Here is a 57034-nt window from a genome sequence, read left to right on the forward strand (position 1 = left end):
CGGTTTGGACGCGCCGGGGTTTGATCCCAAAGGTGAGGCTGAAGACAACATAACGGTCGGAAACAGATTGATGGCCGCTGGCGAATACGAGCTGGCATTAGAGTCGTTTTCCCGCGCCGCGCTGGATCAAGGTATGACCACACAGGTGCTGACGTCACTGGGAACAGCCAATCTTGGCTTAAGAAGGGTGGGCCAGGCTGAGACACTTTTGCGCCGCGCTGTTGAGAACGAGCCCGACTGGCCCGTCGCCTGGAACAATCTTGGTGTCCTTCTGATGGAAAAACAGGAATATCCCGAGGCCGCACAGGTGTTTCAGCGAGCGTTTGCATTGGACAATGGCGAAAGTGACGCAATCCGCGACAATCTGCGCTTAGCACTCGCAAAAATGGAAAATCCTGTTAATACTACTAAACAAGAACAAGAATACACACTGGAACAGCGTGGCGACGGGCAATTTACGCTCCGCAAGATCCAGTAATTGAGGCAAGAGCAGTAAAGGACGCAAAAATGCGCCAGCAATTCTTGATTCCGACTGTCATTATCAGCGGTCTGATCCTTTCGGCCTGTGCAAAGGAAACCGAAGAGGAAAAAGTCGAACGCACGTTTCAAGAAGTGAACGTGATTGACGAAACAAACTTGAACGATGTGCTTCTGAACGCGGCTGACCCAAACGAAGCTGTTACCTATTTTCAGGGTGCCGCGCTAAAAAATCCCGACCGGATCGACCTTCAACGCGGATTGGCCATTTCTCTGGGACGTGCCAAGCGCACGACTGAAGCCGCAGCCGCGTGGAAGCGCGTGACGACAATGAAGGGCACGAACGCCGCGGACAGGGTCGAGTACGCGGATGCATTGGTCAGGAGCGGCGACTGGACAAAGGCCAAATCAGTTCTGGATACAGTTCCCCCAACCTTTGAGACCTTCAAGCGGTATCGACTTGAAGCAGTGGTCGCGGATTCGCGCAAAGAATGGAAGCGTGCTGACCACTTTTATGAAACCGCAGTCGGCCTGACCACCCGGCCCGGCAGCGTCATGAACAACTGGGGATATTCGAAACTGACCCGCGGTGAATATGCCGAAGCTGAGCGCCTGTTCACTGACGCCATCCGTCAGGATAGCTCATTGTTCACCGCCAAGAACAATCTGGTATTGGCCCGTTCGGCACAGGGCAACTATAGCCTACCAGTCGTTCCGATGACCCAGATCGAGCGGGCGCGGCTGCTGAACACAATGGCAATTTCAGCTGTTAAACAAGGCGACGTCACAACCGCAAAGAACCTGTTCCGCGAAGCAATCGCTACCCATCCACAGCATTTCGACGAAGCGGTCCGCTCGCTTCGTGCGCTTGAAGGGGCCTGATACATGCACATTCCAGCAGCCGCTGCGGCCTGGTTTCTGCCGTTTGTGCTGCCGATCTGTTTTTATGTCGCCTTCACCGATATGCGTGACATGCGGATCAAGAACCATGCCGTTTACGCGCTGACGCTGATCTTTGTTGTAATCGGCCTGTTCGCAATACCACCCTGGTCGACAGACTGGCTAAGCGGCAATCTGGGTCCTTTGTCGGTGTCGTTGCCGATTTATGCATGGCAACTGCTCCATATCGTGGTGATCTTGCTTCTGGGTATCATCCTGAACGCTGCAGGGGTCATGGGTGCGGGCGACGCCAAGTTCATGGCTGCGGCATCTGCTTTTATCTGGTCGGGTGATCTCAGGGTGATGATGCTGATCCTTATGGCCTGTATTCTGGCCGCTGTTGTGACACACCGGCTTGCTAAACATACACCGCTGCGGGCCATTGCGCCGCATTGGGAAAGCTGGGATCGCGGCAAACAGTTTCCAATGGGGCTTGCTCTGGCTGGTTCCCTGGCCATGTACTTGATTTTGGGTACTGTTCTCGGATCGTAAACTATCATCAGCACGCCTTGTCATTGCCTTTGTCCCGCCACAAAGCTGGGTCATTTTTCCTCCAAACCGCCCTCATTCGGGTATTTGGCGTGACACTTTGACAAACGAGCAACGCGCATGAATATGCAGACTTCCGCAGTTATGGCCCCCCCTGCCCCAAAAGGCCTGGGCGAAATGAAACTTCCGCTGGTGATGATGCGGGATATTCTGCTGAAAACCGTCTTCCGCAAAAATGCCAGCACCGTTTCCGAAATCGCAGCGGCCATTTGTCTGCCCGGTTCGGTAACGCAGGAACTGGTGGACATCGCACGCGATCAGAAACTGCTGGAGGCGACCGGGACCCTGAATGCTAACAGCGGCAACGAGATGGGGTATCAGCTGACCGATGCAGGCAAGGCCCGCGCCTTGGACGCGCTGAGCCAGTCAGAATACTTCGGTGCCATGCCCGTGCCGCTGGACGTTTACCGCGAGCAGGTTAAACGCCAGTCAATCCGCAACATTCAGGTCACACGAGAACAACTGGTTGGCGCAATGGGCCATCTGGTGCTGCCCGACAGCCTGCTGGATCATCTGGGCCCCGCGGTCAGCGCCGGTCGTTCAATCCTGATGTATGGCCCTCCGGGCAACGGTAAATCCTCAATTTCGAACGGTATACGCGACGCGCTTGGGGACAATGTATATGTGCCTTACGCCATCGAATATGCCGGTCAGGTGATCACCGTCTATGACCCGATCGTACACACTGCGATCGAGCAAGAGCCTGACGACCCCAACAGCCTGCGTCGCCGCAAACGGTTTGATTCGCGCTATGTGCAATGCGAAAGACCCACGGTTGTGACCGGTGGTGAACTGTCGCTGAGCATGCTGGATCTGGTCTACAACCCGACCGCGCGGACCTATCAGGCTCCGTTGCAGCTGAAATCGACCGGCGGCATCTTCATCGTGGACGACCTTGGCCGTCAGGCTGAACCGCCGCAGGCGCTGGTCAACCGTTGGATTGTTCCGTTGGAAGAGAACAAGGATATCCTGGGCCTGCAATCGGGTGAGAAATTCGAAGTGCCGTTTGACACGTTGGTCATCTTCTCGACCAACTTCCACCCGAATGAGATCTTCGACCAAGCGGCCCTGCGCCGGATCTTCTTCAAAATCAAAATCGACGGTCCGAACCAGGAAAACTTCCTGAAAATCTTTGCCATGGTGGCCCGCAAACGCGGCATGCCACTGGATGAGGCGGCACTGGTGCATCTGCTGAAGGTTAAATACCCGACCATCAACAACATCTACGCCAATTATCAGCCGATCTTCCTGATCGATCAGATGATCTCGATCTGCGAATTTGAGGGCATCCCCTATCAGATGAGCCCCGATCTGATCGACCGCGCCTGGGCCAACATGTTCGTAAAAGACGAGAAAATCGTCAAATAACGCTGTGCCAATTCCTCTGCCGCGCGGGTAATCTGTGTTCATGACGCAGATTCCCGCTCGGATTGGTACATGGTTTTCCACCAAAGGCTGGTCCATCCACCCGCATCAGCATGAGATGTTCGACCGGGCGCAAGACCCCGCAACCTTGCTGATCGCGCCCACAGGCGGCGGCAAGACCATGGCCGGGTTTCTGCCCACACTGGCTGAACTGGCCGACGGTGCCCATACCGGATTGCACACGATCTATGTTTCACCGCTCAAGGCGCTGGCGGCCGATATCAAACGAAACCTGCGCACCCCGGTGGACGAGATCGATCTGCCCATCCGGATCGAAGATCGCACCGGAGACACATCGGCCACACAGAAGAGACGTCAACGCGCCGATCCGCCCCATATCCTGCTAACCACACCCGAAAGCCTGGCACTGCTGACCTCTTACGAAGATGCGCCACGTATGTTCGATGGTGTGCAACGGATCATCGTCGATGAAATCCACGCGCTGGCAGAAAGCAAGCGCGGAGACCAGTTGATGCTGGCGCTGGCACGACTGCAACGCCTCAACCCTGCTCTGCGTCGCGTCGGCTTGTCAGCCACCGTTGAAGACCCCGCAGCAATCGCCCGCTTTCTGGCCCGCCACCCTGACCCCTGCCAGATCGTACAGGCAGATCCGGGGCCGGACCCGGATATCCAAATGCTGGAAACAACCGAGATGCCGCCCTGGTCCGGTGGTGGCGCAGCCTATGCGATTCCGGCGGTGCTGGATCAAATCCGGCAGCATAAAACCACACTGATCTTTCATAACACGCGCGCTCAGGCCGAAATCTTCTTTCACAACCTGTGGCTGGCCAATGAAGACGGCCTGCCCATCGGCATTCATCACGGCAGCCTTGACCGGCAACAACGCGAGAGGGTTGAGGCTGCGATGGTCCGGGGGGATCTGCGCGCCATCGTTTGCACTGGTTCTTTGGATCTGGGCATCGACTGGGGCGATGTGGATCTGGTGATCCAGATCGGTGCACCCAAGAATGTCAAACGTCTTGTTCAACGGATCGGGCGGGCCAATCACCGTTATAACGCGCCCTCAAAGGCGCTGCTGGTGCCTGCCAACCGGTTTGAAGTGGTCGAATGCGTCGCTGCGCTGGAGGCGGTAAAAGCCCATGATCTGGATGGCGAACCCCGCGGCCCTGGCCCCCGCGATGTCTTGTGCCAGCATATTCTGATTGCCGCCTGCGCCGGACCGTTTGAGGCCGGTGATCTGTACAAGGAAATGACGGCTGCGGGGCCTTACGCGAACCTGAACCGTGCCGAGTTTGACGCCTGTCTCGATTTCTGCGCCACCGGTGGTTACGCCTTGAAGGCATATGATCGCTGGCAACGGCTGCAACAACGTGCTGACGGGAAATGGCAGTTGCGTGATCCCCGCGCAGCGTCGCGCATTCGCATGAATTTGGGCACAATTCAGGACACAGACACACTCAAAGTGCGTCTTAAACGTAGCCGAGGGGGCAAGCCGTTGGGAGAGGTTGAGGAAGCTTTTGCCGCCTCTCTGACACTTGGCGACACTTTTTTGATAGGTGGACAAATTGTCCGGTATGAAGGCCTGCGCGAAATGGTGGTCGAGGTCAGCCGTCGTGCTGATCGCAAACCCAAGATCGCGACCTTCTCGGGTACGAAATTTGCAACCTCCACCCAGCTCAGCGACCGCATTCTGCGCATGTTTGCCCAAGAAGATTGGCCGCAACTGCCCTCTCATACCGAGGAATGGCTGGCCTTGCAGCGGCAGATCTCGCGCCTGCCTCAGCGCGACCGCTTGCTGATCGAAAGCTTTCCAAGCGACGGTCGGGAACATCTATGTGTTTACGGATTCGCCGGTCGTAACGCGCAGCAAACACTGGGTCTGCTGCTGACGAAACGGATGGAAGATACTGGCCTGGCCCCGATGGGCTTTGTTGCAACGGATTACGCCACGCTGATCTGGGGGCTGGATGCAGTTACAGATCCTACCCCACTGTTTCAACGCGACGCGTTGCGCGACGGGTTGGACACTTGGCTCGCTGGCAATGCCGTGATGAAACGCACCTTTCGCGCCTCTGCCACCATAGCGGGCCTGATCGAACGCAACACGGGTGGCCAACGCAAAAGCGGGCGGCAGGCAACGTTTTCGTCGGACATTCTCTATGACACTCTGTGGAAATACGACCCGGATCACCTGTTGATGCAGATCACCCGTGAAGAAGCAATGCGCGGGTTGGTCGATTTTGGCCGGATTGAAGCCATGCTGGAGCGGATAGGCGACCGTATGGATCTGCTGCGGCTGGATCGCATATCGCCACTGTCAGCCCCACTTTTCCTTGAGGTCGGAAAAGTGCCCGTGAAAGGCGCTGCAGAGGAACGCCTGCTGGCGGAAGAAAGCGAGCGCTTATTGCAGTCAGCCGGGCTTGATCAGCTTTGATCCTCTTGCGTCGGGCAACAAAACACGCCAAGAACGTATCATGAACGTGTGCGAGTTTTTCTTTGCAAGTCAGCGCCTAGGCGCTCTGTCTTCGGGTGCGCTGTGGTGGCCAGAGCAGCAAATGCTGTGTGTCTCGGACCTGCATTTGGGCAAATCCGAACGATTGGCGCGGCGCAACGGGCTTGCATTGCCCCCTTATGACACCCGCGAAACACTGGATCGATTGGCGGATGATTTGGAGCGCACCAACGCGGAAACTGTTCTATGCTTGGGTGACAGCTTTGACGACCTTGAAGCCGCCCAAGCGCTGCCTTCAGCCGAAAGACTTCGGATCGCAGCATTGCAAGCTGGGCGCAAATGGATATGGATCGAAGGAAACCATGATCCCGGCCCAATTGAGCTGGGCGGAACTCACCTGTTCGAATGGCGCAACGGCCCGCTTGTCTTTCGCCATATCGCAGAGGATCAAGCACAAGGAGAAGTTTCCGGCCATTACCACCCAAAAGCGCGGATCAGGGTAAGAGGGCGGCACATTTCGCGACCCGCTTTTCTATTGGATCAAAAACGCCTGATCCTGCCGGCTTACGGTACTTTCACAGGCGGGCTGCGCAGTTCGGATCAAGTTCTGGCAGACCTCATGGATCAAAGCGCCATGGCTATTCTAACCGGCCCGCACCCGCAGATGATGCCGATGCCGCGCTAACGTCAGATCAAACCGTCCTGTTCCAACATCGGTTTGTACTTTCGGCTGACTGGCACCAGATCGCCGTTGACCAGCTTTAAGAACGTTTTGCCATTTGTCTTTTCAACACCGGCGATAGAAGCATCCGTCACCCAATGTGAGCGATGCGAGCAATGGCCGGGAACCGGTTCCATCTCGGCAATGGCGTCCGTGAAACGCGACCGGAGCGTGAAAACACCTTCCGAAGTCACAACATCCACATTGTGATCCCTTACGGTCAGGCGATAAATTTGACCATTGAAACCAGCAGGTAAGCGTTTGGCAAGACGCGGCTTTTCAATGTCTGGCGACAACGCCACTGCAGCCTGCAAGTCGTTGCGTTGCACAAAAACCAGCCCTGCCACCAACAACACCCCATAAACAGCAACTGTTTGCGCACCTGGTGCCATATGACCACCGATAGTGAACAAAATCCACGCCAGCAACCAAAGCGACGGTGTGAAAAAGGACAGGATCAGACCGGCGTAAGCTAGATCCCGGGCTGGAATGTTCAAAAGCAATGGGCTGTTGAGCATCAGCTTTCGCACTAAACCGCTCACTGAAAGTGCCAAGACCATGACGCCGACCCAAAACAGAAGGCGCAAACCAAAACTGAGTTCGGCAACCAGAAATGGTGGGAACGCATAGGCAAGCAAAGGAAGAAAAACGACGCCCGCTGACACTCTTTGCGGGGTGCAAGCTTTTCGAATTGAATTTAACTTAGACGACATACTGCTTTTGTGCGTGCATAGCCCGAGCGCGATAGGCACAAGGGAAAATAAACCTGTAAACAACTGGAAATACAGGCTTATCAGGATAGTTCAAGCTGGGAAACCCACTCATGAGTACGTCGCTCATGTTGTCTTGGGTGTAGTCCTGGCGTGTCACGCAGTCAGGTTAGGCGACGGGCCGTCTGTAGCGGCCCGACCCAAGTTGGTTTAGGCTGTCAGACCTTCCGGTTCTGGCAATCCGTTGGACCGGCAGCAGGCGGTCAGCGTGTTGGCCAGCAAACACGCGATAGTCATCGGGCCTACGCCGCCCGGAACCGGAGTGATTGCGCCCGCACGTTCAGCCGCGCTGGCGTAATCTACGTCGCCAACCAGCTTGTTCTTGCCGTCACGCTCGATCCGGTTAATGCCTACGTCGATCACGGTGGCACCTTCCTTGATCCAGTCGCCCGGCACCATCTCAGGACGGCCAACAGCGGCGACAACAATGTCTGCGCGACGCACGACGTCAGGCAGGTCTTTTGTGCGCGAATGCGCAATCGTTACGGTGCAGCTGTCGCCCAGCAACAGCTGTGCCATAGGTTTGCCAACGATGTTTGAACGGCCAATCACAACCGCGTCCATGCCTGACAGCGAGCCGTGATAGTCGCGCAGCATCATCAGGCACCCCAGCGGCGTGCAGGGAACCATCGATTTCTGCCCGGTGCCCAGCAGGCCAACGTTAGAGATGTGAAAACCATCGACATCCTTGGCAGGATCAATCGAGTTGATCACAAGATCTTCGTTCAGATGCTTTGGCAGAGGCAGCTGAACCAGAATGCCATGGACGGCGGGATCGTTGTTCAGCTTATCGATCAGAGCCAGCAGGTCCTCTTCCGAGGTGTCGACGTCCAACTTGTGTTCGTACGAGTTCATGCCAACCTCAACGGTCTGCTTGCCCTTTGAGCGGACATAGACCTGACTGGCCGGGTCTTCACCGACCAGAACCACCGCCAAGCCGGGGGTGATGCCGTTTTCTTCTTTCAGCTTGGCAACCTGATCGGCCACTTGCACGCGCACTTTTGCCGCGAATGCCTTACCGTCGATAACCTGCGCTACCATCCTTTGATCCCTTCTTTCAAAAAACGGATCGGGCGCAAGATGCGCCCGGTCAGTCAGTCAGAGCCGAGCACACGCTCTTCGCGGGCAATCGACCAATCTATCAAAATACGCCAGAGTTCTTCAGCAAGCTCAGGGTCCATACCCAGTTCATCGGAACTCTTGCGCACGCGCTGCACCACCTCTTCAACACGATCCGGGATTCGGGCGGGCAGCCCCTCGCCGGGTTTCAGCTGGGACGCACGGTCGATGTAACTGGCACGGTTCACCAGCATTTCGATCAGTTGGCGGTCCAGCCTGTCGATCTGAACCCGCAATTCCTGCATAGTGTCACAGTCTTGCGGCGGTGTCAGAGTGGGCATCGCGGTCTCCTCATGGCCCGGGGAAATCCCCGGACCACGAGATGGTTCAAAAAACGGCTTAGAACAAGCCCTCGATCTCACCTGCGTCGTTAAGGCAGATGGTTTCTGCAGCCGGTTTGCGGGGCAGACCAGGCATGGTCATGATCTCACCGCAAACAACGACGATGAAGCCGGCACCTGCGGACAGGCGAACCTCACGCACCGGAACCGAGTGGCCGGTGGGCGCACCGCGCAGGGTCGGATCGGTCGAGAACGAGTACTGAGTTTTCGCCATGCAGACCGGCAGGTTGCCATAGCCCGCGTCTTCCCACTCGCGCAGTTGGTTGCGGATCTTGTTGTCGGCCAGAACTTCGTCAGCGCGGTAGATGCGCTTGGCGATGGTTTCGATCTTTTCGAACAGCGGCATTTCGTCGGGGTAGATCGGCGCGAAGTTTGCGGTGCCACCTTCAACGATTTCGACCACTTTCTCGGCCAGCGGAGCCGAGCCTTCCGAGCCCAGTTCCCAGTGACGCGACAGAACTGCTTCGACACCGTGATCGGCGCAGTAGTTCTTGACGGCCTCGACTTCGGCATCGGTGTCGGTGACGAAGTGGTTGATAGCGACAACAACCGGCACACCGAACGATTTCACGTTCTCGATGTGGCGGCCCAGGTTGGCGCAGCCCGACTTAACAGCGTCAACGTTTTCAGCACCCAGATCAGCCTTGGCCACGCCACCGTTCATCTTCATCGCGCGTACAGTGGCAACCAGTACAACAGCCGACGGGGCGATGCCCGCTTTACGGCATTTGATGTTCATGAACTTTTCGGCGCCAAGGTCCGCACCAAAGCCAGCCTCGGTCACAACATAGTCAGCGACTTTCAGCGCGGTCTTGGTCGCGATGACCGAGTTACAGCCGTGCGCGATGTTCGCGAACGGGCCACCGTGAACAAAGGCCGGGTTGTTTTCCAGCGTTTGCACCAGGTTCGGCTGCATGGCGTCCTTCAGCAGAACGGTCATTGCGCCTTCGGCCTTGATGTCGCGGCAATAAACCGGGGTTTTATCGCGGCGGTAAGCAACGATGATGTCGCCCATACGCTTTTCAAGGTCTTTCAGGTCGTTGGCCAGGCACAGGATCGCCATGACTTCGGATGCCACGGTGATGTCAAAGCCTGCTTCGCGTGGGAAGCCGTTCGAAACACCTCCCAAGCTGGCGGTGATCTGACGCAGGGCACGGTCGTTCATGTCGACCACACGACGCCATGCAACACGGCGCGTGTCGATTTCGGCTTCATTGCCCCAGTAAATGTGGTTGTCGATCATCGCCGACAGCAGCGAGTGCGCCGAGGTGATGGCGTGGAAGTCGCCGGTGAAGTGCAGGTTCATCTCTTCCATCGGAACAACCTGCGCGTAACCGCCACCTGCAGCGCCGCCCTTCATGCCGAAGTTCGGGCCCAGCGAGGCTTCGCGGATACAGATCATCGCATTCTTGCCGATGCGGTTCAGGCCGTCACCCAGACCAACGGTGGTGGTGGTCTTGCCTTCGCCTGCCGGGGTCGGGTTAATCGCGGTCACCAAAATCAGCTTGCCGTCTTCGCGGTCCTGAACCGAGTTGATGAAGTCCTGACTGACTTTAGCTTTGTCATGGCCGTAAGGCAGCAGATCCGCTGAGTCGATGCCGATCTTGGCACCGATTTCCTGAATCGGCTTTTTGTTCGCTTCACGAGCGATTTCGATATCGGATTTGTAGCTCATTGGCCGGGGTCCCTAATTGAATGCCGTGCGATACCGACGCGATACGTCGGCGCTGCGCATTCCATACCCTTGTGTACAATCTCAATAGCCATGGATTCCGACATTCTGGTGTCGCGAAGCGTCGTAAGGTCATTTCATCGGTTTCTAATCGGAAACCTGACGCGTTTAAGGAGCCCAGGCGGCCTGGTCCGGAACAAACAACGTCAGATGATCCCCAAGCTGAATACGCCCCGGGAGTTCGACCCATCCGGTTATGCCGCGACGACCCACCGCTGCCGGTTTAAACGCGACACCATATCCGGGCTGATCCGCCTCGACCTCGCGCCCCGGTAACACGCAGGGAGCGTTTTCCATGTCGACGGTGATTGTTGCACCTAACGCGGCCTGCAAGCGTGATGATGGCGGAATGTGCGAGAAATCGGGAATGCCTTTCAGGACAATTGATGCGCCAAGATATGCGGGGTCCAGCGCCTCCAAACCCATACCCTGCGCGATCTGGTCAAGCTCTTCCACCGACAGAACCGACAACTGACGTACATTGCGGATTTCTGTCCCTGTGGGATAGAGGTTTTTGACCCGCACACAGGATGCCCGATTGAGCCCTTCGTGCCGTTCCCCAGCCACACCATCAAATGCCAGGTCCAACTCTTGCACGGCTGTCGCACGAAGCGACTGCCCAGCAGGAACATGGCCCAACCAAACCACTTCGCCTACATATTCAGTTTCACGCAAAAACGGCATAATGGCATCCCTTTTCCGCTGGAGTTCGAAAGGCATATTGCCCAGCAAACGTCAGATGAAAAGAGAAAAGACCCGAGCGTTCGCCCGGGTCTTTGTGATTTATGCGGTAGGTTCTGGCTCCATCCCGCCCTCAGGAGGGGATTTCTTGGCCTTCGTCTTGGGAATGGCCGTAACGCTGGGTGCGCTGCCCTGATCCGGGCTGTCCCCTTCGTCATCGCCTTCGGTCGGCGATTCACCATTCATGACACGCTTGATCTCGTCCCCGGTCAGGGTCTCGTATTCCAGCAGGCCTTGGGCCAAACGCTCCCATTCTTCGTTCTTGTCGGTCAGAATCTTGTGAGCGCGCTCATAGCCTTGCTGGATCAGGCGCTTTACCTCTTCCTCGATCAGCTCTTTGGTATGCGCCGACACTGAGAAACCAGCAGTGTTGCCTGAATATCCCTCATGCGCCTCGGCATAATCGATATTGCCGACTTTATCGGACATACCCCAGCGCATCACCATGGCGCGGGCCAACTGGCTGGCCTGCATGATGTCACCGGCGGGACCGTTCGAGACGTGGTCTTCACCGTACTTGATCACCTCGGCAGCTTTGCCCGCCATGGTCATCGCCAGCTTCTGCTCACACTCGTCCCTGTGATAGTTCAGCTGATCCATTTCAGGCAGGCTGACAACCATGCCAAGCGCACCGCCACGCGGGATGATCGTCGCCTTATAGACCGGATCACACAGCGGCAGGGTCATGCCAACGACGGCGTGGCCCGATTCGTGATAGGCGGTCTTTTCTTTCTGATCCTGAGTCAGCACCATCGAGCGGCGCTCGGCCCCCATCATCACCTTGTCTTTGGCGTTCTCAAAGTCTTCCATGGTGACAAAGCGACGCCCCACACGCGCTGCCATCAGCGCAGCCTCGTTCACAAGGTTCGCCAGATCAGCGCCCGAGAAACCCGGAGTACCACGCGCGATGATGCGCAGATCGACATCGGGGCCCAAAGGTGTCTTGCGGGCGTGCACGCCCAGAATCTTCTCGCGGCCTTTGATGTCGGGGTTGCCAACTGTCACGTTGCGGTCAAACCGGCCCGGACGCAGCAGCGCAGGGTCCAGAACATCCTTACGGTTGGTCGCCGCCAGTATGATCACGCCTTCATTGGCCTCGAACCCGTCCATCTCAACCAGCAGCTGGTTGAGCGTCTGTTCGCGTTCATCATTACCACCACCATAACCGGCACCACGGTGACGGCCCACGGCGTCGATCTCGTCGATGAAAACGATACAGGGCGCGTTCTTCTTGGCCTGTTCGAACATGTCGCGCACGCGGGATGCACCAACACCCACGAACATCTCAACGAAGTCCGAACCGGAAATTGTGAAGAACGGTACACCTGCCTCACCTGCAATCGCACGGGCCAGCAGTGTTTTACCGGTACCCGGAGGGCCAACCAAAAGCGCACCTTTTGGAATTTTGCCGCCGAGGCGCGAAAACTTCTGCGGGTTGCGCAGGAATTCAACGATCTCTTCCAGCTCTTCCTTGGCCTCATCAATGCCAGCAACATCATCGAAGGTCACACGGCCATGCTTTTCGGTCAGCATCTTGGCCTTGGACTTGCCAAAGCCCATCGCACCGCCTTTGCCGCCGCCCTGCATGCGGTTCATGAAGTAAACCCATACGCCGATCAGCAGCAAGAAAGGCAGCAGCGTGATCAGGAAGGACTGGAACCCAGACTGCTGTTGCTTGACCGCTTGAACCGGGATGTTCTCATCGATCAGCAGCTTGGTGACCTCGGCGTCGCCTGGTTTGATCGTGACATAGGTCGCGCCGTTTTCAGTGGTATAGCGAATCTGCTCTCCATCCAGCGTCACGTTTTTGACTTCACCGCTTTGGACGGCACCGACAAAGTCGGAATATGTTCTCTCATTGCTCTGAAGCGTTCCACCCGGTCCACTGAACAGATTGAACAGTGCCAGAATAAGCAGGAACAGAACGACCCAAAACGCGATATTGCGAGCGTTGCCCAAGGAAAATCTCCCAAAAGTTTCGGCAGGTGAGGAACTGCCAAGTTGTCTCTTAAAATAGAGAGGATTGTTCTATGTTCAATGCGATAAAAAAGATGCGTGAAATGCAGGCCAATCCGAGACCGGTTCCGCACGCCATCCATTGGCAAATCCCGCAAGCGGAGCCGCAACAACCGTTTCGCCCGCCCAAACCGCAGGGGTTGCAGTCAAAGCAAGCCTGGGACGCCCTGTGTTTCGCCAATTTACGACCTGGTGCAGCCCTTTTTCGCCCAGCGCTCGAATTTCCGCGCCTTCCGTTTCTGGGCCGGTCAGCACCCATTTGCTGTCCCAGGCGGTGCCAGATGCGGCAATTTGGCCCTCTACGGACTTAAATTCCCTGCAAATCCAAACACTCGCGCCTTTCGGCACTAGCAGACACCCGGCAATTGACCCGGCTTGACCGCAGGCAATAGCATCCATTGCCTGCTCTACAGTCGCCTGACGCGGGGGATAGCCCTGCCCGGCAATCCATTCGAGAATTCCCAGCAGAACACGCCTTTGAATCTCTTTCGGCAGTGCAGCAAACCCAGCCCGGTCCACCCTCACATCGCTTTGATCGACCCGTGTCACTTTCCGCGCGGATTCCTGCGCAAAAACACCCAAAGCCTCATGCGCCTGCGCCAGATTATTTGCTACGCGTGACAAAGACAGTGCATCGATTCCCAAGGGTTCAAGACCGTGAAGAGCTTCACGAGCCTTGATCCGGTCAAATTGCGCGTCCTGATTCGATGGGTCCTCGACCCAACTCGCCTCGATTTCTGTTAGGTAAGTGCGCAGCCTGTCTCGGGTGATACCCAGCATTGGTCGCAACAACGTCACCCCATCCCGTTGCCGCATGGGCGACATACCTGACAGGCCTGTGACGCCAGAGGACCGCCCCAGTCGCATGAGCAAAGTTTCGGCCTGATCGTCTGCGGTATGCCCCAAAGCGATTGCACCAATACCATTGTCCTTTGCCCAATTGGTCATCAGGTTGTATCGCGCCTGACGCGCTTGATCTTGCAGGTTGCCCACACCGTCCCAGCCCGACCATCGCAGAGTGTCGTGCTGCAAGCCCAGGGTCGCAGCCTGACGGGCAACGGCCTCGGCCTCCTGCGCCGCCTCGGGGCGCAACCCGTGGTCGACTGTGACAGCATAGAGTGTGATCGCTTCTGTTTGGGCGACAGTGTGCAACAGATGCATCAGGGCGACGGAATCTCCGCCACCTGATACAGCAACCCCCAGCTTGCGGGGCAGATTGTCCGGCAACCTTTTGCGAAGATCGGAAATCAGGCTGTCTGGCTGAGTGCTCAAGAACACCCCAGCGCGGTCATCTCTTGCGTGGCGTTTGCCAGCGCAGGCGCAGAGGGGAATCGCACCCCGACCTCATTCAGTGTGATGCAAGCCTGATCGGTTTGTCCCAATCGGCCCAGAGCCGCGCCCAGCTCGTACAGGGCTTCGGGGGCAAAGGCACCTTCGGAATCGCCGGTGAAGCTGGCCAAAAAGGCGCGAGCCGCTTCGCGAGTGTCACCCAGTCCCTCAAGGGCGTGACCCCGTTTCAGGTTCGCTTCAGGGGCCAGTGGGCTGCCGGGATAGTTTGCCTCGAACTGCGCGAACATGGTGGCGGCCGTTTGGAAATCACCATCGACCAAAGCTTGCGACGCCGTATCGAAATCCGCGCGTTCGCCTACGGCAAGCTCGGTTTGATCCGTTACCGGTGGCGTTGCAACGCTTACGGTGCCCGTGTCAGACGCCGTATCACCGCCCAATGTCGACGTTTCCTCAAGCGCCGACAGGTCTCCGCCTTCAAGTTCGACCAGTCGAAACTCCAGATCGCCTATGCGGTTTGTACCGTCGGTGACTATGTTCTGGACCCGTTGGTTCAATTGCTCGGTCTGGCGCGTCAGGCGCTGCAACTCAGCCTCGATCGCGTCAACACGCTCAAGCACTGAACTGCCGGACAGGTTGGGCGCAGGCGATCCTGTGGTGGAAAACTCGCGCTTCAGGCGCTGTATCTCGACATGCAGCACCGTCAGCTCCTGACGAATATCCGCCAGGGTCTGCTGATCCTGTGCCTTCGCCACACCCGCCGTCGCCACGACGGCCGCCAAAACCCATCCTGCAATACGCATCATCTTACCCCAGAGTTGACCCTGTCAGCACCGTCACCGCACGGCGGTTCTTGGCGTAGCAGTCCTCGGTGCTGCAAATCTCGATCGGGCGTTCCTTGCCGTAGCTGACTGTTTTAAGACGGTTACCCGCCACCCCGCGGGAAATCAGATACTCGCGCGCGGCATTTGCGCGCTTTGCGCCCAAACCAAGGTTGTATTCCCGCGTACCCTGTTCATCTGCGTGACCTTCTATCGTGGCGACAAAATCAGGGTTGGCCAACAACCACTCTGCCTGCCCCTGCAGAACGGTTTGTGCCTGCGGTGTAAGGGTCGACTGATCAACAGCGAAAAGGACACGGTCGCCAACTGTTTGCTGGAAATACGCCGGCGAACGTGGGTCGCTTGGCGAACCCGGCACGATAGCGCCAGTGCCACCTGCGCCACCGCCCCCCAAAGCGGAAGGGTCGTTATTTGAACAGGCGGCAATCACACTCAGCGCGCCCAGCGCCAGAACTTTGCTCAATACGTTCATTTCAAGTGCCTCGTGTTTTGTTTATTGCCGCCTGTCTACCACAGGCGCGATTCGTTGTGAACTTTGCTGCGATCAATTCTGCAACGGGCCCCATGACGGGTCGCTGCCACCATCCGGAGTGCGCACCGGGCGCAGATTTCGGCCCGATATATCCACTGAATATAGCGAGGCCCGACCGCTTGCCCCCTGCGTTTCGCGGGTGAACATGATAACGCGTCCATTGGGCGACCAGGTGGGACCTTCATCCAGGAACGAAGCAGTCAGCAACCGTTCTTCCGACCCGTCCGTGCGCATGACGCCAATGTGGAACCGGCCTTTGTTTTGCTTGGTAAAGGCGATTAAATCGCCGCGCGGCGACCAAACCGGGGTGCCATAACGCCCCGCGCCAAAGCTGATCCGCGTTGCCTCACCCCCATTTGCAGGCATCACATAAAGCTGCGGTGTGCCCGACCGGTCGCTTTCAAAAACGATGCGGCTGCCATCCGGAGAATAGCTGGGCGCTGTTTCAATCGCGGGCGTGTTGGTCAGGCGTGTACTTTGACCCGAGGCCAGATCCATCTTCCACAAATCCGTGTTACCGCCCTGAATCAGCGAATACACGATCGACCGACCATCGGGCGAGAAACGGGGCGAAAAGCTCATGGTGCCGTCCTGGGTCTTGAGTTCTTGCCGTTTCACGCGCCCCACATCCAGAACATAGATGCGTGGGCTGCCGCTTTCGTAGCTGGTGTACAGCAATCGGTCGCCTGTGGGCGAAAAGCGCGGTGCCAGTACGATGGCGGAACTGTCGGTCAGGTACTGCACATTTGCGCCGTCGTAATCCATGATCGCCAACCGCTTGAGGCGTTGATCCTTGGGTCCGCTTTCCGACACAAAGGCCACGCGGCTGTCGAAATACCCTCCTTCACCTGTGATCCGGCTATAGACCTGATCGGCAACCTTGTGCGCCATGCGGCGCCAGCCCTCGGTTGTACCTGCCAGTTGCAGGCCGGTGCCCAGTTCCTGACCCGAGAACACATCCCAGACACGGAACCGGACCGTCAATCGTTTCCCCGAAACATTGACTGCCCCAGTAACCAACGCATCAGCGTTAATCGCTTTCCAGTCAGCGAACTGAACCGGCGCTTCAAAACTGCTAACCCGACTGATGAACGCGTCTGATGATATCTCGCGGAACAGCCCGGTTCCGGTCAGGTCTGCTGCTATCACGCGCGAAATATCCTGCGCATATTGCGCGGCCGAAGGGCCATCGGGCACGAAATTGGGAACCGCAAAGGGCAAGGGCTCGATTATGCCCTGGTCCAATTCCAGCCGCAGGGGGCCGTTTTGTGCGTAAACCGGCGCGGACATCAATGTCAGGCCGACAAAGAGGCTGGTCAGAAGTTTCATCATTTGATCCGCATCCTCTCGGGATTGAATGTAATCTCAACATCCTGCCACTGAGCGTATTTGTCAGCAGGCAGGTCATATCCTTTGGCTCCACAGCGCAAAATCGCGCGTCGCGCGGCCTGGTATGCCTGATTGGCGGCACCAGCAGACCCGCCAGAGCTGTCCAGCATCCGAATGCTGCCATCAACAACTGTACCGTCGCGGTTCAGCGAAAACGCAACCACGACCACCGTTTTCAGCGCATCCGTAGACAGTGAACCTACGTTCCAACACCTGGACACAGCCAGTCGCATTGCATCTTTCTCACCGCTGGTGAGCGGCGGGCCCGAGGGCTCGGTGCCTGCGCCCAGAGCTTCAGCCAAGGCATCGTTTATCGCAGTCTCGTCTGTCTGCGTTTCGGGTTCCGGGGTCGTCTCGGGCGTTTCAGCAACTTCCGGTTCCGGCGGCGGGCTGGGCCGATTGGGGCGTGTGCGCGGGCGGGGTGAACTGAGCAGGGGTTCCTTGGTTTCTTCCGCCTCGGTCACAATCTCTGGCGCGGCCTCTTCCGGGGCGGTTTGATCTTGCTGTTCCTGCTGCACCTCAGCGCCCTCATCCAAGGACACCGGAGGCGTTTCAAACTCATCCGGCGTTGCCTCGGGCGGTGGCGGCGCAATCGCCTCGGGCGCAACGCGATCAGCAGGGCGCGGCTGCGCTTCTGGTTCGGGCTGCACGGGCTGTGCAACGGTTTCAACCTCAGGCTCGGCCAATGAAGGCGGCTCCTCCGGAAGCTCGGGCTCGGGCGGGGCTTCAACGATAATGGGCGCGGGTTCAGGGTCGGGTTCAGCAGGCGCCACGGGTTCGGGGCGCGGCTGTTGCTCAACTACCGGTTCCGGCGGGCTGGTTTCCGCCTGCTCAGGGTCGGGCGGTTGTTGCAAAGCGGCAGGCACTTCGGAGACGTCGGGCGCGTCGCGCTGCGCGGTCATAGCCGCGAATTGTTCAGCGGTGATCACGGAAACATCCTGGACAGCCATCGGCAACGGCTCGGACCGAAAGGTGCCGCCAAAAAGTGCGACGCCAATCAGGCTGACATGTGCAATCGCCGAAATCTTGGTGCCGGTATCCACCGTGCGACCTCACTCTCCACCTTCATCCAGCGTTGGCCCGCCCGTATCGGTCACAAGGCCAACGTTAGAAAACCCGCCCGCATTCAGCGCGCCCATGACCTGCATCACCTGCGCGTAGGGAATTGCACCATCTGCGCGCAGGAACACACGGTCACTGCTCCGCTCTGCCGCAATCGCGCGCAGCTTGCCAATCAACTCTTCGCGCAAGACATCGGTCGTCTGGATTTGCACGCGCCCATCTGCGGTGAGCGTCACGGTCAATGGTTCCTCGTTGTCACCGGGCAAAGCGCTTGCCGCGGTCTTAGGCAAATCGACAGGAACACCCACGGTCAGAAGCGGTGCCGCGACCATGAATATGATCAGCAACACCAGCATGACGTCCACAAATGGCGTCACGTTGATTTCGGCCATGGGTTGAGCGCGCCCGCGACGCCGTCCGCGCCTGCGCCCGTTACCACCCGAAGATTGCTGAACCGCCGCGCCCATGGTCAGCTGTCCAACTGACGCGACAGAATGGTGGCGAACTCATCGGCAAAAGCTTCGTAGCCACCAACAATCCGGTCACTATCCGCGCTAAGCTTGTTATAAAAAATAACCGCAGGGATCGCGGCCAACAAACCCAGGCCCGTCGCCAACAGCGCTTCGGCGATACCGGGGGCGACAACGGCCAGATTGGTGTTCTGCTGCTCGGCAATCTCGATAAAGGCATTCATAATGCCCCAAACGGTACCAAAGAGGCCGATAAACGGCGCGGTCGAGCCAACTGTGGCCAAAATGGGCAACCCTTTTTGCAAGGTCTCCGCCTCTTTTGCGATGGCCACATCCATCGATCGGTCGATCCGCGCAGTTGCACCGGCGATCAGCCCACCATCATTTCGGTGTGACCTTCGCCATTCGATCATACCTGCGGCAAAGATCTTTTCAGAACTGCCGTCCGGTTGCGTTCCGACCTGCTCAAACAGCTCATCCAAAGGGTTGCCCGACCAGAAGCTTTCATCAAACACCTGCGCCTCACGACGTGCAGCCCGATAGTTGATCAGCTTTTGGATGATAATGCCCCAGGACCAAATCGATGCACCGATCAGCATCAACATCACCAATTTGACGATAAAGGTCGCGCGGGCATACAGCCCCCACATGGAGAAATCGATCTCCTGCGCCAGCGCCAGCGTTTCAGCTTCCATGAACCTGCTCTTTGTTTTTGCCTGACGGCCGTTTGTTTGGCCTTGTTTTGTCAAACGCTAACGCAGTTGGGGCTGAAAAGCCAACAGAACCACCCTTGGTCCGCAAATTGTTACATCAATGCGCGAATCTCTGCCGGCAGACGGATCGGTTTGCCATCCTTGTTGATGCACACAGCCGTCACCGAGGCGCGAAAAATCTCGGTCTCCCCTCGCCGAACCAGCTGCGCCATTGTCAGGCGCACGCCGGAAATCTCAGTCACTTCGGTTTCAACAATCAACTCGTCATCAAACTTGGCAGGCGAAAGGTAATCGGCCTCAACCCGCCGCACGACCCATACAATGCCCTCGTCCCGCATGGCGTTCTGATCATTGCCCAGATTGCGCACCCAATCCGAGCGGGCACGCTCAATATACCGCAGATAATTCGCGTGATAGACAACACCGCCCATGTCGGTGTCTTCATAGTAAACGCGAACCGGGTACACGTGTTTCATTGTGGCAGCTCCAGCCGGGCAAACAGCCTGAGTGCATGAGACGCATCCTGCGCCGCCCCGGGCAGGACCGGATCATAGGCGGCCCGGATCAATGCAGCAATGTCAGGGCGCAGGATCGTTGCCTCACCGGCGACAGCCAGCGGTGATTGCGTGCGAAACGCAGTATCGGACCAAAGCAAGACGGTCTGCACCACCTGGCTAAGGGCAAGCGTTTCCGCCGGAACCTTGGACAATTCCTTGTCCATACGCAGGAACACAAACGCTGCTCGGATTGCGCCATCTTCTTCGAACCGGAATATACGATACTGATTGGCATCCGCAGCCACCAGGCGTTCCACCAAAGGCCCAAGGTCCGGGACCAGCCGATCAAGATCAGGCACTTCCAGCAGTTCTTGCCAGTCGCGAAAAAAGAAGACCATGCAATTGGCACCAAGCTCGGGATCGGTCTCGGCCATCTTATGCCCAGCCAAAGTTACAACGGCTTCGAACGCGCCCTTAACGGTCACCAGCGTCTCGTCTTCGACACCAAACACGATTGGCACGATGGGACGTCCCCAACGCGCGAACAGGAAGTCACCGCTTTCGCGTGTAAACAGCGCCTCAATTTCTTCTGGTGTCACACCCAGTCCTTCTTCTTGTTTCAAATACGGCCGCCGGAGGCACAAAATCCTGATCGCACCGCTTCAACCAAACAGATCGTTCTGCCGCTTCGGCGCAGCCATGCCCAAATGGGTCCACGCCTTCTGCGCCAACATCCGTCCACGCGGGGTTCGTTGAATCAAACCTTGCTGCAACAAGAAGGGTTCGATCACTTCTTCCAGCGAGTCGCGGCTTTCTGACAAGGCTGCCGACATTGTTTCAATACCGACCGGGCCGCCCCCATAGTTTTCGGCGATCAGTTTTAGATACCGGCGGTCCGCCCCATCAAGCCCCAGGTGGTCCACACTCAGCCGCGTTAAGGCTCCGTCCGCCAGTTCGCGTGTTATCCGACCGTCGCCTTCAACGATGGCAAAATCCACAACCCGCCGCAGCAACCGCCCCGCAATCCGAGGGGTGCCACGTGACCTGCGCGCAATCTCGCGCGCGCCGTCATCATCTGCCGGAGCCCCCAGCTTTCGCGCGTTGCGCGTAACGATCTCGTGCAATTCATCGACTGTGTAGAACTGCAATCGCGTCGGGATACCGAAACGGTCGCGCAAAGGGGTTGTCAGCAAACCCATTCGGGTCGTGGCCCCCACCAGCGTGAACGGCTGCAACTCGATCCGCACGGTTCGGGCCGCAGGTCCTTCGCCGATCACCAGATCCAGCTCAAAATCTTCCATCGCGGGATACAGCACCTCTTCCACCGCCGGATTCAAACGGTGGATTTCATCGATGAACAGAACATCGCGCGCTTCCAGATTGGTCAGGATCGCCGCCAGATCGCCAGCTTTGGCCAGAACCGGGCCGGAGGTCATACGAAAGTTGACACCCAACTCACGCGCCATGATTTGTGCCAGGGTTGTTTTCCCCAATCCCGGCGGGCCATGGAACAAGGTATGATCCATCGCCTCGCCCCGTTGCTTGGCGGATTGAATAAAAATACGCAGGTTGGCCCGCGCCTCGGCCTGACCGATGAACTCGTTCAGCCCTTGCGGACGCAATGCACGATCGTTGTCCTCAGGCAGAGGATCCGGGCGCAGGGTGGGATCAGCATCTACCATTTGACTACCCTTTCGGAGCCAACAATCTGAGCGCGGCACGGATCAGATCAGCCTCGCCCGCTTCAGGTTGGCTTGCCGCCGCCTCGGCCACGGCTGCTGCCGCGTCAGACGGTCCATATCCAAGATTGGCCAGTGCCGACAATGCACCAGCGGATGCCGCAGCAGCCCCCGATGGCGGTTTCGATGACCGTTTTGGAGCGGGCGCGGGTTCGGCCAGTTCCACTACCTCAAGCGCGGGCCCATCCAGCGCCTCGGCGACCGTGCCGCCCATAGCCATGACCCCCGGCGCTTTGTCCTTGAGGTCCAGCACAATCCGCTGCGCCGTTTTAGGCCCTACCCCTTTGGCCGCTTTGACCGCACCCCAATCGCTCAGGGCAATGGCGCGGCTTACACCATCCGGCCCCAAAGCGCTGAGGATGGCCAAAGACACCTTTGCGCCGACACCCTGAACCGAGCACAAAAGGCGATGCCATTCCTTTTCGACCAACGAGAGAAAACCGTAAAGCTGCATCAGATCTTCGCGCACGACCATGTCGGTATAGATCGAGACTGCCTCGCCGACGCCCGGCAACGCCGCCAAAGTCCGGTCGGAACAATAGACGATATAGCCAACGCCTCGCACATCGATCAGAACGTGATCTGCTGCGCGATAGTCCAGCCGCCCTGTCAGTTTGCCAATCATGCCCGCACCTCTTTCACACGCGCTTGTTGTGTCTTTCCGTAATAGGCGTGGCAGATCGCAATCGCCAGCGCATCCGCCGCGTCCGCACCTTTTGGCAGACACCCGGGCAACTGCAGCTTGACCATATGCATGACCTGCTCCTTCTCGGCATGGCCCACGCCGACCACGGTCTTCTTAACCCGATTGGGAGCATATTCGCCCACCGGCAATCCAGCCTGCGCCAATGTCAGCAACGCAACGCCCCGCGCCTGACCCAGCTTAAGCGTCCCTGCCCCATCCTTGTTCACAAATGTCTGTTCGATGGCGGCCTGATCCGGGCGGTGATCGGCAATCACTTCGACAATCTGGTTGTGCAGCGACAACAGGCGCTCACCCAGATCGTCCCCATCTGATTTGCATAACCCATTGGCTACATGGCACAGACGGCTGCCATTTGATTCGATGACGCCCCATCCCAGGGTCCTAAGCCCCGGATCAATGCCTAGAATTCGCATGTTGTGCCTCGGCCTGCTCGGGTTTTGTGATCTTTTTTTCAACGCCTAGCACGAAGCGTGAACATTTTCCAAGCGAATTGGCCCAAAGTCTGAAAACGACACCTATATCTCAGCCGCGACCCAGAGGCAGATTTACGACCCGAAAAAGGTCTGAAAACGGCACCTTTGTTAACGCAAATTTACCAATAAATTAAGGGGGTTTCAGCATTTCAGAGCATTGCAAAAAATGCATAGGACACATGCAAAAACTGAACTTGTGCACGCGAATTGGCAGCACTAGATGCCGCTCAGATTGCAAGATTGAAAAGTGAACACAAACCAGAAGGAAACAGGATATGGCTGCACTGGACACTACCCGCATCGCCACCACTGGCTCGTTCGGCCTCGTTGGCCGTATCGGCGCATATTTCGTATCGGCCGTGAACGCCGCAATCGAATGGAATGACGCCCGCGTAACCCGCAACGCCCTGATCGTTCTGAGCGACCGCGAACTGGAAGACATCGGCCTGTGCCGTGGCGACATTGACGCCATCGCCGAAGGCCGTCGGTGATCCCGACCACCACTTACACGCCCCTGACTTTTTCGTCATGAGGGCAAAAAGAAACACCGCGCGCCCGAACGGCACGCGGTGTTTTTTTGATTAACGCTTAAGATTCAGAAGAGCAGCTTGTTCATTTGCTGGGACAGAGCCTGAGATACAGGATCGATCTGCATTACCCAAGCCCCTGCCTGTTCCACTTTGGTGCCTTCGTTCAGGCTGTCGATTCTGTATTGATATCCCGTCGGCCCCAGGTGGGACAAAAGAAACGCTTTGAACACAAAGAACGCAACAAGCGTGAACAGCAGAACCCGTACTGGCACGGCAGAACTGACCCGTTGCGGCCTCATGACCACCAGACCATCCTTGCGCATCGTTGCGCGATAGCCCCGGCTCATCTTCTGATGCTTCTTGTTCAGGCGATTAACGCGCTGATTGAACTCCAGTTGTTTACCCGTCATGGCAGCCTCCAAAAACCGCCCCCCTCGACTTTGATCAGAAAACGGTAATTAGAGATTGCGACAAAAGCGTGGCAAAATTCCACAAAACTCCTGCAAATGGCCTAATTCGCGCCCTGTTTGCTTAAAATTAGGGTCGTCCATTCACCAATCTCGCCCCTGTGAGCAAGATTGAACTCGTTTTGAGAATAAATGGAAACCACATCATCTACCTGCTCGTTAAGGATTCCCGACAGTATCGCATACCCTCCGGGGCGCAGATTCGCGGAGATTTCAGGCGATAGCGCCACCAGCGGACCCTTCAGAATATTGGCAAAGATCAGATCATACGGGGCGTGTGCCTTGAGGTCAGGATGATCGAAGCCAGCGGCCTCGACGCATTTCACCGCACCTGACATACCGTTTGCCTTCAGGTTCGCCTCGGCCACGTCAACGGCGACTTCGTCGATATCGCTGGCGATGATGTCACCATCCCAGACCCGAGCGGCGGCCATGGCCAAAACAGCCGTACCACAGCCAATATCCGCCACTTTCGATGCAGTAAATCCTTCGTCCAGCAAGCGATCCAGTGCCTTCAAGCATCCCAATGTTGTGCCGTGATGCCCGGTACCAAAGGCCATCGCAGCCTCGATCAGCAACGGAATGCGGCCTTCGGGCAGCTTGTCGGCATCATGGCTGCCGTAGACAAAGAACCGACCTGCTTCGACTGGCGCAAGCTCGCGACGCACATGTGCGACCCAGTCGGTTTCGGGCAGCTCAGACACGACAAAGGGCTTCGCCTCGAACGCAGCCGCAAGGACCGCCAGCGCGGTTTCGTCTGGGGCTTCGGTGAAATAGCCGCCCACTTCCCACAGGCCCGAAGCGTCCTCGACCTCGAACACACCAACACCGGTGGGTTCCGGCTCCAAACGCTCCATGGCTTCGCCCAGACCTTCGGCGGCCTTCTTACCTGTCAGCGTAGTCAGCGCGGTGAATGTGGGCATCTGGGCCTCCTGTCTCAGTTGGCACAGCGCCTAGGACGCCGCGCCGAGAAGGTCAAGCCGCCCAGCCTATTCCGCAGGTGCCGGAGCGTATTTGGTCAGGGTCGTCTCATTGCCCGGTTCGGGATGGCGCGGGATCAACAGCGACAACAGAAGTGAAACAATCGCCATAGCTGCCGCCAAACCAAACACTGCGCCCGGCGAAACCACCCACAAAAGCCCCAGCAAAGCAGGCAGGAACACAGCGGCGATGTGGTTGATCGTGAAAGCCACGGCCGCTGTCGGAGCAATGTCCGCCGGGTCCGCGATTTTCTGAAAATAGGTTTTCAGCGCCAGCGCCAGTGCGAATAGCACATGGTCGATCACATACAGGATTGCAGCCAGCAACACACCCCAGCCGAACCAGTAGATACCGCCATAAGCCGCAAACACGATAGCCAGCCCGGCATATTCGAAGATCAGGGTGCGCCGCTCGCCAAACTTTGCCACAGCTTTGCCCAGCAAAGGCGCGGCCATCATGTTGATCATCAGGTTGATCAGGTAAAGGCTGGTCAGTTCGTGCACTTTGAAACCGAACTTTTCGACCATCATGAACCCGGCAAACACAATAAAGATCTGCCGCCGTGCGCCGGCCATGAATTGTAGCGCATAGTAGAGCCAGTACCGGCGACGCAGGATCAGCTTTTTGGTCTGCGGTGTTGGGGCATCAAACTGAGGATAGGCGATCAGGCTGAACAGGGCCAACAAGACCGACACGCCGCCTGCAGCCATGAAAACGAAGTTGTAGGACAGATCAAAGCGCTCCCAGGTCAGAACGATCAACCCGTAGACCACCGCCGTTGCTGCCGACCCCATCGCAACCAGCCATCCCAGAATTTGCGGCGCGCGATCCTTGGGCAGCCATTGCAGCTGCAGCGACTGATTTACCGTTTCATAGTAGTGAAACCCGATCGAGCTGAACAGGGTCACAAACAACAACCCACCCAAGCTGGGGAACCAGGCTGTTAAAGCGGTTGCCACCCCAAGCATCATCAGCGAAATCATCGCCAGAACCTGCTCGCGGATGAAAATGATGACGGCGATCACGCCAATCGCCAGAAAGCCCGGAATTTCACGTACCGTATGCAGCAGGCCAATATCGGCCCCATCAAAATTCGCCACCTCAATGACGAAATTGTTCAGCAAAGCACTCCACGCGTTAAACGCGATGGGCATGGTCATGGCCATAACAAACAAGAGCGTGACAGGACGACGCCAGAACGGAAGGCTCTGCGCCTCGTTGAGGGGCATGGGTTTCAGCATATTGGTCCTCTACGCCCATTTCGTCGTCTTGGCGAGAGGGAAGCCGTTGGCGCACAGCCACCCTGCGCTGATGCAGAGGTCAGTAAAAGCTCTGCGGGTCGATATCGACAGTCAGGCGGATGTCACCTTTCAGACGCAAAGGCGCGATCCAGCGAGCAATCGCCTCTTGAATGGGGGCCCCTTTTGGGGCTTTGACCAGAAGGCGCACACGGTGCCGTCCGCGAATACGCGCAATCGGCGCTGGTGCAGGGCCAAAAACTTGCCCCCCCACATCGCGCACAGGGGCATCATTACGGGCCATCGCGTTGCCGATATCGAAGACCGGGCCGACCTCCGGCCCCGACAACACAATTCCGGCCATGCGCCCATAAGGTGGAACCCCCGCCGCCTGCCGCCCAGCGGCTTCGGCTTTCCAGAAACCTTCCTCATCACCGGACAGGATCGCCCGGATCACGGGGTGTTCTGGCTGGAACGTCTGCAACAACGCCTGCCCCGGCTTATCCGCCCTGCCAGCACGCCCGGCAACCTGCCGCATCAATTGAAACGTTCGTTCTGCTGCGCGCAGATCGGCACCGTGCAGTGACAGGTCCGCATCAATAACGCCGACCAAGGTGAGTTTGGGGAAGTTATGCCCCTTGGCGACCAACTGAGTGCCGATGATGATGTCCGCATCTCCTGCGGCAATCTCTTCGATCTTGGCTTTCAGCGCACGGGCCGAGCCGAAAAGATCGGAACTCAGCATCGCAATCTTGGCATCCGGAAAGGTCGCCTCGGCCTCTTCTGCCAGCCGCTCGATCCCCGGCCCAACCGGGGCCAGTTTGCCTTCTACGCCGCAGGACGGACAGATTTCAGGCATCGGCTTGGTCTCACCGCATTGGTGGCACATCAGGCGTTTCAGAAACCGATGTTCAACCATGCGCGCGTCACAATGGTCGCAGGCGATCTGTTCACCGCAAGCCCGGCACAGAGTTACCGGCGCATATCCACGACGGTTTATAAACAGCAGCGATTGTTCACCCTTTTCAATCCGCTGCCGCACCGCCTGTCGCAGGGACGGAGAAATCCATGTTCCGGGCTGCATCTGCTCAGCGCGCATATCAATGGGCCTCATCTCAGGCAGAACCGCCGCGCCGAAGCGCGAGGTCAGGTCGATCCGGTCATACTTTCCTGCTTCAGCGTTTGCCCAGCTTTCCAGCGACGGCGTCGCACTGGCCAGAATCACGCGCGCGCCGCAAATGGCCGAACGCAAAACTGCCATATCCCGCGCGCTGTAGTGCACGCCGTCTTCCTGTTTGTAAGAGGTGTCGTGTTCCTCATCGACCACCACCAGCCCCAAATCGCGGAACGGCAAAAACAATGCAGATCGTGCACCTACAACCAGCTGTGCATCCCCTTGCCCAACCATTCGCCAGACCCGGCGGCGTTCCGTCATTGTCGCGCCCGAGTGCCATTCGGCCGGTCGCGCACCGAACCGCGCCTCGACACGGGTCAGGAATTCAGCGGTCAGCGCAATTTCCGGCAGCAAGACCAAAGCCTGGCGTCCCATGCGCAGGGCTTCGGCGACGGCTTCCAGATACACTTCGGTCTTGCCCGAACCCGTGACACCTTTCAGGAGTGTTGTGCCATAGTCGCCTGTCTGCTGCCCGGCCCGCAATCGCGCTACAGCCGCCGCCTGATCTTCGGTCAGGTCTTTACCCGGCAGGTTCGGATCAAGATGCGGGTACGGCAGATCGCGCGGGCTGTCCTCTTCCCGGACAGCGCCTTGTTTAACCAACCCTTTGACAACAGATGAGGTCACGCCCGCCTGCTCGGCCAGTTCTTTCAAGGTAAAGGCAAGGCCACCATAGTCGCGCAAAACCTCCATCACACGGGATCGCGCATCTGTCATCCGGTCCGGTTCGCCACTGCCAAGACGATAGACCTTGCGCATTGACGGCGGGTCGCCCAGCCCCGGCGCACGTGTCGCCAGCCTCAGCATGGCAGGCATCGGCGTCAACGTATAGTCGGCCACCTTACCCAGAAACACCCGCATTTCTTCACGCATCGGCGCGACCTCAAGAACCCGGATCACAGACCGCGCCTTATTCAGATCAAACCCGCCCTGCCCTGGCCCCCAAACCACACCCAGAACCTTGCGTGGCCCCAAAGGCACTTCGACAAACGCGCCCAGAAAGCACCCGCCTTCAGGCGCTTTGTAATCTAACGTCCGGTCCAGCGGCTGCGTCGTCAGCACCGCAATCAGCTCTCCTTGGTCGAAAAATCCGTTAGCGCTCACAGCATATCCTTAGCAGGGGGTTCCAGCATGGCTCACTTTGAGGTAAAGCCATCCGCGACCAAGGCCAACCCATCAAAGGACTGCCCTCATGAAATTCTTCGTAGACACCGCCGAGATCGACGCCATCGCCGAACTGAACGATCTGGGCATGGTGGACGGTGTGACCACCAACCCTTCGCTGATCCTAAAGTCGGGTCGCGACATTCTGGAAGTAACCAAAGAGATCTGTGATCTGGTCGACGGGCCGGTTTCGGCCGAAGTTGTCGCCACCGAAGCCGATGACATGATCGCCGAAGGCCGCAAGCTGGCCAAAATCGCTCCGAACATCGCAGTGAAAGTGCCGCTGACATGGGCTGGCCTGAAAACCTGCAAAACGCTCAGCGACGAAGGTCAGATGGTCAACGTGACGCTCTGTTTCTCGACCAATCAGGCCATTCTTGCTGCCAAAGCAGGTGCGACTTTCATCTCGCCATTCATTGGTCGTCTCGACGACATCAACCTCGACGGCATGGACCTGATAGCCGACATCCGCCAAGTCTATGACAATTACGGGTTCGAGACTGAAATCCTGGCCGCCTCGATCCGCACCGTGAACCATGTGACCGACAGCGCCCGCATTGGTGCCGATGTCATCACTGCTCCGCCAGCCGTGATCAAAAAGCTCGCTGACCACCCGTTGACCGACAAAGGTCTGGAAACCTTCCTGGCCGATTGGGCCAAAACCGGTCAGAAAATCCTCTGATCTTTAGAATAACTGCGCGGTGCTTTCAGGCACCGCGCCCGACCCAACGGCCCTATGCGTGATTTCTGATCAAACATGAGGGGCGAGAGCCTCATCGCCACAGCACTCAAGGAAATCCACCTTTGCGTGCATTTTTCCCAAGGCAAAACCGGTCTGGTATGTTATAAGCCGCTCAACAAAAAAAGACCGGACGGGACATGAGCAGCAACCCCAAACTCGAGGATAACCTCCGCGCGGCGATTCTGGCTGAGCCTGACGTCGTGCTGGATGATAAGGACCTGATGCAGGCGCTGGTCAGCGCCAATGAACGCGCACGCGGCGACAATGTGATCGATCTGCGCGGCATCGCCATGCAACGTCTCGAAGCGCGGCTGGACCGGCTGGAAGACACCCACCGGTCTGTCATTGCGGCGGCTTATGAGAACCTGGCAGGCACAAACCAGGTGCATCGTGCGATTCTGCGCCTGTTGGAGCCCGTTGAATTCGAAGATTTCCTACGCGCGCTTGGTGCGGACGTGGCAGATATTTTGCGTGTTGATCACATCACTTTGGTTCTGGAAACAACAGTGGTTCAGGACGATCCAGCCGTCGACAAGCTGGGCGGCGTTCTGACAATTGCCGAACCCGGCTTCATCGACCAGTACCTGACCATTGATCGCGGCGGTCCCGCCCGCGACGTCACTCTGCGCGAGGTCCATCAACCCAACCGTCGCATTTTTGGCGCGCTTGCAGATCAATTGCGGTCCGAAGCCTGCCTGAAGCTCGATCTCGGCCCCGGCCGCCTGCCGGGAATGATTGTCATGGGTGCGCGTGACCCTCGGCATTTCACACCACAGCTCGGCACCGACCTTCTGAGCTTTTTCGCCGGCGTGTTCGAACGCTCGATGCGCCACTGGCTGTCGTGAGCCTGATCTCACCCGCCTGCCGCGATGCGCTGCAGCATTGGCTGGACAGCCTAGGTGCGCTGGCGGGAAGGTCTGAGAATACGCAAACCGCCTATCGTGGCGATGTGACCGAGTTCCTGTCCTTCATGACGCTGCACCATGCCGAACAGCAGGGTTTGAAAGCGCTGGAACGGATCACCGTATCGGACATGCGTGCGTGGATGGCGGATCAACGCAGCGGTGATGTTGGTGCACGATCACTGGCGCGCAAACTCTCAGCCGTCAAAAGCTTTTACCGCTGGCTGGCTGAACGTGAAGGCTTTGAACCTACTGCTGTCTTGTCCACACGCGCACCGAAATTCACCAAGAAACTACCGCGCCCCCTTGCCGAAGACGCGGCCCGCGCCATGATCGACACGGTCGAGCTTCAATCCACCTCGGATTGGGTCGCCGCGCGGGACGTGGCCGTGGTGACTTTGCTATATGGGTGTGGGCTGCGCATATCCGAGGCGCTGTCATTGACTGGTGCAGACGTACCTTTACCCGCCACATTGCGCATCGTTGGCAAGGGCGACAAAGAGAGGGTCGTACCGGTTCTTCCTGCTGCCCGTGATGCCGTCGACCGGTACGTACAACTTTGCCCGCACCCTAAGGCACAGGGCGCGCCTTTGTTCCGCGGTGTCCGCGGCGGGGCGCTGAATCCACGTGCGATACAGGGCGTCATGGCCAAGGCCCGAATGCAATTGGGCCTGCCTGCAACCGCAACACCCCACGCCATGCGGCACAGTTTCGCCACGCACCTTCTGTCGGCCGGAGGCGACTTGCGCGCCATTCAGGAACTCCTGGGACATGCGTCGCTTTCAACCACCCAAGCCTATACTGCCGTGGACACGGCGCGGTTGATGGAGGTCTACAACCGTGCGCACCCCAAGGCCTGACACACACATCCATCAAAACCGCACGGCTTTTGGTTTGCATCTCAGGCGTGCATCAGTCATGACGCGTGCATGACACTCAGATTCAAAGCTCTTTCCGTCCATCTCTTCACTGCAACCGGCGCTGTTTTTGCCATGCTCGCCATGCTAGCCGCCGTCGAAGAGAAATGGAGCCTTATGTATCTTTGGCTGGTTGTTTCTTTTGTCGTGGACGGAATCGATGGCCCTCTGGCGCGTCATTACCACGTCAAAAAGAACGCCCCGGAATTTGATGGCGTGCTGCTGGATCTGATCATTGACTACCTGACCTATGTGTTCATCCCGGCCTTTGCCCTGTTCAAGTCCGGGCTGATGGACGGCTGGACCGGATGGTTTGCGATCATCGTCATAACCTTTGCCAGCGCGATGTATTTCGCGGACACCCGGATGAAGACCAAGGACAATTCCTTTTCCGGTTTCCCCGGATGCTGGAACATGTTCGTTATCGTGATCTTCGCGCTCGAACCGAATTTCTGGACTATTCTGCTGCTGGTCACACTGCTGTCGCTGGCGATGTTCCTGCCGCTCAAGTTTGTCCATCCCGTGCGCACCGAGCGTTGGCGCGGCCTGACCCTGCCCATGGCTCTGGCGTGGACGTTCTTTGCCGGTTGGGCGGCCTGGGTCGATTTTCACCCTGAAAGCTGGGCGCATTGGGGTCTGGTGATCACCAGCCTGTATCTGACCTTTGCAGGCATCGCGCAGCAAATCATACCGCAGCGCCACGCCTGACGCAGCGCTGCCGACAGTCGAGCTACATGACGTCCTGCACCTCAAACTCGGTGCCGTTGTGAGTAAAGACATCGCCCTCTTGCAGGCCCACCATGGCCAAGTAAATCGGGCTTTGTGTTGAAATGCCCATATACGTTTTTCCATCCACCTCGAACCGGGTGGTCGAAACGCACACGACAAATCTGCGATTGTTGAACTTGATCACTGCGCCGGGCTGAACTGTGTCCGTCAGACCGAAGTCGGTGTTTTCAATCACGTCGATCTTGGCGTGATGTGCGTGCACAGGGGCGTCAAACGCAGCCGCCAAGTCAGCGTTTTCGCGTGAGGCGGCAAGGTCATCCTTGTCGTGACCTTCCCGATCATCCAGTTGAGCGTCCTTCAAAAACGCATCGTAATGCGCCTGCGCCGTTGCAAGCTCTTGCGCTTCAAGTGACATCAACCTGTCAATAATGGCCTTCTTTCGGGCGGCGCGATCTTGATCCGTGGTCATGCAATGCGGTCCTTCAAATTCAACAACACGTATATGGTGTGCCCGCCGTTGACGGATTGCAACCGAATTTCACGGATCAGATCAAAAGCCCGGCTGCGCGCTCATGGCGCAACAGGGCCACTTTGGTCTCGACCCCGCCCGCGCCGGAAAAGCCACCCAGACCATTTGCTGAAAGAACTCTGTGGCAGGGAATGATCACCGGAATGGGATTAGCGCCACAAGCCTGCCCAACGGGTTGCGCGGGCTGCCCCAGCTCTTTGGCGATATCTCCGTAAGTACGCGTTTCGCCAAGAGGAATCGCATACATCAGATCGCAGACCTGTCGTTGGAAGTCAGACCCTGCGATGCGATAAGGAATGTCAAACCGGTGCAGTTGCCCGGCGTCATACGCTTTCAATTGCGCGGCGGCTTCACGCAACAGATCCGTCGGCTCTCCCACATCCCGGCCATCCCAGACCAGGCGCGTGAGGGCTCCGTCTGTTTCTTCGACACCCAGACATCCAAATTGGGTTTCCACGGCAATCATCGGCATAGGCGCAGCGTTTCAGATCACCAAAGCTGTTGCAAGCAGGGAAAGAAAAACCCCCAGCCGTTGGGCTGGGGGTAAGTGTTAACCAAGCGCGTCGTTACAGCGGCTGCACACACCCGGATGGGTGTGGCGGCCCACGTCGGGCAGGATTTTCCAGCACCGCTGACATTTCTCACCTTCGGCTTTTTCAAAGACCACCGCGACACCTTCGATTTCGGGCACGCGGAACGCCTCGGCCGGGGCAGGATCACCCGAGACCGCCAATCCGGAAGTGATGCACAGATCATCCACGTCAAAGGTTGCCAGCAGATCACGGGTCTCCTGATCCTCGACATGAACGATCGGCGCGGCTTCGAGGCTGGATCCGATGACCTTGTCCTGGCGCTGAACTTCCAGCGCAGCGGTCACCGCGCGGCGAACGCGGCGCACTTTGGCCACGGCCTCTTCCAACTCGGCGTGACGCCAGTCGGCAGGTGTTTCCCGGAAATCCACCAGATGGACCGAGCTGTCATCGCCCGGGAAGCGTTCCAGCCAGACCTCTTCCATGGTGAACACCAGAACCGGAGCCAGCCAAGTGGTCAGGCGATGAAAAAGAATGTCCAACACGGTACGCGCGGCGCGGCGGCGCAGGCTGTCACCGTCGCAATACAGCGCATCTTTGCGGACGTCGAAGTAGAAAGACGACAGATCAACTGTGGCGAACGTGAACACGGCACTGAATACACCCTGAAAGTCGAAGGACGCGTAGCCCTTGCGCACCTGCTCATCCAGTTCGGACAGACGGCTGAGCACCCAACGTTCAAGACGCGGCATCTCGTCGGGCTCGACCCGATCCGCTTCGGTGAAGTCGGCCAATGAGCCCAGCATGAACCGCATGGTATTGCGCAGGCGACGATAGCTGTCGGCAGTGCCTTTCAGGATTTCAGGCCCGATCCGCTGGTCGGCGGTATAGTCGGTCTGCGCCACCCACAGACGCAGGATATCGGCACCGTATTGCTTGACGACCTCTTCCGGCACAATCGTGTTGCCCAGCGATTTGGACATCTTGTTGCCCTTGGCATCCAGCGTGAAGCCGTGGGTCACCACGTTGCGGTACGGCGCGCGACCCTTGGTGCCGCAAGCCTGCAGCATGGACGAATGGAACCAACCGCGGTGCTGGTCAGTGCCTTCCATGTAGACATCTGCGATGCCGTCCTCGGTGCCATCCTCACGATCGCGCAGAACAAATGCGTGGGTCGAGCCCGAGTCGAACCACACGTCCAGCACGTCGAAAACCTGATCGTAGTCATCCGGGTTGGCGATGCCGTCGAGGATCTTTTCTTTGAAGCCGTCGGTGTACCAGACGTCTGCGCCGTCTTTCTCGAACGCCGCCTTGATGCGCGCGTTCAGGTCCGCGTTGCGCAGCAGATAATCCGCGTCGGTGGGCAGAGCACCTTTCTTGGTGAAGCAGGTCAGCGGCACGCCCCAGGCGCGCTGACGGGACAGAACCCAGTCCGGGCGCGCTTCGATCATCGAATAGAGGCGGTTACGGCCGGTCTGCGGCGTCCATTTCACTAGCTCGTCGATGGACCGCAGGGCCCGTTCACGGATGGTATCACCCATCTCGCCCATGCCATCGTCCAGCTTACGGTCAACCGAGGCAAACCACTGCGGTGTGTTACGGTAGATGATCGGAGCTTTCGAGCGCCATGAATGAGGATAGCTGTGCTTGATCTTGCCACGCGCCAGCAGCCCGCCAACTTCGGCCAGCTTGTCGATGACGGCTTTGTTCGCGTCGCCCTCACCGCCCTTTCGGGACAGGATGTATTTGCCGCCAAAGAACGGCAGATCAGCGCGGAAGCTACCGTCGTCCATCACGTTATAAGTGATTACCTGCTCGAGCATCCCCAAGTCACGATACAGCTCGAATTCTTCCATCCCGTGCGACGGCGCGCAGTGAACGAAGCCGGTCCCTTCGGTGTCGGTCACGAACTCAGCAGCGCGGAAATCGCGGATGTCGTCCCATTCGCCATTGCCGCCTTCGGCTCCGGCCAGCGGGTGGGTCAGTTGAACGCCTTCCAACTCATTTGCGGTCACGTCACGAACGCGGGTCCACTGGTCGTCGTTCAGACGCGCGCGACCCAGAACGTCAGCGGCCAGATTGTCGGCCAGCAGGAACTTGTCGCCTACTGCAGCCCAGCATTCCTCGGGCGCGCCGGTGACTTCGTAAAGGCCATAAGAGATGTCTTTGCCGTACACGACTGCCTTGTTCGACGGCATGGTCCATGGGGTCGTCGTCCAGATCACGACAAACGCGTCATCCAGATCACCTGCATTCACAACCTTGAACTTCACCCAGATGGTGAAGCTTTCCTTGTCGTGATACTCGACTTCGGCCTCGGCCAGAGCGGTTTTTTCGATGGGCGACCACATCACGGGTTTGGAACCCTGATAAAGCGTGCCGTTCATCAGGAACTTCATGAACTCATCCGCGATCACAGCCTCGGCGTGGTAGTCCATGGTGATGTAGGGATCGGGCCAGTTGCCGGTGATGCCCAGACGCTTGAACTCTTCGCGCTGGATGTCGATCCAGCCCTCGGCGAACTTGCGGCATTCCTGACGGAAGTCGACGATGTTCACCTCGTCCTTGTTCTTGCCCTTCTTGCGGTATTGTTCTTCGATCTTCCATTCGATCGGCAGGCCGTGGCAGTCCCAGCCGGGCACGTAACGCGCGTCAAAGCCCATCATCTGATGGCTGCGCACGATCATGTCCTTGATGGTCTTGTTCAGCGCGTGGCCGATATGCAGGTGGCCGTTCGCATAGGGGGGCCCGTCATGCAGGGTAAAGGGCGTGCGGCCTTGTTTCTCGCGCAGGCGGTCATAGACGCCGATGGTCTCCCACCGTTCCAGCCATGCGGGTTCGCGCTTGGGCAGGCCAGCGCGCATGGGGAATTCGGTTTTGGGCAGGTTCAGCGTGTCTTTGTAATCAGGTGTCTGGATCGTGTCGGCGCACATTGGGGGCGTCCTTTGGATGATCTGGTCGTACTAGGATCGAAGCGGTCGGTGCGAGTTCTCAAACACCTTTTCCCGGCGTCTCAGAGGGTCAGAGCGCCGGGGATATAATTCGAATAATGATGGCCAAACGGTCATGCATGGCGGGCTTATAAGACGCCTGCGCCTAATGGTCCAGAGGTTCTGCCCCATGCGGCGAATGGCGCAGTTTGGCCCAGCGGTTCAGCCATGCCAGACCAGCCAGCGCAAGGCCAAGCGCAAGCAGCGAGAAGACCCGGATCAACCCGCCTAGCCCTGCGATGTCGATCAGAAAAACCTTGGCAACAGCCAACCCGATCACAACGAGGCCCGCCTTCCGCATCAGGTCCGATCCGCGGGCTAAAGATTGATAGAACAGCGCAGCTCCGATCAGCAGCAGAACCAGAGTATAAGTGTAAAGCTCGGGCTGTGTGACGCCGTTTCCTTCAAACATGCCCGCAGAGCCCTGCCAGACGTGGCGGATTGTCAAACCCAACCACATGGCCGCGAGCCCCGCTGCCACGACATAGCTTGTCATCGTGATCTGGTTGGGCATGTCTTTGATCCGCCAAGCGGACCCGGCGATAACCAGCGCGGGCAGCAGATACGCAATGGCAAGCGTGTTGAAAACCGGCAGACCGAGCACCGGATCAGCATTTGGATTCAACAGCGGGTTTTGCTCGGACACGGCAAGCATGAGATAGAACAGACCATGGGCGGCAAAAAAAACCGCCAACACGTAACGCGCATAGTTCAGCTTACCGCCCAGCTCAAATCTCTGAACCTGAGCAAAAGCCAGCAGCAGCCAGATGACCGCCAGCAGACCCAGCCCCCAATGGCTGTTGTCGGCACCGCCTTTGCCAAACCCTTCAAGCCAGCGCAGCAGCAACAGGGACAGCAGAATGCCACCTGTCGCCCACGCTGCGCTTTCCAGCAGCAATGACGCCACTGGGCGCTGCAAGGGGCGCTGCACCCACCAACCCGCGACAAACCCCACCGTGGCCGAGCCGTAAACCAATGTCATCTCGAGCACCGGAGCCGAATTTGCCCAATACAATCCTGGATCAAGCACCAGTCGAACGGTGACGGCAAAAACACCGGCCCAGATAAACCAGCTCATTGGTGGCAAGGTGAACTTGCGGTCCAAAGCCGCCGCCGCCACGACGCTTGCCACCAGCGCCACCGTCAGTGCCGCCGCGCTGAGCACGATGACGCAGGCAAAGACCAGACAAGACAGCGCAGACAAAGTGGCCAACGCAGCACGCATCCGATCCTCTCCGTCGACCCGTGCAAAACGTTCCGCAATCACCACCATCAGGACGGCCAGCGCAACCGCGTGCAAGGCCCAGGGGTAGGCCCCGATAACAGAAGCCGGATGCCAGCCGACCTCCAGCCCGATAGCCATTACCGGGGCAAACAGAGCTGCCCCTCCGGCCCAGATGGCGCGAAACTGGGTTGCTTTCGCAGACCGCCACGCCATTAGGATTGAGATCAAAGCCCCCAAGGCGACCAGCACCGTGACGACCATCGGATAGTCGGCCTCAGCCGTTTCCGCATAGGTGGCTGCAAAGCCGAGAAAAGCTGCGCCTTGGTCAAGCCCGTGCATCAGGACGTTAAACACAAGCCCGACGGCCGGCAGGACGGTCAGGTCCTGAAGCGCAGGTGCATCCTTAGCCCAAAGAAGCAGGGCCAGCACAAGTGCGGACAGTAAAGTAACACCAAGCCAGAACTCAGTTTCCGTGTCGGCCCAATGCCAGGCCAAAATCGCCGAACTTACTGCAATGGCCCCGGCGGCCAATCGGGTCGGAAAACCCGGCCATGGGCGCGCCTTTGGATAGCGGATCATCTGCGAGATCATGGGCCCTGAATGATCCGGCCAGACGCGCCGCGCAGGAATGGCGATCACCAAAAGCGCCAGTATCAATGTGGCGACCAGATAACCCGGTTCCGTGTTTGGCGCGCCTGCTACCAGCAGAAGGTTCGCCGAATAGGCTCCAAACACGGTCAGAACGGACACCCAAGCCCAGCGCCGGACTGTGTCGATGCCAAGCCCCAAAACGGCAACCAGCAGGAAATAGGCATAAAGCCACGAGGGATCCTCGGACGCTCCGCCAACCAGAAATGGGGCCGAAAATGCGCCGATCAGGCCAACCGCGGCCAACAGCGGGCCATGGAACCACCCCAGAACAAGGCCGATCACGGCGACGGCGACCATCCCCGCCAGCGCCGCCTCGGCACCGATCAGGTCGTACAGCTGACGCGCCGCCAGAATGGCCCCGAAAAGGGTAACAAGCCCTGCCCCGGAAAAGACCGATGGTAAATAGGCGGTGGTCGCGTCCTCATCATCGCCGAACTTCCGACGCAAGGCTTCACCCGCAGTGATCAGAATCGAACCGAACCCAAGTGCAGCCAGAACCCTGGCAGCAGGAGGCAGCAATCCGTTTTCGACGCCGTATTGCACAAGAAATATCCCGGCCAAAGCCAGCGATAGGGCTGAGACCGCATAAAACCAGTTCTCGCGCAGCCAATCGCCGAACGCTGTAAACCGGTCATGATTGAATACGATGGCCGGTGAAGTCACATCCGCCGTTCCAACCAAAGTTTCTTCTGCTGGCCTTTTGGGCGCGGCCCATGGGGCGGGCCTGCGGGGTTCCTGTTCAGCTTCCGACTGTGGATCAGGCACCTTTTCTAACGGCCCCTCAGAAACCACCGTTTCAGCTGAAGAAAGGGTTGAAATTTGCGCCTCCAAATCTGCTACGCGACGACGCAATCGGGTCTGCCCGACCACCAGCACAACCAGAGTCACCGGGATTGCCAGAACAATCGGCCCAACAAGAACAAGTAGCGCTTCCAACGCGGTCTCCGATCTTTGTCTTGTGGCTAGGCTATCTTGAGAAGGCGAGCAATAACAGTCAGGAAAGCCGCGGCTTGGCTGACCCATACACCCGTTTCAGACAAGTCTACGCTGCCGGAGAGCGCCCGGCGGCAGCAACACCCCTGCTGCGACAACTATGGATGGAACAGAGACCCGACCAGATAGGCGATCAATGCGGCCAGCCCGCCGATCAACAGCGTCTCCATTCCCGATCGCCACCAAGGGGCCAGCGACCATCGGCTTTTGAGCGCGCCGATTGCGAAAAAGACCCCCATGGTCATCCAGGCAGACATCGCAAATGCGTTCGGAATCGAGGCAAGGAAAGGCAGCAAGGGGATCATCCCGGCCACAAGAAACGCAAAAAACGTGGCCAAAGCTGCCTTCATCGGGTGCGGGTCAACACTGCCCAATCCATATTCACCCTCGATCATCAGGTTGATCCAATTTTCATGACTCGATGTAATCTCTGCCGTAGCTTCGCTCAAAACGTCGCCCGACAGCCCCTTTTGGGCAAGGATTTCGCGCACTTCTTCCCGCTCGCCATCTGGGTACAAAGCTATGTGGCGTTCCTCGACCGCGCGGATGCGTCGAATGTTGTCCAGTTCGGCCTTGGTGCCCGAGTAATTGCCCGCAGCCATGGAAAACCCGTCAGCCAGCACATTCGCCAAACCCAACGCCACGATCACAAACGGGGAAAGCCCTGCACCCGCGACGCCTGCGACGATCGCAAAGGTGGTGACGGATCCGTCGATGCCGCCATAAACAACATCGCGCAACACACCACGACCAGGCGGTGCATTGATCCGTTCGGCGATTTCCTGCGGGCTGTGACCGTGATCCGTCATGGCTGGCTCCTCCGACACTCCTAGTGTGACGAAGGGTGAGCTATGACGCTTTGCTTTGGATCAACCCTTGGAAAACAGACCCTGTAAGGCGCGTTTGATGATACCGCGCGTTGACGGTTTGTGCCGTTCTGAGAATGGCAGCGGGCGACACACCTCCATCGCGGCCACGCCCACACGCGCGCTTAGCGCCCCGTTCACCAGGCCCTCTCCGAACCGGCGAGACAGCTTGCTGAGAACGGAGCCGCCCAGAACAGGCTCCAGCAGATCGTCGCCTACGGCTACAGCCCCTGTGGCGACCAGATGTACAAAAACGGCACGGGTCAGGCGCCAACTGCCAAGAGTACCGGCCCGACCGCCATAGATTTCTGCAACCCTACGGATCATCCGAAGCGACGCGGCCAGTGCGGTCACAACATCTGCCAAAGCCAATGGGACTAAGGCGGTCACTGTGGCAACTTGCCGGGCTGCGGCCTCAACCTCGCGGCTGGCGGCTTCGTCCAGCTGTGCCAACAGCTCATCTTCGGCAAGGCTTAGCAGCGTAGAGGCATCGAATTGATCCCCCATACGCTCCGCTAGCCGTTCGCGGCCCCAGTGTGTTTCTTCCCGCCCTTTGTAAAAGGTGATCAGACGATTGGTAACAGCGCGGGCCTGTGCCAGATCGGCATTCGCCAAGGCCGTATCAGCCGCGCGGCGCATTCCGTCGACCCGCGACAATCGCCCCAAAGCTGCCAATTCGCGGATCGCAATGATCAATCCAACCAGCACTAATGCCACCAGCAGGCCAACTACGACCCACCCCAGAACTGGCGTCCGCGCCACCAGCGAGGTTGCAAAATCCCAAGCTGCAACAGAGATTGCCGCGCCGATGACAGCCAAGGCCAACCCCCAAAACCAACGCGCTAAGGTGGATGGTTTTCGGGCGGCAAGCCTTGCAGCGCTCTGCATCGCTTGCCCTTGAGGCTGCGCAACATCTGGCACCGGAGGGGCCTGCGCAACATCAGCAGTAGGCTCATCCGCTTCAAGATCGATCAGAACCGGGCCTTTAGCCATGGGTCATACCTTTGCTGCGCCAGATAAACCTAATGTCCGGCAGGTTTTCGTCGTTATCCGCCCCATCGCTGCGCCCCACTTCGGCAAAGCCGTTGCGCTCGTAAAATTTACAAGCACCTGTATTGGCCTGAAACGCATACAAGCTAAGCCGGGTTTGACGGGATTTCGCGTGATCCAGCAGTTGCCGCCCGATCCCTTGCCCGCGCGCCTTCATGTGCAGGTAGAGTGAGTTGATCTCCGTTTCGTTCAGCGCCAGAAATCCGACCACGCCCACGTCACTTTCCGCAACAGTTACCCAATCCTGATCGATCATTTTACCACAAAAGGCGATGGTTTCAGCGCAACTGTGCAGATTTGGCATCCAGTCATTTTCCAAAGTGAAACCGTGCAGGATTGTCCCGATGGCACCGGCATCTGTGGTACGTGCAGGACGCAAGATAACGGTCACAACCTGTCTCCGATCAGGAACTGGGCTGCGTGATCCAGACGGATATGCGGCGGCCCATCGCCGGGTTTCAGGGTCAGATGCGCAGGGGCAAATGCCATGAACCCATAATCCTCATCCAACCAACTGTCCGCCCCATTTCGCGCCGGACCCAAAAGATGCGCTGGGTCTTCAGGCAATTCGCCGGGATAGAACGCAGCCTGTTTCCCGCTGTCCAACAAGGTGCCCCTCACGCATGGCAACTCCACCCCGTTGTGCCTGCGCATTTCTTCGGTCGTAGCGCGCAGCGAAGCCAACGACAGAGCTGCCGTCTGCGCCCCCGCGAAATTCGCGCGGTCTCGTGCCTCGCGCGTTAACGCTTCGATGATTGCCGTTAGGCGGGGATGCTGCGTGTGGTGCAAATGGTCGGCTTTAGTCGCCGCAAACAGGATGCGTTCGACCCGCTTGCCCAACAGCAACTGACTAAGCCACGCATTCCTGCCCGGACGAAAAGCCGACAGGATATCGGCCATCGCGCGGCGCATATCCTCAACCGCCTGCGGGCCTTTGTGGATCGCGCCCAGCGCGTCGACCAAAACCACCTGCCGGTCGATGCGCGAAAAGTGGTCGCGAAAAAAGGGTTTCACCACTTGATACTTATAAGCCTCAAATCGCCGCTCCATCTCACGCTGAAGAGTTTTACGGCGTGATGGTCCGGACAGAACCAAAGGCGCAAAGGTCAGCACCGGTGAGCCCGCCAGATCACCCGGCAACAAGAAACGCCCCGGGGTGCAGTCATAAAAACCAGCTTCACGCGCCTGATTGAGATAAGCCGTGAACGCCGTCGCCAGAGCCTGCGCGGTCAGCTCGTCATGCGCGCCGGACGGGTCTGTGGCCTTTACCTGCGCGAGGTACTCGGCGGCCTCGGCACGTGTCTCGATGCGCGTCAGTGTTTCCTGCGACCAATCTTCGTAGGATTTGTCCAAAAGGGCCAGATCCAGCAGCCATTCACCGGGATAATCCACGATGTCCAGATGCACTGTTCGTGGCCCCTGCAACCCGGCAAGCAACCCTGCGGGGCGCGCTTTGAACGACAAACGCAATTCGGACACAGCGCGGGTGCTGTCGGGCCAATGTGGCGTGGGGCCCGTCAGAGCAGACAGGTGGGTTTCATAGTCGAACCGGGGCACCGTATCGTCCGGCTGTGGTTGCAGATAAGCGGCGTTGATCCGCCCTTCTTGCTGCGCGGTCAGGCCGGTCATGCGGCCCCGGTCCAACAGGTTGGCCACCAGCGAGGTGATGAAAACCGTCTTGCCCGATCGCGCCAACCCGGTGACACCCAGACGGATGACCGGCTCGAAAAACGTCTCGGACACGCTGTCGCCGATGGTTTCGACGCCACGCACAAGACTGTCTGCCAGTGATGAGATGACCAAACTGTCGCCCCGCAATTTTCGTTTTACCCAAGATAGGTAGAGGGTGCGGCACATACCAGCGCTTTCGCCCTCTTGCCCGTTCCCGCGCTGCGCTGTACCAGCGACGCATGCCCAGATACGCGTTGAAAGTTGAATACCAAGGGGAACCGTTTGCCGGATGGCAGCGGCAAAAGGATCAGCCGTCCGTTCAGGGGGCCATTGAAGAGGCTCTGTCGCGTATTCAGCCGGGCGCGCACACAATCGCCGCCGCAGGGCGCACCGATGCCGGGGTTCACGCGCTTGGTCAGGTTGCCCATTGCGACATGGCCAAGGAATGGGACCCGTTTCGCCTGTCCGAGGCATTGAACTATCACCTCAAACCACAGCCTGTGGCGATTGTGAAGGCCGCTCGGGTCGATGAGGATTGGCATGCACGCTTTTCAGCGGTTGAACGGCAATATCTGTTCCGCATCCTGATGCGCCGCGCCCCGGCAACGCATGACCGGGGGCAGGTCTGGCAGATCAACCATCAGTTGGATGTCGATGCGATGCAGGACGGGGCAAACATGCTGCTGGGACGGCATGATTTCACCACGTTCCGGTCTTCGATCTGTCAAGCGGCGAGCCCCGTAAAAACTCTGGATGAATTGCGGGTCGAGCAGGTTCCGGCCTTTTCCGGCCCCGAGATCCATTTCCACGTGCGCGCCCGATCTTTCCTGCACAACCAGGTACGCAGTTTCGTGGGTACTCTGGAGCGTGTCGGCGCCGGTGCTTGGACACCCGAGGACGTGCGCGACGCATTGAAAGCTGAAAACCGCGCAGCGTGCGGACCGGTCTGCCCACCGCAGGGGCTGTATCTGGCGCGTGTTGGCTACCCGGAGCCCGTGTTCGACTAAATCGCGCGCATCAGCAAACCGCCGGCAATCACTGCAATGACAAGACCAGCGACCAGTTCGATGGTAGGGGCCAGAACCGAAGCAAAGCGTGTGGCCGAGGCTGAAGCCAGTAGCCCTCCACGCAAACCGAAGGAAGTCCAGCCGACCAGCGTGGTTACTGTGGCCGTGCCCAGCGCCATAGCAAAAGACCCTGCGACACCTACCATTGCAATGCCCATCTGCCAGGTCAGGATCAGCACGAACAAAGCACCTGTACAGGGCCGCGCGGCAATCCCTGCAATAAGGATCATGGCCTCGCGCAGAGTGCCCACATTTGCGACCTCTTCTGCCGTTGGTCCATGCCGATGACCACAATCCGTGCAGACACCGTCATCATGGTGATGTGCTTGATCGTGGTCGTGGTGATGGTCATGACTATGTTGGTGGTCGTGAGCATGGTCGTGATCATGCGTTGCCTGGCTTTTTTGACGCCGCGCAAAGCTACGCACAGCTCGGAACACCAGCCACAGCCCGATCAAAGCAATCGCGCCATAACTGATTGGGGCCATGACCTGCTCGGTCGCGCCCACAAGGCTTTGGCGGGACATCTGAAACACCAATACCCCGGCATAGACCAGAACTATGGCTGTCACGGCTTGCCCTAGACTGGAAAGCACGCTTATCGCTGACAGCCGCCAGAAAGCCACGCGTCGACCCAGCCCGTACCCGCCGATCAGAACCTTACCGTGACCGGGGCCGATGGCATGAAAAAAGCCATAGGCGAAACATACAGTCAGCAGCGTGGCGACGGCCTGGGGCTGTTCGGCGCGTGCGGCACGCAGCGAGCGGGCGATCTGGTTCTGAAATTCGCGTTGCTCGCCCGCGGCCCAAGCCGCAAGGGAGTCAAACCCGCCACTGCCCCAGAACCAGAGCAGCAGTCCACACGCAAGCGCGACCGGAACAATCAGGTAGCGGGACATGAAACGCGAATCTCGGTGGCAAAGTTTTCTCCGACCAGGGGAATATCGTTTTCCTCAAGATCGTAATCTGCATCCAGCGTCAGCAGGAAGGCTTGCATTTGTGCCAACTGGCCATCGATATCGGGGTCGAAACGCTCCGTCTGGCAGGTGGCGGGGCCTGTGACGATGACAGGGCGTGTCACTTCGTAGGCAGTGTAGTAGGTCTCATCAAAAGCTTTTGCGGACAAGGCGCTGGCGGGAACTGAACCGCCTTCAACCGCACGCAGATGGGTGGTGACGATGCGGCCATCCTCGGTTGTGGCACTTGGTGAAAGCGGGCCGGACAGGGTGACCGGCATTCCGCCTGCAGTCACAACCAGATCGCCATTATATCCCTCGATCCATTGCGCATCGAACCCGGCCAGAAACTTTTCTTCGCTTTCGGTCAACACACCGTCGCCGTCCTGATCCAGCCGCATATCTTCCAATTGCAGCAGGGAAAACAGCTCATCATAGGCCCATGTCACGCGGATATGGGTCAGTTGACCACTTTCATCCACGATGAACTCAAGCCCGGTGTCGATAAAGACATGTGGGTGGGCCATGGCCGGGATCGGCAGGCAGCAGGATATAACTGTGAACAACCATCGCATGAACGCAAGATAGGTCCGGCTGTCCACCGCGGCAACGGCTTTTGCCATCAAACTGAAAAAAACGGCCGAGTGTCATCCCGGCGGAAACAGCACCAGCGTCTGCAACGCCGTGCCAACGGGACCTTGCGTGTCATAAAGCACCGATTGTGACATCCCGATGCCCGACGGCTGCCAATGCGAGACCGAGTCTGTGGCCAACCAATCGGAAATTGGCTCACGGTGAATATTTACGGTCAGGTCCGTGTTCATGAAACCCATTTCCGACGTCGGCGCGTTCCACGAAATGCCGTTGCCGCAATCGGCCAGCGGACAAAGGGCCTGAATGGGCGATTGCACTTCACCCTGTAAAAGAAGCGGGGTCCGCATCCACACCGTTTTGGGCCCGGCCCCCTGCTTGCCACCTTTCGGATACCGAATGTCGCTGTAATGGGCAAAACCAGGCAGGTCGTGACGAATCTCACCAATTGGAAACGGGCCGTCGACTGTATCCTCGATCCGGGGCGCGGTGGTTTTCACATTGGCAACCGGTCCAAGATCACGACGCACCAGGTGCATGGTCGAGGCCGTAGCACAGAGCGTGTCGTTCAGGTCGTGTACCGTAACCCGCGTGGTGGCCAGTGTCTTTGTGTGGCGCGTGGTTTCCGCTGCAACCCGCAAACCGGCCAACGGCAGAGGGCGCAGCAGGTCGACAGTCAGACGGGTCAGCATCTTTTCCGGACCGACTTCGGTTTCCGCCGCTCGCGCGATCAAACCGCTCACTGGCCCTGCATGGCAATGATCGGCAGACCATGGACCACGTGCGGGATCGTTGCCGACAAACGCCCCGTCTTCTCGTTGATGAAAATAGGTCTTGTCGGCGAAATCGAGCGCTGCTGCCATAGGCCCCCTCAGATCTTTTCTTGCGTATATTTCTTCAACTCGGCCCGCGCCACCTGACGGCGATGCACCGCATCTGGCCCATCGGCCAATCGCAGGGTCCGCACATGGGTCCAGGCCGTCGCAAGCGGTGTGTCCTGACTGATGCCCTGCGCACCGAACATCTGTACCGCTTCGTCGATCACCTTCAGCGCAACTTTTGGTGCAACGACCTTGATCTGGCTGATCCAAGGTGCGGCTGCCCGCGCGTCGCCCTGATCCATGTACCAAGCGGCTTTCAGGCACAGCAACCGGGCCATCTCGATCTCCATCCGGCATTCGGCAATAATGTCGTAATTGGCCCCGAGCTGCGCAAGTTTCTTGCCAAACGCCTCGCGTTGCAGCGACCGTTTGCACATCTGCTCCAGCGCGCTTTCGGCCTGTCCGATGGCGCGCATACAGTGGTGGATGCGGCCCGGCCCAAGGCGACCTTGCGCAATCTCGAACCCGCGCCCTTCGCCCAGCAGAATGTTTTCGGCCGGAACGCGTACGTTGGTGAAACGGATATGCATGTGGCCGTGTGGTGCATCATCGTGTCCGTAAACCTGCATGGGGCGCAAAACCTCGATCCCTGGAGCGTCTGCAGGCACCACGATCATCGACTGCCGCTTGTACTTGGGCTGTTCGTCGCCGCCGGTTTTGACCATCACGATATAGACCTTACACCGTGGATCGCCTGCGCCTGAGGACCACCATTTTTCACCATTGAGGACATAGTCATCCCCGTCCCGCACACAGGACATCGACACATTGGTCGCGTCAGACGAGGCCACGTCAGGCTCGGTCATTAAATAGGCAGACCGGATCTCACCTTCGAGCAAAGGCTTCAGCCATTGCTCCTTCATCTTCTCAGACCCGTAGCGTTCGAAAACTTCCATATTTCCAGTATCCGGGGCCGAGCAGTTGAACACTTCGGCCCCCAGGGGGGTCTTGCCCATCTCCTCGGCGAAATAGGCGTATTCGACGGTGGTCAGCCCAAATCCCTTGTCACTGTCGGTCAGCCAGAAATTCCACAGCCCCGCCGCCTTGGCCTTGGCCTTTAGCCCTTCAAGAATTTCGGCTTGGCGCTGTGTGTACTGCCAGCGGTCGCCCTTGTTGATTTCGGCGTGATACTCTTCTTCCAACGGCATGACCTCATCCCGAATCATATCGGCAACACGTTGCAGAAGAACGCGATTTTCCTCGCGCAGGGTAAATGACATGTTCACGGGCGCATCCTCCTGGGACATCGAGACAGGGCTATACTTTCGCGGCAAGGATGGCTTAACTGCCCCAAGCCTGTCCACCGCAGTGACGGGACGTCACCACTTCAAAATCAAAGCAGGAGCTGCGCATGGCGTTGTTGATCGAAACCGGGTTGTCCGATTGGATAGGCGACAGTGAAATTGCCGCCAAATTGCAGGCTGCTGCACCCGATGCGGATATCCGCACCCCTGAAACGCTTGGAAACCCCGAAGACATCACGATGTTGGCCTTGGTCAATATGCAAAGCGACCATCCCACACGCTTGCCGAACCTGAGGCTTGTTCAGAAGTTGGGGGCGGGCGTGGAAACCATTGTAAGCCATCCCGACCTTCCAGCCCATGTCCGCATCGCGCGTCTAAAGCCAGATGCACCGGCACAGGGTATCGCCGAGTGGTTTGTGGCTTACATCCTGCGCCGCCAACGGCATATGGCGTTCCATGAGGCCGCCCAAGCCCGGTCGGAATGGTCGCCGCGAGAGCCGATCTTTACACCCGACACAGTCGTAGGTGTTCTGGGTCTGGGCCATATCGGTGCCCGCACCGCCTTGATGCTGCGGGCCATCGGATTTCAGGTCATGGGTTGGAGCCGCACACCAAAATCCATAGAAGGTGTGACCTGTCTGCATGGACAAGACACCCTGCCCGAGCTTTTGGGTCAATGCGATCATGTGTGTGCTATTTTGCCTTCGACACCACAAACCGTTGGTTTGTTCGACGCAAAAACGCTGGAGTCGATGAAACCCAGTAGCCAGTTGCTGAACGCCGGGCGCGGGGATCTGATTGACGAAGCCGCCCTGATCGAAGCGCTGGACAAAGGCACACCGGCTCATGCCGTGCTGGACGTTACATCAGTGGAACCTCTGCCGCAGGGCAGCCCGTTATGGGCCCATCCCGGCGTGACGATCACACCGCATGTCTCGGGGTGGCATCTGGGCGACGCGCTTTCAGACGTCGCCGAGAACTTTCAACGGCTCAACTCTGGCGCGCCCTTGCTGCATGAGGTGGATCGAGCTCAGGGCTATTGAGGCCCGTACCGCAGATCAGGGCGTGAGAATCCAGTTGCCATTGCCGTCATTGCACCGGCGGGTTCTGATCTCGCGGCTCTGATCCCCACCTTCCGGCTGAATTATGTGTTGAAGGCTGACGCAGTTCCCCTGCACATTTTGCACCCGGATCGTGCCTTTTGATCCGGTGTCGTCATTTTTCCAGGCCCGTTCCTGACCCACGGATGGCGTACCACTGGTCAGCAATGTGTTCGCGGTTACGTTGACCACTTCGAAATCCGCAGGCGACAAGCCCATCTCTGCAATGATTCGCGATAGGGGCTTGGCGTCTGCCAAACTGGTCATCAAAAGAACACCACAAGCGACGATTGCGGGCAAAAACTGGGCTTTCATAGCGGCCTCACAGAACTGAAATCATTTGTGTCCAAGGATATACCGCTGCCGCTGCAGGGCCAAGCCCCTGACGTCGACCTTCAAATTATCCCGAACAAACCTATCGCGCCGGTGGACCTATCTGCGCCCGGTCTTTGCGCCCATAGTGCCGTACAAACGACCCAGAGGCTCATTATGACCAACCCAACCTATTTTGCCCCAACCGGGGGCCATCCCGGTCAGGACCAACTGTTGACCGACCGCGCCATGTTCACGGACGCTTATGCGGTCATTCCCAAAGGCACGATGCGCGACATCGTCACCAGCTCCCTGCCTTTCTGGGAAGGCACGCGCCTGTGGGTTCTGTCGCGTCCGCTCAGTGGTTTCGCCGAAACGTTCTCGCAATACATCATGGAGGTACAACCCGGCGGTGGCAGCGACCAGCCTGAAACCGAAGCACAGGCCCAGGCCGTTCTCTTTGTGGTCGAGGGGGCTGTCACCTTAACCCTGAATGCCGAAAAACATGTATTGGAAACAGGGGGGTATGCCTATATTCCACCGGGAAGCGACTGGGCATTGCACAACACGGGTGACGCAGTCGCCCGGTTCCATTGGGTCCGCAAAGCCTATCAGTCGGTGCCCGGGCTGCCTTTGCCCGATCCGATCATAACCAACGAGCGAGACGTGACACCGGTCGAAATGCCGGGAACACAGGGCCGCTGGTCGACCACGCGGTTTGCCGACCCTCAGGACCTGCGCCATGACATGCATGTGAACATCGTCAATTTCGAACCCGGCGGGGTCATCCCGTTTGCCGAGACCCATGTGATGGAGCACGGGCTCTATGTGCTGGAAGGCAAAGCCGTCTATCGCCTCAATCAGGACTGGGTCGAGGTTGAAGCGGGCGATTACATGTGGTTGCGCGCCTTCTGCCCGCAAGCCTGTTATGCAGGTGGTCCGGGGCGATTCCGGTATCTGCTGTATAAGGACGTCAATCGGCACATGCCGTTGTCTTTGCCCTAAGGTAAACAGGTGGCTCGCAAAGGTGTGCCGTGAATTTGTGGCTTCGGGGCTTCACACGCGCGCCGGAATTTGCTGAAATCCAAGCAAATTCTGATTTTAAGCATTGGAGATTGTTCCATGAAACTGCGCCCTGCCCTGCTGGCCATCGCCGCATTCGCCGCATCTGCGACCCTTTTCACCTCGCCCCTTTCCGCCAAGGAAGAGACCAAGTCCGTGTTCGTCATGAGCCGCACCTGGGCGGTGACACAGGTCTCTGACGCGCCGGTTGTGTACCGCGCCACGCGTGACAACAACAACCTCAACCCGTTTGGCCCCCCGCCACGTTTGCGCACGCTTCAGGCCATCGCCGCCATTCAGCAGGCAACCGGGTGCAAACCGATCGTGGCCAGCATGTATCAGAACATCTCGGGCCAGTTCTTTTCCCAGGTCAGCTGCAACTGACAGAACGTCAGTTAGGGCATTGAGGTCGTCCGACCACCCTGCCATAGCTTGCGCATGAAACTCGCGATTAACGGATTCGGCCGTATCGGCCGTACGATCCTGCGGCAGGTTCTGGCCCTGCCGGAGGGGTCAGATATCGAGTTGGTGCTGATCAATGACATCGCACCGCTGGAAACCTGCGCCTACCTGTTCAAATACGACAGCACGTTCGGCCCCTACCCGGGCGATGTGTCCCAAGGGGATGCCGCGCTGATTGTGGATAGGCGGACGATCCCAATGACGCACAGTGCCGATCTGACTCGCGTTGATCTATCGGGCGTGGATGTGATGCTGGATTGTACAGGCATTGCCCGCAGCTCTGACGTTGCGCGCCGTGGTCTGACCGCAGGGGCTGGCAAAGTCCTGATCTCGGGTCCTTCGCCCGCTGCCGATGTCACCATTGTTCTCGGAGCCAACGAGGAGCAATTGGGAAGCGCCCGGATCGTTTCAAACGCGTCCTGCACTACCAATGGGTTGGTGCCGCTGGTCAAGGTCATCGACGATATCGGCGGTGTTGCGGCAGGGCACATGACGACAATCCACTGCTACACCAATAGTCAGCCCATGGTAGACGCCCCGCGCGGCGACCTCGCCCGCTCACGTGCAGGTGCCCTATCGATGGTGCCCACCACATCGAGCGCCATGCACTTGATAGACGTCGTTCTGCCGCATCTGGCCGGGCGCATCTCTGGGGCGGCTGTCCGCGTTCCTACAGCAAGTGTGTCTGCCGTGGACCTAATAGTGACACTGGAACGGGGCCTGAGCGCGGATGCCTTTGAAGAGGCGCTGAAAGAGGCCGTTGCTGCATCCCCGGTCCTTGGCTGGACAGACATGCCGCTGGTCTCGTCCGACCTTCGCGCACGCTCGGAATCTCTAGTCATCGCCGGCACTGAAACCCGAATGGTCGGTGAAAACCAGGTGAGGGTCTTTGGCTGGTACGACAATGAATGGGGTTTCTCGGCGCGCATGCTGGACGTGGCCCGCCTTATGGCTGCCCAATAGCCGGACCGCGCCCCGCAATTGCGTGTGCGATCCGGCGTCGGCTTGGTTATTTGTGCCCCGACAAACTACCGGAACCGTGCCCGGACATCCCACCAGATACTTCTTCTGTGGCCTCGTCCGTAAGCTCTTCCGGCAGAACGAGATTGAGTACGATGGCAATAACCGCCGCAGGCAACAACCCACTTTTCATCAGGATACCCAGCGTGTCCGGCAAGTGCTGAACTGCATCGGGTTCAAGCTGCAACCCGAATCCGATGGAAAGCGAGATTGCAAAAATCACCATATTGCGACGGTTCCAGTCGACGTCAGACAGCATCGAAATACCCGCAGCCACAACCATCCCGAACATGACGATGACGCCTCCACCTAACACCTCAATTGGAATGGTCCGGATGATTGCACCCACTTTGGGAACCAATCCGCACAGGATCAGGAACAAGGCGCCAATGGTCACGACATGGCGGCTCATCACGCCGGTCATCGCGATCAGACCGACATTTTGGCTGAACGACGTGTTGGGCAATCCGCCGAATACACCGGCCAGCGCTGAACCGAAACCATCGGCGTAAGTAGCACCCGAGATTTCTTCATCTGTCGCTTCTCGACCTGCACCACCTTTGGTCACGCCCGAAACATCGCCAACAGTTTCGATGGCAGACACAAAAGCCATGAGGCAGAAACCGATCACAGCTGCAAATGAGAATTCAAACCCGTATTTAAACGGAACAGGCAGAGCAAACGCCGAAGCGCGACCCCAGCTTGCACCAATCGCTTCAAAGGTCACCATTCCGACCATCAATGCGTAAAGGTATCCAACCGCCAGACCAATCAGGACTGCTGAAACTGAAAGCATACCTCTGGCGAAGAATTTCAACGCAAGCGTTACAACAACAACGACCATCGCCGCTGACCAGTTCAGCATTGACCCGTATTCTGGTGTGCCGATCGCCGGAACCCCTCCGGCAGCGTACTGGATGCCAACCTTGACCAACGCCAGACCGATCATTGTGACCACAAGACCGGTCACCAGCGGCGGCAGAGCGAAGCGTATCTTCCCGATGACAGCCCCCAGACAGGCATGGAACACACCGCCGATGATCACGCCCCCGAACAAAGCTGCCAACCCGTCGACCCCTTTGCCCGCCACAAGAGGGATCATGATCGGCAGAAAGGCGAAACTTGTTCCCTGAACAATCGGCAACGCTGCCCCAACCGGACCCACAGTGACCGTCTGCAACAACGTTGCCACGCCGGCAAATAGCATCGACATCTGGATCAAGTACAAAAGCTCTGGGAAATCAGGCGAGTTCGAACCAAACCCAAACCCAGCTGCGCCAGCGACAATGATTGCAGGTGTCACGTTTGAGACGAACATCGCCAGAACGTGCTGAATACCCAGTGGAATCGCCTTGTGCAGCGCGGGTGTGAAATTCGGATCCCGAAGCTGTTCGGGTGTTCCAATTGAAGTTTCGGCCATGGGCACTGTCCTCTCAGTCAGAGTTCACGGGGGTATTGCCGCTTATCCCGCGGCTTCGTTGGGTTTCGGCACCACCTCATAGGGTGTGTCGAACCAGTGTTCTTCCAGATTTGATCCGGTGCCGATCCTGTCCACCACCGCAAACAGACCCGGGCCATGTAGAGGTGTCAGAACGCCATGCCATGTACCGCGGTGGTAATTCACCATCTGGCCCGGCTTGGTTATGAACGCGCGCGGAACGCCCGGTTCCCCGGCATTGTCTGCCGCGACGACCACCAGAAAAGGCTGATGCGTCATGGGAATGAAAGCCTGACTGCCATCCGGATGGCGCTCGACCATCTCAAGCGTGTAGGGCAATGAACGGGGGTTGGCGTTGAACAGGCTCAGCCCAGCCCGGCCATCAGAAAAATCCAACTGCGCGCGGTCGTGAAACCGCCCACATTGCTCTTGGTTGATGATCTTGTCGGGCGGTCCAGACGCCTCGATCAAATCGCCAAAAGGGGCAAATGCGTCTGCCGAGATTATTTCTGTCACGATCTGCCGGGTCATGCGGGCAACACATCCCGAAGACGAAACTCGGCGATCCGTTCAACCTGACGGCAGGCTTCGGCAAATTCCGTTGTGCGATCCTGTTCAATGCGTCGCTGAAAAGCTTCGAGGATCGACGCTTTGTTATGGTCCCGTACCGCAATTATGAAAGGGAACCCGAATGCCTGCGTGTAGCGCTGGTTCAGATCGGTAAACGCCTCACGCTCGGCATCGGTCAGTGCGTCCAAACCCGCTGACGCCTGTTCAGACGTGCTTTCCTGTGTCAGCCGCTTGGCCTGCGCCAGTTTGCCCGCCAGATCCGGATGCGCGGTCAGAACGCCCAAACGCTCGTCTTCTGAAGCCGAACGGAACATGCGCGTCAGCGCGTTGTGCAACCCGCCTGCGGTGTCATGTGCCGGGCCCAGCTCCAGATCAAAGGCGCGTTCAGCAATCCAGGCTGAGTGCTCAAAAATACCGCCAAAGGCACCGACAAACGCTGTGCGGTCCATCTGAGACGGTCGCAAGCGATGCACTGGCGGGTGGGTGGTCGCCCAATGCTGCGCGATTTGCAGACGCGTTGCGAACCAGACATCGGCAAATCCCCGTGCATAGTCCAAGAACCGTTTCAGCGCCATCACCCGGCCCGGGCGGCCAATAAGGCGACAGTGCAAACCGATCGAGAGCATCTTGGGAACGCCGGCTTCGCCTTCTGCATACAGCGCGTCAAAACTGTCTTTCAGGTACGCGAAAAACTGATCACCCGAATTGAAACCCTGCGGGGTGGCAAAACGCATGTCGTTGCAATCCAGTGTGTAAGGCACGATCAACTGATCCCGCCCACCTGTCTGCAACCAATAAGGAAGATCGTCCGCATAGGTGTCGGCGACATAGGCAAACCCGCCCTCTTCCGCGACCAGACGCACCGTGTTTTCAGAACAGCGCCCGGTATACCACCCGCGCGGGCGGTCACCGACAACCTCTGTGTGCAGACGTATGGCCTCGGCTATTTGTGCACGTTCTTCGTCCGGGGTCATATCTTTGTGTTCGACCCACTTGAGACCGTGGCTGGCGATCTCCCAACCAGCGGACTTCATCGCCGCCACCTGATCGGGCGACCGCGCCAGAGATGTGGCCACGCCATAAACCGTGATCGGAATATCCTTCATCAACCGATGCAAACGCCAGAAACCGGCGCGTGTGCCGTATTCATAGATCGACTCCATATTCCAGTGCCGCTGACCCGGCCACTGCGCGGCTCCTACGATCTCGGACAAAAACGCCTCGGACGCGTCATCGCCGTGCAGCACGCAGTTTTCGCCACCCTCTTCATAGTTCAGCACAATCTGAACGGCCAACTTGGCCCCGCCCGGCCACTTCGCCTGCGGAGGGTGTGCTCCGTATCCGATCATGTCCCGGGGGTAACGCGGCGGCTGCATGGTATGGTCCATTTCTATTTCTGTTTCCAACAGACTTACCCCAGAACACAGCCTTTGATTATCAAATCAATCCGAACGCTGTTTCCGGTTCTTTCGGCATTTCAACTGTTTCGAACTTTGCGCCAGACTGTCAAAAATCAAAAGACACATGATAGGAGAGATCGGTGGCAGGCTATTTGACAACCCATGTTCTGGATACCGCACGTGGCTGCCCTGCAGAGGGGCTGAAAATCGCGCTTTACCGCGTGTCCGGGAACTCTCATCGAAAACTGGTTGAGATGGAAACCAACGCGGATGGCCGTACCGATAGCCCAATATTGCCGCAGGACGCATTTAAAACAGGCACTTACGAACTGATTTTCTTTGCAGGCGATTACCTGCGTGCAACAGGTCAGGACGGAGACGATCCCTTGTTTCTGGATCAGGTTCCCATCCGGTTCGGCATGTCCGATGTAGAGGCGCATTACCATGTCCCGCTTCTGCTTTCACCCTACGGCTATTCGACCTATCGCGGGAGCTGATCGAGAGCTGAGGTCTTAAGCTGGGAGCTCGGCACTGCGGACGATTTTTCCGATCCGTTCGATCATGAAATCCATGAACAAACGCGCCTTCGGGTCTTGATGTCGCCGGTGCGTGTAGAGACAGGCCATCTGCACGGGAACCGGTGGTGTTGCGGTTGCAACCGGAACAAGACGCCCGGATTTGAGGTGTTCGGCGACCTCAAAAACGGGTTTCATTGCAATCCCTTGCCCTGACAAAGCCCAATCCGTCAACACGTCACCATCATCGCATTCAAACCGACCCGACACCGCAAAACGTTTCGGTCCCTCGGGGGTTTCCAGCATCCATTGAAACTCAGCCGCTCCCGGAAAGCGCAGGTTCAGGCATTCATGTTTGTCGGCGACCAGATCAGCCCCGGTTGATGGCATTCCGCGCCGCGACACATAGTCGGGGGCGGCACAAAGCACCCGCTGACAATCTGCGATCTTACGGATGCGCAGGGTGCTGTCTTCGGGTTGGCCGATAAAGAACGCCAGATCCAACCCTTCGGTCGTCAGGTCGACAGACCGGTCCGTCAGGCGCAAGCGCACGTCTACTTCTGGGTACGCAGCCAAGAAATCAGGCACATGCGGCGCCAGCAGACGGCGACCCACCCCCAGAGGCGCCGCTGCAAACAATGATCCACGTGGGGCTTCGGTCAGATGGGTCACCTTAGCCTCGGCATCATCCACCGCATCCAGAACCGCAACCGCACCGGGATAAAACGCTTTGCCTTGCTCGGTCGGAGACAGATTGCGGGTCGTACGCTGAAAAAGGCGAACGCCTAAGTGATCCTCAAGCTGAGAAATCCGCGCAGAAGTCACGGCCGGAGAAATCCTCAGGTCTCGCCCCGCGGCGGACATGCTGCCCAGATCATAGACCCTGACAAAGGTACGGATATTGTCGAGATAGGACATCTTTTCGTTTTTTTTGATACAGTTTGACAATATACGGGAATACCGAAGAAAAGCCTGTTTGCCTAGTGTGGTGGCAACCAATCGGAGACCTCTGAAATGTACGACTTTGCCGTGTTCTGGGACTGGATGGCGTTTGCCGTGCGCTGGTTGCACGTGATCACCGCCATGGCCTGGATCGGATCCTCATTTTATTTCATCGCGCTCGACCTGGGTTTGAACCGCAATATTCCGGGTCCAGCGGATGGCGAGGAATGGCAGGTGCATGGCGGCGGCTTCTACCATATCCAAAAGTATCTGGTGGCCCCCGAACGGATGCCCGATCACCTGACCTGGTTCAAATGGGAAAGCTATTCGACCTGGCTCAGCGGTGCCGCGCTGCTGATGATCGTCTATTGGGTCGGGGGAGAGCTGTATTTGATCGATGCGGAAAAGGCCGATCTGGCCCTTTGGCAAGGCATTCTGATCTCGGCCGCCTCGCTGACGGTTGGATGGCTTGTCTATGATTTTCTGTGCAAATCAGGGCTTGGGGAACGCCCCACTTTGCTGATGGTTTTGCTGTTCGTTTTGTTAGTGGCCATGGGTTGGGGGTACAACCAGATCTTCACCGGGCGTGCGATGATGCTTCATCTGGGCGCGTTCACTGCCACGATCATGACGGCAAACGTGTTCTTCATCATCATGCCCAATCAACGCATTGTGGTGGATGATCTGAAAAACGGGCGCACACCGGATCCGAAATACGGCAAGATCGCCAAGCTGCGCTCGACCCACAACAACTACCTGACATTGCCCGTCCTGTTCCTGATGCTGTCGAACCATTACCCGCTGGCTTTCGCGACGGAATACAACTGGATCATCGCTGCGCTGGTTTTCCTGATGGGCGTGACCATCCGGCACTATTTCAACACCCGCCATGCCCGCGCCGGTAATCCCACCTGGACGTGGCTGGCCACCGCACTGCTGTTCATTGCCATCATGTGGCTATCGACAGCCCCAATGTACCAGCCGCTGGAAGAGGCAGAGGCACAGCCGCTAACTCCATATGAACAGAAATTTGCTGATGCAGACGGGTTCGAAGACGCCCATGACATTGTTCTTGGGCGTTGTTCAATGTGTCACGCGCGCGAGCCGGTCTGGGAGGGCATTCTTTGGGCCCCGAAAGGTGTGCTGTTGGAAACCGAGGCTGATATCGCCCG

The 57034-nt window shown here is 58.1% G+C and carries 57 protein-coding genes (1 of these 57 only partly in view); 18 read left to right on the forward strand and 39 right to left on the reverse strand.

What is annotated here, in order from left to right; translation table 11 throughout:
• The first annotated feature begins 70 nt into the window (after positions 1-70).
• The 6 genes from GOV91_RS09400 (at position 71) to pdeM (ending at position 6488) form a co-directional block, all read left to right on the forward strand.
• The gene (locus GOV91_RS09400) at positions 71-478 is read left to right on the forward strand and encodes a tetratricopeptide repeat protein (protein WP_371732292.1); all 408 of its coding nucleotides are present in this window, start codon (positions 71-73) and stop codon (positions 476-478) included.
• Positions 479-507: 29 nt separating this feature from the next.
• A complete protein-coding gene (locus GOV91_RS09405; RefSeq protein WP_171177928.1) occupies positions 508-1359 on the forward strand; it encodes a lipopolysaccharide assembly protein LapB in 852 nt (283 codons plus the stop codon).
• A gap of 3 nt (positions 1360-1362) precedes the next feature.
• Positions 1363-1908, forward strand: coding sequence for a prepilin peptidase (locus GOV91_RS09410; protein WP_171235302.1), 546 nt, complete (start codon positions 1363-1365; stop codon positions 1906-1908).
• Between the two features lie 117 nt (positions 1909-2025).
• Entirely contained in the window at positions 2026-3333 is a 1308-nt protein-coding gene (locus GOV91_RS09415; protein ID WP_171235303.1) for an ATPase, read from the forward strand.
• A 40-nt stretch (positions 3334-3373) separates the two neighbouring features.
• Positions 3374-5785, forward strand: a complete 2412-nt coding sequence (locus GOV91_RS09420) for a ligase-associated DNA damage response DEXH box helicase (RefSeq protein ID WP_171235304.1) — start codon at positions 3374-3376, stop codon at positions 5783-5785.
• Positions 5786-5825: 40 nt separating this feature from the next.
• On the forward strand, positions 5826-6488 hold the full coding sequence (gene pdeM / locus GOV91_RS09425; RefSeq protein ID WP_171235305.1) for a ligase-associated DNA damage response endonuclease PdeM: 663 nt from the start codon (positions 5826-5828) through the stop codon (positions 6486-6488).
• 2 nt (positions 6489-6490) lie between these two features.
• Here pdeM and GOV91_RS09430 read toward each other — a convergent pair whose 3' ends face one another.
• The 18 genes from GOV91_RS09430 to ruvC form a co-directional block, all read right to left on the reverse strand.
• Positions 6491-7084, reverse strand: coding sequence for a LytTR family DNA-binding domain-containing protein (locus tag GOV91_RS09430; protein WP_254440636.1), 594 nt, complete (start codon positions 7082-7084; stop codon positions 6491-6493).
• A gap of 360 nt (positions 7085-7444) precedes the next feature.
• Positions 7445-8335: a bifunctional methylenetetrahydrofolate dehydrogenase/methenyltetrahydrofolate cyclohydrolase FolD gene (folD, locus tag GOV91_RS09435; protein ID WP_171235307.1), complete on the reverse strand. Its 891-nt coding sequence runs from the start codon at positions 8333-8335 to the stop codon at positions 7445-7447.
• Positions 8336-8388: 53 nt separating this feature from the next.
• Positions 8389-8694, reverse strand: coding sequence for a chorismate mutase (locus tag GOV91_RS09440; RefSeq protein ID WP_171177942.1), 306 nt, complete (start codon positions 8692-8694; stop codon positions 8389-8391).
• Between the two features lie 58 nt (positions 8695-8752).
• Positions 8753-10429: a formate--tetrahydrofolate ligase gene (locus tag GOV91_RS09445; RefSeq protein WP_171235308.1), complete on the reverse strand. Its 1677-nt coding sequence runs from the start codon at positions 10427-10429 to the stop codon at positions 8753-8755.
• Positions 10430-10594: 165 nt separating this feature from the next.
• Positions 10595-11170 (reverse strand): MOSC domain-containing protein, encoded by a 576-nt coding sequence (locus GOV91_RS09450; RefSeq protein WP_171235309.1) that lies wholly within the window; start codon positions 11168-11170, stop codon positions 10595-10597.
• 99 nt (positions 11171-11269) lie between these two features.
• Positions 11270-13186 (reverse strand): ATP-dependent zinc metalloprotease FtsH, encoded by a 1917-nt coding sequence (ftsH, locus tag GOV91_RS09455; protein WP_171177949.1) that lies wholly within the window; start codon positions 13184-13186, stop codon positions 11270-11272.
• Between the two features lie 75 nt (positions 13187-13261).
• Entirely contained in the window at positions 13262-14521 is a 1260-nt protein-coding gene (tilS, locus tag GOV91_RS09460; protein ID WP_371732293.1) for a tRNA lysidine(34) synthetase TilS, read from the reverse strand.
• Complete coding sequence (ybgF, locus tag GOV91_RS09465) at positions 14512-15333, reverse strand: tol-pal system protein YbgF (RefSeq protein WP_171235414.1); 822 nt, start codon at positions 15331-15333, stop codon at positions 14512-14514. Before ybgF ends, tilS begins: the two co-directional genes overlap by 10 nt.
• A gap of 4 nt (positions 15334-15337) precedes the next feature.
• The gene (gene pal / locus GOV91_RS09470) at positions 15338-15844 is read right to left on the reverse strand and encodes a peptidoglycan-associated lipoprotein Pal (RefSeq protein WP_171177962.1); all 507 of its coding nucleotides are present in this window, start codon (positions 15842-15844) and stop codon (positions 15338-15340) included.
• A gap of 72 nt (positions 15845-15916) precedes the next feature.
• The gene (tolB, locus tag GOV91_RS09475; RefSeq protein WP_171235311.1) at positions 15917-17236 is read right to left on the reverse strand and encodes a Tol-Pal system beta propeller repeat protein TolB; all 1320 of its coding nucleotides are present in this window, start codon (positions 17234-17236) and stop codon (positions 15917-15919) included.
• Entirely contained in the window at positions 17233-18336 is a 1104-nt protein-coding gene (locus GOV91_RS09480) for an energy transducer TonB (RefSeq protein WP_171235312.1), read from the reverse strand. The genes tolB and GOV91_RS09480 overlap by 4 nt, the downstream gene beginning before the upstream one ends.
• A gap of 9 nt (positions 18337-18345) precedes the next feature.
• On the reverse strand, positions 18346-18822 hold the full coding sequence (gene tolR / locus GOV91_RS09485; protein ID WP_152457226.1) for a protein TolR: 477 nt from the start codon (positions 18820-18822) through the stop codon (positions 18346-18348).
• 2 nt (positions 18823-18824) lie between these two features.
• Positions 18825-19520, reverse strand: coding sequence for a protein TolQ (tolQ, locus tag GOV91_RS09490; RefSeq protein ID WP_171235313.1), 696 nt, complete (start codon positions 19518-19520; stop codon positions 18825-18827).
• A 110-nt stretch (positions 19521-19630) separates the two neighbouring features.
• Positions 19631-20014 carry a tol-pal system-associated acyl-CoA thioesterase gene (gene ybgC, locus GOV91_RS09495; protein WP_171235314.1) on the reverse strand — a complete coding sequence of 128 codons (384 nt, stop codon included), beginning with the start codon at positions 20012-20014 and terminating at the stop codon, positions 19631-19633.
• Positions 20011-20634: a hypothetical protein gene (locus tag GOV91_RS09500; protein ID WP_171235415.1), complete on the reverse strand. Its 624-nt coding sequence runs from the start codon at positions 20632-20634 to the stop codon at positions 20011-20013. Before GOV91_RS09500 ends, ybgC begins: the two co-directional genes overlap by 4 nt.
• Before the next feature lie 63 nt (positions 20635-20697).
• On the reverse strand, positions 20698-21717 hold the full coding sequence (ruvB, locus tag GOV91_RS09505; protein ID WP_171235315.1) for a Holliday junction branch migration DNA helicase RuvB: 1020 nt from the start codon (positions 21715-21717) through the stop codon (positions 20698-20700).
• A 4-nt stretch (positions 21718-21721) separates the two neighbouring features.
• Positions 21722-22399 carry a Holliday junction branch migration protein RuvA gene (gene ruvA, locus GOV91_RS09510; protein ID WP_171235316.1) on the reverse strand — a complete coding sequence of 226 codons (678 nt, stop codon included), beginning with the start codon at positions 22397-22399 and terminating at the stop codon, positions 21722-21724.
• Positions 22396-22893 carry a crossover junction endodeoxyribonuclease RuvC gene (gene ruvC, locus GOV91_RS09515; protein WP_171235317.1) on the reverse strand — a complete coding sequence of 166 codons (498 nt, stop codon included), beginning with the start codon at positions 22891-22893 and terminating at the stop codon, positions 22396-22398. The genes ruvA and ruvC overlap by 4 nt, the downstream gene beginning before the upstream one ends.
• Before the next feature lie 335 nt (positions 22894-23228).
• On the opposite strand from ruvC, the gene GOV91_RS09520 reads away from it, so the two are divergent.
• Positions 23229-23444 carry a DUF1127 domain-containing protein gene (locus tag GOV91_RS09520; RefSeq protein ID WP_171186923.1) on the forward strand — a complete coding sequence of 72 codons (216 nt, stop codon included), beginning with the start codon at positions 23229-23231 and terminating at the stop codon, positions 23442-23444.
• A gap of 104 nt (positions 23445-23548) precedes the next feature.
• Here GOV91_RS09520 and GOV91_RS09525 read toward each other — a convergent pair whose 3' ends face one another.
• The 4 genes from GOV91_RS09525 to GOV91_RS09540 form a co-directional block, all read right to left on the reverse strand.
• Complete coding sequence (locus GOV91_RS09525) at positions 23549-23893, reverse strand: hypothetical protein (protein ID WP_171235318.1); 345 nt, start codon at positions 23891-23893, stop codon at positions 23549-23551.
• A 101-nt stretch (positions 23894-23994) separates the two neighbouring features.
• Positions 23995-24873 carry a 50S ribosomal protein L11 methyltransferase gene (locus tag GOV91_RS09530; RefSeq protein ID WP_171235319.1) on the reverse strand — a complete coding sequence of 293 codons (879 nt, stop codon included), beginning with the start codon at positions 24871-24873 and terminating at the stop codon, positions 23995-23997.
• 66 nt (positions 24874-24939) lie between these two features.
• Positions 24940-26172 carry an MFS transporter gene (locus tag GOV91_RS09535; RefSeq protein WP_171235320.1) on the reverse strand — a complete coding sequence of 411 codons (1233 nt, stop codon included), beginning with the start codon at positions 26170-26172 and terminating at the stop codon, positions 24940-24942.
• Between the two features lie 79 nt (positions 26173-26251).
• On the reverse strand, positions 26252-28447 hold the full coding sequence (locus GOV91_RS09540) for a primosomal protein N' (RefSeq protein WP_171235321.1): 2196 nt from the start codon (positions 28445-28447) through the stop codon (positions 26252-26254).
• An 88-nt stretch (positions 28448-28535) separates the two neighbouring features.
• Here GOV91_RS09540 and fsa point away from each other — a divergent pair, with 88 nt between their 5' ends.
• The 4 genes from fsa to GOV91_RS09560 all read left to right on the forward strand — a co-directional run bounded on the left by fsa (position 28536) and on the right by GOV91_RS09560 (position 31776).
• On the forward strand, positions 28536-29189 hold the full coding sequence (fsa, locus tag GOV91_RS09545) for a fructose-6-phosphate aldolase (protein WP_152457215.1): 654 nt from the start codon (positions 28536-28538) through the stop codon (positions 29187-29189).
• A gap of 197 nt (positions 29190-29386) precedes the next feature.
• Positions 29387-30094 carry a DUF484 family protein gene (locus GOV91_RS09550; RefSeq protein ID WP_171235322.1) on the forward strand — a complete coding sequence of 236 codons (708 nt, stop codon included), beginning with the start codon at positions 29387-29389 and terminating at the stop codon, positions 30092-30094.
• Complete coding sequence (locus tag GOV91_RS09555; RefSeq protein WP_171235323.1) at positions 30091-31011, forward strand: tyrosine recombinase XerC; 921 nt, start codon at positions 30091-30093, stop codon at positions 31009-31011. The genes GOV91_RS09550 and GOV91_RS09555 overlap by 4 nt, the downstream gene beginning before the upstream one ends.
• Before the next feature lie 69 nt (positions 31012-31080).
• Positions 31081-31776: a phosphatidylcholine/phosphatidylserine synthase gene (locus GOV91_RS09560; RefSeq protein WP_171235324.1), complete on the forward strand. Its 696-nt coding sequence runs from the start codon at positions 31081-31083 to the stop codon at positions 31774-31776.
• Between the two features lie 22 nt (positions 31777-31798).
• Here the strand turns inward: GOV91_RS09560 and GOV91_RS09565 are convergent, their stop codons facing one another.
• The 8 genes from GOV91_RS09565 to GOV91_RS09600 all read right to left on the reverse strand — a co-directional run bounded on the left by GOV91_RS09565 (position 31799) and on the right by GOV91_RS09600 (position 42434).
• On the reverse strand, positions 31799-32266 hold the full coding sequence (locus GOV91_RS09565) for a hypothetical protein (protein ID WP_171094234.1): 468 nt from the start codon (positions 32264-32266) through the stop codon (positions 31799-31801).
• 76 nt (positions 32267-32342) lie between these two features.
• Entirely contained in the window at positions 32343-32798 is a 456-nt protein-coding gene (locus GOV91_RS09570; RefSeq protein ID WP_171235325.1) for a methylated-DNA--[protein]-cysteine S-methyltransferase, read from the reverse strand.
• Between the two features lie 78 nt (positions 32799-32876).
• Positions 32877-35789 (reverse strand): isoleucine--tRNA ligase, encoded by a 2913-nt coding sequence (gene ileS, locus GOV91_RS09575; protein ID WP_171235326.1) that lies wholly within the window; start codon positions 35787-35789, stop codon positions 32877-32879.
• A gap of 163 nt (positions 35790-35952) precedes the next feature.
• A complete protein-coding gene (locus tag GOV91_RS09580) occupies positions 35953-38658 on the reverse strand; it encodes a DUF2339 domain-containing protein (protein ID WP_171235327.1) in 2706 nt (901 codons plus the stop codon).
• A gap of 155 nt (positions 38659-38813) precedes the next feature.
• On the reverse strand, positions 38814-39524 hold the full coding sequence (locus GOV91_RS09585) for a VIT1/CCC1 transporter family protein (protein ID WP_171235328.1): 711 nt from the start codon (positions 39522-39524) through the stop codon (positions 38814-38816).
• A 60-nt stretch (positions 39525-39584) separates the two neighbouring features.
• Complete coding sequence (locus GOV91_RS09590) at positions 39585-40574, reverse strand: YcjF family protein (protein WP_171235329.1); 990 nt, start codon at positions 40572-40574, stop codon at positions 39585-39587.
• Complete coding sequence (locus tag GOV91_RS09595; RefSeq protein ID WP_171235330.1) at positions 40567-41022, reverse strand: GNAT family N-acetyltransferase; 456 nt, start codon at positions 41020-41022, stop codon at positions 40567-40569. Before GOV91_RS09595 ends, GOV91_RS09590 begins: the two co-directional genes overlap by 8 nt.
• Entirely contained in the window at positions 41019-42434 is a 1416-nt protein-coding gene (locus GOV91_RS09600) for a YcjX family protein (RefSeq protein WP_171235331.1), read from the reverse strand. The genes GOV91_RS09595 and GOV91_RS09600 overlap by 4 nt, the downstream gene beginning before the upstream one ends.
• Positions 42435-42541: 107 nt before the next feature.
• Between GOV91_RS09600 and truA the strand changes: the two genes are divergently transcribed.
• Positions 42542-43309 carry a tRNA pseudouridine(38-40) synthase TruA gene (truA, locus tag GOV91_RS09605; RefSeq protein WP_171235332.1) on the forward strand — a complete coding sequence of 256 codons (768 nt, stop codon included), beginning with the start codon at positions 42542-42544 and terminating at the stop codon, positions 43307-43309.
• Here truA and GOV91_RS09610 read toward each other — a convergent pair.
• The 4 genes from GOV91_RS09610 to GOV91_RS09625 are packed head-to-tail and all read right to left on the reverse strand — an operon-like array spanning position 43306 to position 47017.
• Entirely contained in the window at positions 43306-44268 is a 963-nt protein-coding gene (locus GOV91_RS09610; RefSeq protein ID WP_171235333.1) for a nickel/cobalt transporter, read from the reverse strand. The genes truA and GOV91_RS09610 overlap by 4 nt on opposite strands.
• Entirely contained in the window at positions 44253-44948 is a 696-nt protein-coding gene (locus GOV91_RS09615) for a DUF1007 family protein (RefSeq protein ID WP_371732294.1), read from the reverse strand. The genes GOV91_RS09610 and GOV91_RS09615 overlap by 16 nt, the downstream gene beginning before the upstream one ends.
• 24 nt (positions 44949-44972) lie before the next feature.
• Entirely contained in the window at positions 44973-45779 is an 807-nt protein-coding gene (locus GOV91_RS09620) for a thioesterase family protein (RefSeq protein WP_171235334.1), read from the reverse strand.
• Positions 45780-45787: 8 nt separating this feature from the next.
• Positions 45788-47017 (reverse strand): acyl-CoA dehydrogenase family protein, encoded by a 1230-nt coding sequence (locus GOV91_RS09625; protein WP_254440644.1) that lies wholly within the window; start codon positions 47015-47017, stop codon positions 45788-45790.
• A gap of 131 nt (positions 47018-47148) precedes the next feature.
• Here GOV91_RS09625 and GOV91_RS09630 point away from each other — a divergent pair, with 131 nt between their 5' ends.
• Positions 47149-48084 (forward strand): glyoxylate/hydroxypyruvate reductase A, encoded by a 936-nt coding sequence (locus GOV91_RS09630; protein WP_171178023.1) that lies wholly within the window; start codon positions 47149-47151, stop codon positions 48082-48084.
• Positions 48085-48099: 15 nt separating this feature from the next.
• Here the strand turns inward: GOV91_RS09630 and GOV91_RS09635 are convergent, their stop codons facing one another.
• The gene (locus GOV91_RS09635; RefSeq protein WP_171178025.1) at positions 48100-48456 is read right to left on the reverse strand and encodes a hypothetical protein; all 357 of its coding nucleotides are present in this window, start codon (positions 48454-48456) and stop codon (positions 48100-48102) included.
• 174 nt (positions 48457-48630) lie between these two features.
• Here GOV91_RS09635 and GOV91_RS09640 point away from each other — a divergent pair, with 174 nt between their 5' ends.
• The 3 genes from GOV91_RS09640 to GOV91_RS09650 all read left to right on the forward strand — a co-directional run bounded on the left by GOV91_RS09640 (position 48631) and on the right by GOV91_RS09650 (position 50940).
• Entirely contained in the window at positions 48631-49458 is an 828-nt protein-coding gene (locus GOV91_RS09640) for a bifunctional allantoicase/(S)-ureidoglycine aminohydrolase (protein ID WP_171178027.1), read from the forward strand.
• Between the two features lie 117 nt (positions 49459-49575).
• Positions 49576-49899, forward strand: a complete 324-nt coding sequence (locus tag GOV91_RS09645) for a hypothetical protein (protein WP_171178029.1) — start codon at positions 49576-49578, stop codon at positions 49897-49899.
• Between the two features lie 54 nt (positions 49900-49953).
• A complete protein-coding gene (locus GOV91_RS09650; protein ID WP_171235336.1) occupies positions 49954-50940 on the forward strand; it encodes a type I glyceraldehyde-3-phosphate dehydrogenase in 987 nt (328 codons plus the stop codon).
• A 46-nt stretch (positions 50941-50986) separates the two neighbouring features.
• On the opposite strand, the gene GOV91_RS09655 is transcribed toward GOV91_RS09650, so the two are convergent.
• From GOV91_RS09655 to puuE, 3 genes are read right to left on the reverse strand one after another with little or no spacing between them, the layout of a single operon-like run.
• Complete coding sequence (locus tag GOV91_RS09655; RefSeq protein ID WP_171178033.1) at positions 50987-52417, reverse strand: uracil-xanthine permease family protein; 1431 nt, start codon at positions 52415-52417, stop codon at positions 50987-50989.
• A 42-nt stretch (positions 52418-52459) separates the two neighbouring features.
• Positions 52460-52966, reverse strand: a complete 507-nt coding sequence (locus GOV91_RS09660) for an ureidoglycolate lyase (RefSeq protein ID WP_171235337.1) — start codon at positions 52964-52966, stop codon at positions 52460-52462.
• Positions 52963-54381: an allantoinase PuuE gene (puuE, locus tag GOV91_RS09665; protein ID WP_171235417.1), complete on the reverse strand. Its 1419-nt coding sequence runs from the start codon at positions 54379-54381 to the stop codon at positions 52963-52965. Before puuE ends, GOV91_RS09660 begins: the two co-directional genes overlap by 4 nt.
• A 164-nt stretch (positions 54382-54545) precedes the next feature.
• Here puuE and uraH point away from each other — a divergent pair, with 164 nt between their 5' ends.
• On the forward strand, positions 54546-54902 hold the full coding sequence (gene uraH, locus GOV91_RS09670; RefSeq protein ID WP_171235338.1) for a hydroxyisourate hydrolase: 357 nt from the start codon (positions 54546-54548) through the stop codon (positions 54900-54902).
• Between the two features lie 15 nt (positions 54903-54917).
• On the opposite strand, the gene GOV91_RS09675 is transcribed toward uraH, so the two are convergent.
• The gene (locus GOV91_RS09675) at positions 54918-55838 is read right to left on the reverse strand and encodes a LysR family transcriptional regulator (protein WP_171235339.1); all 921 of its coding nucleotides are present in this window, start codon (positions 55836-55838) and stop codon (positions 54918-54920) included.
• 96 nt (positions 55839-55934) lie between these two features.
• On the opposite strand from GOV91_RS09675, the gene GOV91_RS09680 reads away from it, so the two are divergent.
• On the forward strand, positions 55935-57034 hold the 5' portion of the coding sequence (locus GOV91_RS09680; RefSeq protein WP_171094284.1) for a urate hydroxylase PuuD. Its footprint extends 124 nt past the window's final position; 1100 of the gene's 1224 nt are visible here — the first part of the coding sequence; the start codon lies at positions 55935-55937; the stop codon falls past the right edge of the window.

It is taken from the genome of Ruegeria sp. HKCCA6837, assembly GCF_013034475.1.
Classification (GTDB): Bacteria; Pseudomonadota; Alphaproteobacteria; order Rhodobacterales; family Rhodobacteraceae; genus Ruegeria.

Excerpts from the sequence above, each read along its gene's own strand:
- GOV91_RS09400 (WP_371732292.1), top strand. The coding sequence starts at position 71 with ATGGCCGCTGGCGAATACGAGCTGGCATTAGAGTCGTTTTCCCGCGCC.
- GOV91_RS09405 (WP_171177928.1), top strand. The coding sequence starts at position 508 with ATGCGCCAGCAATTCTTGATTCCGACTGTCATTATCAGCGGTCTGATC.
- GOV91_RS09410 (WP_171235302.1), top strand. The coding sequence starts at position 1,363 with ATGCACATTCCAGCAGCCGCTGCGGCCTGGTTTCTGCCGTTTGTGCTG.
- GOV91_RS09415 (WP_171235303.1), top strand. The coding sequence starts at position 2,026 with ATGAATATGCAGACTTCCGCAGTTATGGCCCCCCCTGCCCCAAAAGGC.
- GOV91_RS09420 (WP_171235304.1), top strand. The coding sequence starts at position 3,374 with ATGACGCAGATTCCCGCTCGGATTGGTACATGGTTTTCCACCAAAGGC.
- pdeM (WP_171235305.1), top strand. The coding sequence starts at position 5,826 with ATGAACGTGTGCGAGTTTTTCTTTGCAAGTCAGCGCCTAGGCGCTCTG.
- GOV91_RS09430 (WP_254440636.1), bottom strand. The coding sequence starts at position 7,084 with ATGGTCTTGGCACTTTCAGTGAGCGGTTTAGTGCGAAAGCTGATGCTC.
- folD (WP_171235307.1), bottom strand. The coding sequence starts at position 8,335 with ATGGTAGCGCAGGTTATCGACGGTAAGGCATTCGCGGCAAAAGTGCGC.
- GOV91_RS09440 (WP_171177942.1), bottom strand. The coding sequence starts at position 8,694 with ATGCCCACTCTGACACCGCCGCAAGACTGTGACACTATGCAGGAATTG.
- GOV91_RS09445 (WP_171235308.1), bottom strand. The coding sequence starts at position 10,429 with ATGAGCTACAAATCCGATATCGAAATCGCTCGTGAAGCGAACAAAAAG.
- GOV91_RS09450 (WP_171235309.1), bottom strand. The coding sequence starts at position 11,170 with ATGCCGTTTTTGCGTGAAACTGAATATGTAGGCGAAGTGGTTTGGTTG.
- ybgF (WP_171235414.1), bottom strand. The coding sequence starts at position 15,333 with ATGCGTATTGCAGGATGGGTTTTGGCGGCCGTCGTGGCGACGGCGGGT.
- pal (WP_171177962.1), bottom strand. The coding sequence starts at position 15,844 with ATGAACGTATTGAGCAAAGTTCTGGCGCTGGGCGCGCTGAGTGTGATT.
- tolB (WP_171235311.1), bottom strand. The coding sequence starts at position 17,236 with ATGATGAAACTTCTGACCAGCCTCTTTGTCGGCCTGACATTGATGTCC.
- tolR (WP_152457226.1), bottom strand. The coding sequence starts at position 18,822 with ATGGGCGCGGCGGTTCAGCAATCTTCGGGTGGTAACGGGCGCAGGCGC.
- tolQ (WP_171235313.1), bottom strand. The coding sequence starts at position 19,520 with ATGGAAGCTGAAACGCTGGCGCTGGCGCAGGAGATCGATTTCTCCATG.
- ybgC (WP_171235314.1), bottom strand. The coding sequence starts at position 20,014 with ATGAAACACGTGTACCCGGTTCGCGTTTACTATGAAGACACCGACATG.
- ruvB (WP_171235315.1), bottom strand. The coding sequence starts at position 21,717 with ATGGTAGATGCTGATCCCACCCTGCGCCCGGATCCTCTGCCTGAGGAC.
- ruvA (WP_171235316.1), bottom strand. The coding sequence starts at position 22,399 with ATGATTGGCAAACTGACAGGGCGGCTGGACTATCGCGCAGCAGATCAC.
- ruvC (WP_171235317.1), bottom strand. The coding sequence starts at position 22,893 with ATGCGAATTCTAGGCATTGATCCGGGGCTTAGGACCCTGGGATGGGGC.
- GOV91_RS09520 (WP_171186923.1), top strand. The coding sequence starts at position 23,229 with ATGGCTGCACTGGACACTACCCGCATCGCCACCACTGGCTCGTTCGGC.
- GOV91_RS09525 (WP_171235318.1), bottom strand. The coding sequence starts at position 23,893 with ATGACGGGTAAACAACTGGAGTTCAATCAGCGCGTTAATCGCCTGAAC.
- GOV91_RS09530 (WP_171235319.1), bottom strand. The coding sequence starts at position 24,873 with ATGCCCACATTCACCGCGCTGACTACGCTGACAGGTAAGAAGGCCGCC.
- GOV91_RS09535 (WP_171235320.1), bottom strand. The coding sequence starts at position 26,172 with ATGCTGAAACCCATGCCCCTCAACGAGGCGCAGAGCCTTCCGTTCTGG.
- fsa (WP_152457215.1), top strand. The coding sequence starts at position 28,536 with ATGAAATTCTTCGTAGACACCGCCGAGATCGACGCCATCGCCGAACTG.
- GOV91_RS09550 (WP_171235322.1), top strand. The coding sequence starts at position 29,387 with ATGAGCAGCAACCCCAAACTCGAGGATAACCTCCGCGCGGCGATTCTG.
- GOV91_RS09560 (WP_171235324.1), top strand. The coding sequence starts at position 31,081 with ATGACACTCAGATTCAAAGCTCTTTCCGTCCATCTCTTCACTGCAACC.
- GOV91_RS09565 (WP_171094234.1), bottom strand. The coding sequence starts at position 32,266 with ATGACCACGGATCAAGATCGCGCCGCCCGAAAGAAGGCCATTATTGAC.
- GOV91_RS09570 (WP_171235325.1), bottom strand. The coding sequence starts at position 32,798 with ATGCCGATGATTGCCGTGGAAACCCAATTTGGATGTCTGGGTGTCGAA.
- ileS (WP_171235326.1), bottom strand. The coding sequence starts at position 35,789 with ATGTGCGCCGACACGATCCAGACACCTGATTACAAAGACACGCTGAAC.
- GOV91_RS09585 (WP_171235328.1), bottom strand. The coding sequence starts at position 39,524 with ATGACGGATCACGGTCACAGCCCGCAGGAAATCGCCGAACGGATCAAT.
- GOV91_RS09590 (WP_171235329.1), bottom strand. The coding sequence starts at position 40,574 with ATGGCTAAAGGCCCGGTTCTGATCGATCTTGAAGCGGATGAGCCTACT.
- truA (WP_171235332.1), top strand. The coding sequence starts at position 42,542 with ATGCCCAGATACGCGTTGAAAGTTGAATACCAAGGGGAACCGTTTGCC.
- GOV91_RS09610 (WP_171235333.1), bottom strand. The coding sequence starts at position 44,268 with ATGTCCCGCTACCTGATTGTTCCGGTCGCGCTTGCGTGTGGACTGCTG.
- GOV91_RS09615 (WP_371732294.1), bottom strand. The coding sequence starts at position 44,948 with ATGGCAAAAGCCGTTGCCGCGGTGGACAGCCGGACCTATCTTGCGTTC.
- GOV91_RS09620 (WP_171235334.1), bottom strand. The coding sequence starts at position 45,779 with ATGGCAGCAGCGCTCGATTTCGCCGACAAGACCTATTTTCATCAACGA.
- GOV91_RS09625 (WP_254440644.1), bottom strand. The coding sequence starts at position 47,017 with ATGTCATTTACCCTGCGCGAGGAAAATCGCGTTCTTCTGCAACGTGTT.
- GOV91_RS09630 (WP_171178023.1), top strand. The coding sequence starts at position 47,149 with ATGGCGTTGTTGATCGAAACCGGGTTGTCCGATTGGATAGGCGACAGT.
- GOV91_RS09635 (WP_171178025.1), bottom strand. The coding sequence starts at position 48,456 with ATGAAAGCCCAGTTTTTGCCCGCAATCGTCGCTTGTGGTGTTCTTTTG.
- GOV91_RS09640 (WP_171178027.1), top strand. The coding sequence starts at position 48,631 with ATGACCAACCCAACCTATTTTGCCCCAACCGGGGGCCATCCCGGTCAG.
- GOV91_RS09645 (WP_171178029.1), top strand. The coding sequence starts at position 49,576 with ATGAAACTGCGCCCTGCCCTGCTGGCCATCGCCGCATTCGCCGCATCT.
- GOV91_RS09650 (WP_171235336.1), top strand. The coding sequence starts at position 49,954 with ATGAAACTCGCGATTAACGGATTCGGCCGTATCGGCCGTACGATCCTG.
- GOV91_RS09655 (WP_171178033.1), bottom strand. The coding sequence starts at position 52,417 with ATGGCCGAAACTTCAATTGGAACACCCGAACAGCTTCGGGATCCGAAT.
- GOV91_RS09660 (WP_171235337.1), bottom strand. The coding sequence starts at position 52,966 with ATGACCCGGCAGATCGTGACAGAAATAATCTCGGCAGACGCATTTGCC.
- puuE (WP_171235417.1), bottom strand. The coding sequence starts at position 54,381 with ATGCAGCCGCCGCGTTACCCCCGGGACATGATCGGATACGGAGCACAC.
- GOV91_RS09675 (WP_171235339.1), bottom strand. The coding sequence starts at position 55,838 with ATGTCCTATCTCGACAATATCCGTACCTTTGTCAGGGTCTATGATCTG.